This is a genomic window from Wenzhouxiangella sediminis, assembly GCF_003410055.1.
Classification (GTDB): Bacteria; Pseudomonadota; Gammaproteobacteria; order Xanthomonadales; family Wenzhouxiangellaceae; genus Wenzhouxiangella; species Wenzhouxiangella sediminis.
On the sequence record NZ_QUZK01000035.1, the window covers coordinates 57323 to 103744 of the forward strand.

A 46422-nucleotide genomic window follows, 5' to 3' on the forward strand; every position below is an offset into this window, starting at 1 on the left:
GCCGCACGGCGGCGTCGGCCCCGCCGATCGACAGGCCGACGATGCAGCGATCGTAGGCCGGGTAGCGGCAGTTGGAGCCGGCCCAGACCCAGTTGCGCTCCTCACGCTCGGCCAGGGCGTCGACATCGAGAATCACGTCCCAACCCGGCGATTCGCCGCGATAGCTCTCCAGCGAGGTCTTGCGCCAGATGCCGCGCACGTGCTCGTCGTCGCGCCAGAAATTGTAGATTTCCCCACCCATCAGCGAGGGGTAGGCGATGCGTTCGTCGGAGGTCAGGATCTCGAGCGCGCGCTCGTGAATCGGCTCGAACAGCGGGTGGGACTGGATGACATCGAGCGAACGCTCGTTCTGGCCGCGTGCCCAGGCCAGGGCGTTCTCCCCCTCGACGTTCTCGAGCCACAGCCAGGGATCGTCATGCGCCATGGTTACCACCGGGGCGAGCAGCCCGGCCGTCAGCAGTACAGCGGAAAGCTTTTTCATTGTCCATTTCCAGAATTTGGGCCCAAACGGGCGCATCATGCCAGATCGACCATCAACGTGCCTGTGCCGAAAGTCGCGTTCGCGCCATGGCAAACTCGCTGCCGTGCGCAATCGGCCGGAGCTTCCTTTATCATTCGCCGAATGAAAAGAACGCTTGCCCTGCTTGTCGCGTTGGCCCTGCTGGCTGCCTGCGCCCCCTCCGGTCCCGGCACGCGCTCCGGTGTCGCCGGTGACGAAGATATCGCCCGCATCGAAGGCATGCTGGCCGCCGGCGACCACGAGGACGCCGCCCTCGCCTTCGAACAGGAGGCCCTGACCCGGCCGCTGGCCGGCGACCGCCTGATGATCCGGGCCGCCGAGGCCTGGCTGGCCGCCGATCGCCTGGAAGAGGCCGAACTCGCCCTGGGCCGCATCGACACTGCCACGCTGGCCGACGATGATCTCGTCCGCCTCGACCTGGCGCAGGCCGAGCTGGCGATGCGCCGCGGCGACCTGGCGAACGCCGGCTGGCTGCTGGCGAGCACCGCCGGCCGCCTGCCGGGCGACCTGGAGCGCCGTCACGCCACGCTCGAAGCCCGGCTGCTCGAGCTCGAATCCCGACCGGTGCGCGGCGCCCTGACTGCGCTGCGGGAAGCTGTCGGGGAACCGGACTTCGGCGGCGACACCGCACTCTCGCTGATGCTGGAATTCCCGGTCTCCGATCTCGAACGGGTGCTCTACCAGGTCGGCGACCAGCCCCGGCTGCTGCCCTGGCTGGACCTGGTCATCAGCGCCCGCGAAAATCTGCTCGACGATCCCGAACTCGGCGAGGCCCTGGCGTCCTGGGAGCGGCGCTGGCCCGAACTCGACTACGGCGCCGAGGAGGCGCGACGCTGGATCGCCGCCTGGCGACAGACGCGGCCCATGCCCGACCGGATCACCGTTCTGCTCCCCGCCGCCGACACCGCCCTGCATCGTCCGGGCGAAGCCCTGCGCGAGGGGCTCATGGCCGGATGGCTGGGGTTGCCCCCGCAACAGCGTCCGGAACTGGATTTCCGTTACATCGGCCCCGAACCGGCCGACGTCCTGGCGGCCTGGTTCGATGCGCGCGAGAACGGCACCGACTTCCTGATCGGGCCGCTCGACCGCCGCAAGGCGCAGGCCCTGGCGGAACTGCCCGACGCCGGCGTGATCCCCACCCTGCTGCTCAACCTGCCCGACGAAATCGGCCGCCTGGCCGAAGCGGGCGGAGAGATGGCTGCCCTGGCGCTGCCCCCGGAAACGGAGGCCGAGCTGGCCGCCATCCATGCACTGGCCACCGGCCGGCGCCGCGCGCTGGTGCTCTCGCAGTACTCCGATTGGGGCGAACGCGTCGCCGACGCCTTCATCGAGACCTTCACCCTCGGTGGTGGCCAGGTCCTGGCCGACCGCATCTACGATCCGGAGCTGCCGGACCACTCCACGCTGCTGAAGGAAGTACTCGAGGTCGATCGCTCCGAGGCGCGCATCGATCGCGTCGCCGGGCTGCTCGGCGACGAGGTGGAGTCCGTCGCCCAGCGGCGCACCGACGCCGACGTGATCTTCCTGGGTGCACGCGCCACCGACGGGCGCCTGCTGCGCCCGCAGCTCGAGTTCTTCGACGCCGGCGACCTGACCCTGATGGCGACTTCCTACATCGTCGACGGCGCGCCGCGCCCCGAACGCGACCGCGACCTCGACGGCATCACCACGCCGATGCCCCCCTGGTTCCTGGACTTCACCGCTGCCGGCGCGGTTCGCGACCGCGCCGCATCGCTCTACGCGGGCCTCGACAACGCGACGCTGTCGCGCCTGCATGCCCTCGGCCGCGATGCCATCGCGCTGCTGCCCTGGCTGTCGATGATGCGCACCGACCCGACCCTGACCCTGCCCGGCATGATGGGGCGGCTGAGCCTGCCCGACGGGCACGTCATACAGCGCGACCTGCCGATCGTCCGGATCGAGGGCGGGCGCGCACGACCGATCGAATTCGAGCATGCACCGACGACACCGCGGTGAGCAGGGCGAGCAGCGGGCCGAGGACTTCCTGATCGATCGGGGCCTGAGACTCGTCGAGCGCAACTACCAGTGCCGCTCGGGCGAGATCGACCTGGTCATGCTCGACCCTAACCCGAGCGACACCGAGGTCCTGGCCTTCGTCGAGGTGCGCCTGCGCGGACCGGGCGCCCGCGTCGACAGCATCGACAGCGTCGACGAGCGCAAACAACGAAAGCTGGCAACCGCCGCCCGCCATTTCCTGATGGCTCACCCGCAGTGGCAGGAACACGCCTGCCGTTTCGACGTGGTCGGAATCGACGGCGAGGAGGGCCGTCTGCGCTGGATTCCGGGCGCCTTCGAGCTGCCCGGCTGAATTCCTGCGACGGCCGTCAGCCGCCGAGGAAAGCCTGTGCGGCGAGCAGGCAGGCCAGGGAGACGCCGGCCGCCAGCAGGTCGTCGAGCATCACCCCCAGTCCGCCATGAATGCGCTTGTCGAACCAGCCGATGGGCCAGGGTTTGGCTGCGTCGAAAATCCGGAAGACGACGAAGGCCGCGAGCCACCACGCCCAGTGAGCGGGGATGCAAACCAGGATCAGCCACAGGCCGACGAACTCGTCGAAGACGATACCGCTGTGATCGTGCACGCCCAGGCGACGCCCCACCCGGCCGCAGATCCAGACGCCGAAGGCAAAGGCCGTCGCGATGACGAGCAGCGCCGCGGGCATCGGAAGCAGCAGCAACGGCAGGGCCAGCGGCACCGCCGCCAGGCTTCCGGCGGTGCCCGGCGCAATGGGGGAAAGACCGCTGCCGAAGCCGAAGGCCAGCAGGCCGTCGGCCGACTTCAGGGCGATTTCGCGGGTGCGGGCCCGATCAGTCATCGTCGAAATGATCCCAACCGCGTCCGAGTCCGGCGGGCACCGCGCGCGTCGCGGACCGGCAGGCCACACCCTGCCCTTCGACGACCCGCCCGATGGCGGTCAGCGCCACGCCGCCGGCTTTCGACAGCGCGTCGAGATCCGCGTCCGGCGGCAGGACGACCAGCAGTTCGTAGTCGCTGCCGCCACCGGTCTGCAGCCGCCAGCGCTCGACCGGATCGGCCACGGCTTCGAGCAGGGCCGCCGAGGCCGGCAGCGCATCGAGATCCAGCTCGGCACCCTGCCCGGGCGCGAGCAGGTGGGCCAGGTCGGCCAGCAAACCGTCGGAAAGATCGATCATGGCGCGCGCGCTGCTTCTCAGGGTCTCGCCGGCCTGCAGCCGGGCCCGCGGGCGACGAAGCCGATCGAGCAGCTCCGGGGATGCTGCTTCTCCCAGGCTCAGCGCCGCGGCCGCATCGCCGACGGTGCCGGTGACCGCGATGCGGTCCCCGGGACGCGCGCCGCAACGCGTCACCGCCTGGCCCGCGGGAACCTCGCCCACCAGGTGGACACCGATGTTGAGGGGACCGCGTGCCAGGTTACCGCCCACCAGGGTCATGCCGGCCGAGCCGGCGGCCGCCAGGAAGCCGTCGAGAAAAGCGTCGATCCAGGCTTCGTCGATGGCAGGCAGGGTCAGGGCAAGCAGCGCCCAGCGCGGGCTCGCGCCCATGGCGGCCAGATCGCTCAGGTTGGCCTGCGCGGCCAGCTGCCCGACATTGCTGCCCGGCCAGTCGGCCGTGAAATGACGATCGAGCACGATCGAATCGGTGGTGACGACCAGTTCACAGCCGGGCGTGGGGGCGAGTACGGCGGCGTCGTCGCCGATTCCGACCACCACGCCGCTGCCGGGCGCGGCGCGCGAGCGGATGCGTTCGATCAGCTCGAACTCACCCATCACCGGGGTCGAGGTCGCGCTCGGCCTGGCGCGTCTCGCGAGCCAGGCGGTCGAGCACGCCGTTGACGAAGGTGTGCGCCTGCTCGGCGCCGAAGCGGTGAGCGAGCTCCACGGCCTCGTCGATGATCACCCGATAGGGCGTTTCGGGATGGTGGATCAGCTCACAGGCGCCCAGGCGAAGGATCACGCGCTCCATCTGGTCGAGACTGGCGTCGACCCGCGTTACGTGCGGCCGGAGCGCTTCGTCGAGCGCTTCACGATTGGCCACCACCTCGCGCACGAGAGTCTGGAAATAGCTTTCGTCGACGCCCTCGAAGTTCTGCTCCTCGCGGAACTGGTCGATGATGGCGGCGGCCGAGTCGTCGTTGATCTGCCACTGGTAGAGCGCCTGGAGCGCGCGTCGGCGCGCCCGGCGACGGGGCTCGAAGGGGCTGACGGTCCGACGTCGGCTCATGCCGTCACCCGACGCTTGAAATCGATCATGTCCAGCACGGCCATGGCCGCCTCGCGGCCCTTGTTCTTGCGCTCGGGATCGGCTCGCTCCATCGCCTGCTCGCCGTTCTCGGGCGTGAGCACGCCGAAGCCAACGGGCACGCCCGTCTCGAGCATGGTCTGCTGCAGACCGCGGGCGCATTCGGCCGAAATGAAGTCGAAGTGGGCGGTCTCCCCGCGGACCACCGCGCCCAGCGCGATGATGCCGTCGTAGCGGCCGGTGTCGGCCAGCTCCCGGGCCGCCAGGGTCAACTCCCAGGCACCGGGAACCGGATGCACATCGATATCGGCCTCACGCATGCCGGCGTCGAGCAGGGCCTGGCGGCAGCCCGCCAGCATGAGGTTGGTGACTTCGGGATTGAAACGGGCAACGAGCACGGCGATGCGGCTGCCCGGGCAGGCGGGATGCTGTTCGGTCATGGTGTCGCTCAACCCTCTCCTTCCGGAACGACGTAGTCGGTCACCTCGAGGCCGAAGCCGTCGAGGGCGTGCAGGCGCTTGGGCGCGCCGAATACCTGCATGCGGCGAATGCCCAGCTCGGCGATGATCTGTGCGGCAATGCCGTAGCTGCGAAGCTCGTTGGCCGCCTGGCTGCGTTCGCCGCCCTCGGGGCCGGTACCGCCGTTCTTCAGGCCGGCGAGCCGGTCGGCGTCGTCCTCATCATAGCCCAGCACGAGCGCCATGCCCTTGCCGCGGCGTGCGATGTCGGACAGGGCCGCATCCAGCGGCATGCCGAAACTCGGCTCGGTAATGCCCATGACGTCGCCGAGCAACTCCGGCACGTGGACGCGCACCGGGAAGGGTTCTTCCGGATCGATCTCCCCGCGGATCAGCGCCCAGTGGAGACGATGCGTGATGCGATCACGGAAGACCCGCAGCCGGAACTCGCCGTGCGCCGTGCCCACCGTCTGGGTGTGCACGCTCTCGACGTTCTGCTCGGTGCTCATGCGGTAGCGAATCAGGTCGGCGACGGTGCCCATCTTCAGCCCGTGGGTCCGGGCGAACTCCTCGAGCTCGGGCCGCCGGGCCATGGTGCCGTCCTCGTTGAGGATCTCGACGAGCACGCCGGCCGGCTCGAAACCCGCCAGCAGCGAAAGGTCCATGCTCGCCTCGGTGTGCCCGGCGCGCGCCAGGACGCCGCCCGGCTGGGCCATCAGGGGAAACACGTGGCCGGGCTGGGTCAGGCTGTCGGGACCGGCGTCGGGCGCCACTGCCGTACGGATGGTATGCGCACGGTCGTAGGCCGAAATGCCGGTGGTCACACCCGTGGCCGCCTCGATCGAGACGGTGAAGTTGGTCTGGTGGTGGCGATCGGTGTCGCGCACCATCAATTGCAGGCCCAGCTGCCGGCAGCGCTCGCGCGTGAGCGACAGGCAGATCAGGCCCCGACCGTAGCGCGCCATGAAATTGATGTCCTCGGGCCGCACCAGCGGGGCGGCCATGATCAGGTCGCCTTCGTTCTCACGGTCCTCGTCGTCGAGCATGACCACCATGCGGCCCTGACCGATGTCCTCGAGGATGGATTCGATCGAATCAAAACTCATGTTTGAACTCCTGTAAGCCGTTCCAGGTAGCGCGCCAGGAGATCGACCTCCAGGTTGACGCGGTCTCCGGCTTCGAGTTGCCCCAGCGTGGTGACGGCCAGGGTGTGTGGAATCAGGTTGACCTCGAACTCGCGCGCTTCAACGGCATTGACGGTCAGGCTCACCCCGTCGAGCGTGACCGAACCCTTCTCGGCGACAAAGCGCGCCAGCTCGGGCGGGACACGAAAGCGGAATATCCGGCTCTCGCCGGCCGGCCGCACCGACATCACTTCGGCAAGGCCGTCGACGTGTCCGCTGACAAGATGCCCACCGAGGCGGTCGCCCACCGCCAGGGCCGGCTCGAGGTTGACCGGGTTGCCGGTCGCGAGAGCCCCGAGGCTCGTTCGATCGAGCGTCTCGGCCGAAAGATCGGCGGAAAATCCCCGCTCGTCGATGTCCAATGCGGTCAGGCAACAGCCGGCCACGGCCACGCTGTCGCCGGTGCGCCATTCCGCGGGCCCGAGCTCGGGGCAATCGATGCGCATCCGGCAGCCCGATTGCGCGGGCGTGATCCGGCTGACCGTTCCTACGGCCTGGACGATTCCGGTGAACATGACTGAAATCTCAAGCGAGTCGATAGAGAAAGCGCCAGTCCGAACCCAGGCGGCGCTGATCGATCAGGTTTAGATGGAGGCGGTCTTCGAATTTTTCCATCCCCGGCAACTCGAGCAGCGCTCGGCCCCGGCCGATCAGGCAGGGCGCCTGGTAGACCAGCAGCTCGTCGACCAGACCGGAGGCGACCAGAGCCCCGGACAAGGTGGGGCCGGCCTCGACGTGCACCGTATTGACGTCACGTTCGGCCAGGCGCGCCATCAGGGCAGGCAGGCTGACCCGGCCGGCCAGGTCGGCCGGCAACTGCCACCAGCTCACCCCCTCGATGTCGCGCGGCGCAACGCAGGACGCCACGATGACCGGTCCGGGCAAGGTGGTCAGGCGAAGGCCTTCCGGCAGCCGGCCGTCGGAGTCCACCACCACGCGGGTCAACTGGCGCTCGAAACCGCCCAGGCGAACGTTCAGCCGGGGGTCGTCGGCCAGCACGGTTCCAATGCCGGTGAGGATGCAGGAGGCGCGGGCCCGCCAGGACTGCACGTCGGCGCGGGCGGACTCGCCCGTGATCCACTGCGAACGGCCATCGGCACCGGCGGTGAAGCCGTCGAGACTGACGGCCAGCTTGACGCGAACCCAGGGCCGGCCGCGCTCGTGACGGCTGACGAACCCGCGGTTGAGCGCCCGGGCCGCCTCTTCCATCAGGCCGGTGCGCACGGTGATCCCGGCGCGGGCGAGGATATCGTGTCCCCTGCCCGACACCCGGGCATCGGGATCGGGCATGGCCGAAACCACCGACGTCACGCCGGCTTCGACCAGGGCGTTCGCGCAGGGCGGCGTGCGGCCGTGATGAGAGCAGGGTTCGAGACTCACGTAGGCCACCGCTCCCCGCGCCCGGATACCGGCTTCCTGGAGGGCGAGCGTCTCGGCGTGCGGTTCGCCCGCGGCGCGGTGCCAGCCGCGGCCCACGACTTCCCCGTCATTGACGATGACGCAACCGACGGCCGGATTCGGATCGGCCGTCAACTCTCCCTTTTCGGCCAGGCGAAGGGCTTCGGCCATGAAACGATGATCGTCAGCGGTGAAACTCATGGGTCAGGTTTCAGGTTTCAGGTTTCACTTGTCTTCTTCATCCAGCAGCGAAATCTGGCGGCGATCGATGACGCCCGGGTTGTCGCGCTCGAGCTTTTCGATCTCCTCGCGGAAGGCCTGCACGTCCTCGAAGCGGCGATAAACCGAGGCGAATCGGACGTAAGCGACCTGGTCGAGATGGGACAACTCGGCGGCGACCCAGTCACCCAGCTGCTGGCTGGAAATCTCCGGATCCTCGAGCGTGCGAATCTCGCGGACCAGCTTGCGGATGGCCCGCTCGACCAGCTGGGTCTCGACCGGACGCTTCTCGAGCGCCTTGACCATCCCGCGCCGGAGCTTGTCCTCGTCGAAGGCCTCGCGCGAGCCGTCGGCCTTGATCACGTTGGGCGCCTTCAGCGCCGGCGTCTCGAGGGTATTGAAGCGCGCCCCGCACCCGGCGCACTCGCGCCGCCGACGAATCTGGAAACCGTCGGAAGCCAGCCGCGAGTCGACCACGCGGGTGTCGGTGTGATTGCAGAAGGGGCACCACATAAAAGGCTGGAGGTTTCAGGTTTCAGGTTTCAGGGCGGCGGCTTCCGGGCGCTGCGGGGCGGTCGAGCCGCGACACTCCCGTGCTGCCCGGAACGTCAGCCAGCTTTCAGGTTGGCCAAGGCATCCCGCGGCGAAGCCGCCCCGCAGCGCCAACGGCTGCCGCCTGAAACCTGAACCCTGAAACCTGAATCCTTTACTACCCATAAACCGGATACTTGCGACACAGTGCGAGGGCCGACTCCTTGACCCGCTGTTCGACGGACGAATCGCCCATGTTGTCGAGCACATCGCAGATCAGACCGGCCAGTTCGCGGCAGTCGTCTTCGGTGAACCCGCGGGTCGTACACGCCGGGGTGCCGATGCGCAGGCCCGAGGTCACGAAGGGGGAGCGCGGCTCGCCGGGTACCGTGTTCTTGTTGACGGTGATGTTGGCCCGGCCCAGCGCGGCCTCGGCGTCCTTGCCGGTGATGTCCTTGTCGATCAGGTCGATCAGGAACAGGTGGTTGTCCGAGCCGCCGGAGACGACCTTGTAGCCACGCTCCATGAGGACTTCGGCCATGGCGCGGGCGTTGTCAACCACGCGCTGCTGGTAATCGCGGAACGCCGGCTCCAGGGCCTCCTTGAAGGCCACCGCCTTGGCCGCGATCACGTGCATCAGCGGCCCGCCTTGGCAACCCGGAAAGACCAGGGACTGGAATTTCTTGACCAGGGACTCGTCCTCACCCGATGCGAGGATGATGCCGCCGCGCGGGCCGCGCAGGGTCTTGTGCGTGGTCGAGGTCACCACATGGGCGTGCGGTACCGGATTGGGATAGACGCCGGCGGCGACCAGCCCCGCGATGTGCGCCATGTCGACCATGAACCAGGCGCCCACTTCATCGGCAATCTCGCGCATGCGCTTCCAGTCGACCACACGGGAATACGCCGAGAAGCCGCCGATGAGCATCTTCGGCTTGTGCTCCCGGGCCAGCTCGGCCATCCGCTCGTAGTCGATCTCGCCCGAGTCGCGATCAAGGCCGTAATGAACGGCGTTGAACAACTTGCCCGAAAAATTGACCTTGGCGCCGTGGGTCAGGTGACCGCCCTCGGACAGGTCCATGCCCAGGATCGTGTCGCCCGGCTGTAGCAGCGCCATGTACACGGCCTGGTTGGCCTGCGATCCCGAGTGCGGCTGCACGTTGGCATAGCCGGCGCCGAACAGCTTCTTGACGCGCTCAATGGCGAGGTTTTCGGCGATGTCGACGAACTCGCAACCGCCGTAGTAGCGCTTGCCCGGGTAACCCTCGGCGTACTTGTTGGTCAGCACCGAACCCTGCGCTTCCATCACGCGCGGACTGGCGTAGTTCTCCGAGGCGATCAGCTCGATGTGATCCTCCTGTCGCTGCTCCTCGGAGCGCATGGCGGAGGCCAGTTCCTCGTCGAATCCGGCGATGGTGAATGACTTGTCGAACATGGTTCGTCGATTCCGCGTTGAATAACCCCGTAATGGTAGCACCAAGCGCTTGGATCTCGGCCTTTGGGACGGTTCGGGATTCGGGGAAGACGGCGGCCCGGCCTACCGCGGCGCAGCCGCCCCGCCATGGGCAGACGCGCCGCCCGAACCCGGAACCCGTCTTTCCCTGAAACCTGAAACCTGAAACCTGAAACCAAGCGCCATCCACTCAAGAACAGCACAACACCCCGATCGAACCCCCGATAGAAACTGCGCCCGCAAGCGCCAATGCAGAACTTGATTCCGGTCAACTCTACCGCCCCTGCCAGGCCCTAGACTGCGCTCCAACAACACACCCCTAACCGCCCCGATGGAGGCACGCAAATGAACCACAAGAAGATTCTGCTCACGGCCACACTGGCCCTGTTCTCCTTCAACGCGCTGGCGCAGTCCCAGGGCGACTGGCTGGTCCGGCTGGGCGTCGGTTACGTCTCGCCCGACGTCGACAGTTCCAACCTCGTGTTCGAAGGCATCGAACTGGCCGACTACCGGATCGACGTCGACGACAACACGCGCCCGATCATCAATTTCACCTACATGGCCACCGACAACCTGGGCGTTGAACTTCTCGCCGCCTGGCCGTTCGACCACAGCGTGGAAGGCGACGGCGCCCTGTCGGCGCTGGGCAAGCTGGGCAGCACCAAGCACCTGCCGCCGACGCTGAGCCTGCAGTACCACTTCCGCCCTGACCAGACCTTCCGCCCCTACGCCGGCGTGGGCCTGAACTACACCAAGTTCTTCGACGAGCGCACCACCGAATCCCTGCACCAGGGCATCATCGGTACGTCCAACGCAGCGCTCGGCACCGACTATTCCGGCGGCAGCACCGACATGTCGATCGACGACTCCTTCGGCATCGCGCTGCAGCTGGGCGCGGACGTCGCACTCAACGATGCCTGGTTCCTCAACTTCGACCTTCGCTGGATCGACATCGAGGCCGACGCCGAACTGAATACCACCACCGTCGACGGCGGCGGATTCGAGGTCGACCTCAACAGCCGCATCAGCGCCGACATCGACCCCTGGGTCTTCTCGACGGCGATCGGCCTGCGCTTCTGATCCGGAACTGCAAGCCCGGAGGGGGCCGGCCGGCGGGCCGGTCCCTTCTTTTCGTCTCCGGCAGGCCGTCGGCCCGCCCCGGCCCTTCAGCCCTGCGATGAGCGGAGCCGGCCGATGTCGGCAAGCAACTGCGTCAGGCGCTCGCCGCGATGGAAGTGGAAGCCCTGCGCATAGCTCACCCCCATGCGCCTCAACGCGGTGGTGACCGCCTCGTTCTCCACGTACTCCGCCACGATCCTCACGCCGCGCGCTCGCGCCGATGCGACCATGCCCTCGACGTCGACTGTCATCGCCCCACCGTCCAGCAGGCGACGGACATAACTGCCATCGATCTTGACGATGTCGATCGGCCAGTTCGTCAGGCTCTGGAAGTTGGAGTACCCGCTGCCGAAGTCGTCGAGCGCAATGCGGCAACCCAGATCGCGCAGCCCCAGGACATTGCGCAGCGCCGTTTCATGGTCGCTGAGCCGGGCGCTCTCGGTGATCTCGAAACAGAGCTTGCCGGGCGATACGGACCGGTCGGCCATCAGTCGATGAATACCCGCCAGAAGCTGCTGGCTCGAAAGCGAAAGTCCGGAGAGGTTGATCGAACAGATCGCGATCTCGTCGTGCACGTCGGAGTGGCGCTCGAGCGTATCCAGCACGAGGCCGATCACGTGCAGGTCCAGCTGCAGTGACAGACCGAGCTTCTCGGCCGCCGGGAAGACGCGAGAGGGCTCCTGGACGACGCCGCCGCGATCCGCGAGCCGGCACAGGACCTCGAAGCTGATGCCGCGGTCCCGCCCTGCATCGCTCGAGGGGTGCAGCGGCACCAGTCGCTGGGCATGGATCTCGATGCGATCGCACTGCATGGCCTGGCGGATGACCAGCCCCAGCTCGTAGACCTCCACGTCACGGGGATCGAGACACACGACCCGGTCATGCCCGTGCAGCTGGGCTTGCTGACAGGCGTGGGCGGCCCGCGACATGGCGTAGTCGAGGGTCATTCCGGGCCGCGGACTGGCAACACCGATGCTCAGGCTGGTCTGGAAGGGTTCGACCTCGGTCCCCAGGTTGATGGCTCGAAAGTCCCGTCGGAGCGCTTCGGCCAGTTCGAGCGCACCGGCCGGACCGCAGCCGGCGAGGTAAATCAGGAACTGCGTCTCGCCCGGGGCGCGCGCAAGGTGCGACACACCCGGCAGGGAGGCGACCTCGACTCGCCGCCCGAGCCAGCGCGCGGTCACCTTCAGGGCATGGTCGGCCACGGCCTTGCAGTTGAACGCGAGCGAGGAGAAATGATCGACCGCGATGTGCAGGAGAGAGAATGCACCGTCACTCCCCGAACGCCGCCGGTCCCGGTCGATGTCGACCGCCACCTCGTGCAAGCCGCGCCAGTTGAGCAGGCCGGTGGCCTCGTCGTACAGAGCCTGTCGGTGAATCCGGTCCTGCAGCACCTGCTGTTCGGTGCAGTCGACGATCAGGCCCACGAAGCCGGTCAGTTCGGCCGCCCGCGTTCGCACCTCGTTGACGGTCAGTGAGATGGGGACTTCGTGACCGTCGCGGTGCATCGCCGAGAACCGCAACTCACCGCTGCGATTACCGGCCCGCGAGCGCGGAAAATGCCGGGTTCGGCGCACGATTGGGGAACGGCGCACCTCCCCGGCGACGCGGCCGCGCACGTAGCCCGAGAAGAACTGCGCGTGATCCGATCGCGCGGCCTCGGGAAGCAGCATCTCCAGTTCACGTCCGATGATTTCCTCGGGGCGGTACCCGAGCACGCGCGCCACGCCCGCGTTGGCATGCTGGATCCGTCCCTCCAGGTCCACGTGCAGGAAGGCCACCGTGTCGATCTCGGTCAGCGCCCGCCATGATCGCATCGGGACCGACTGCACCAGATCCAGGTCGCTGAACCGCATGGCGCCCTCAAACGGCCGAGCCGTCGCGGCCGGTGTCGCCGGAAGGGTCGCGGCGGCTGCAGGCCAGGCAATAGACCGCCCCCAGGCGAAGATGGAATCGCACGCGCTCGCCACACTCGATGATGCGTCCGCAGCCGTCGCAGACTCCGCCGTCTTCGAGTCGCGCCTCCTCGGTGCCTTGCTGGACGACCTCGCGCCCGCCGACCTGGCGCGGCAACGGTTCGGCCTTGACGATGTCGGCACGGAAGAAGGCCTCGTAGACATGCCACCTGCCGATCCACTCGTCGGTCAGACCGTGGTCGCGCATGCAGCCCTCGAGCAGGCGGATGCGGTAGTCGAAGAGATCGTCGGAGATCACCATCCAGTGATGTGCATTCCGGGGACGCTGGCCCATGTAGTCGCGGCGCCCGAGCATCAGGCTGCGCAGGAACGAGTACTGCTTCTCTCTTAGCCGCTGCCGCGTCACGCCGGCGAAATAGGGGCCCAGGCGTTCATCCTCGAAAGCCAGGTCGTAGAAGTCCCGAAGCACCTCGCGCAGGATGCGTCCGTTGCCCAGCCGCGCCCAAAGTTCGGGATCCGGCGGCGGCGCGCGGCGTCCCTGCCCGCCCCGATCGCCTGCAACCGGCGGGAGCTCGCCGTGAGGGTGAAAGGGATCGGCCAGGACATCGAGCGAGGCCCCGTCGACCTGGCGCCGGCAGAATTCGACCACCGCCTCGACCATGCCGGGGCGGCCGGCCACGCGAACCGACGGGGTGCCGAGCGACGGCCAGTACTGCATCAGCCAGTCGGTCACCCGACCCGGGAAGCAACCCTTCGAGTGCCCTTGCCGCGAGCAGCAGGCCCGGTAATGGAACAGCGGGTGGGTGGCATCCAGCGTCCTCAGCCAGGCGTCGGCGTACAGCCCTTCCGGTCCCTGGGCGCCGTGCAGGAGCCAGACGGGACGAGTCTCCGGGCCGGCGAGCGCCTCCCGAAGGATCGGTATCATCGGCGCGAGCCCGGTGCCGGTTGCCACCAGCAGGAGCGCCCCGTCCATCGCGTCGCGATCGTGAACCATCGCACCACCCGGCGGCAGCACATCGAGCCGGTCGCCGGCGCGCAGGTCGTCGACCAGCCAGCCGCTGACTCGTCCTCCGGGAACCTTCCGAACGTGAAGTTCGAGGTGGCCGTCGCGGCGCGGCAGGCTGGCGACGGAATAACGACGCGGGTGACCGTCCGGACCGACGATGCCGATATGCTGCCCGGGCAGCGGGTCGACGGCCCGATCGGCCGGCAGGCGGATACAGCGAATGTCCTCGGCGAGCATGAACGTCTCGATCACGGGCAGCGAAGCGACCGGTGGGTCCGCTTCGAACTGGTCGATCCTGAGGGGCTCCTCCGGAATGCAGCGACAAGGCAGAAAGAAGCCCTGACGAACGAGATCGGCTTTCAGTCCCTTCTGCGCCTCGGCCGGCACGCGACCGTCGCTCGCGCGCATCAAGCAGGCGTGGCAGGATCCCGCGCGACAGGAATAGCGAACGGGCAAGCCCTGCCTGAGCAGACCAGCCAGGACGGTTTCCCCCTCCCGCAGCGCGACCCGGTGTTGCCGAAACTGTACTTCCATGGGTGTCCTTCCCGAGGCAATCGCCTCAGGTCGGCTCCAGGCAGGTCTTCATTTCGCCGGCGGCGCGCCGGGCTTCGAGAAAGACCTTGCCCATCAGCGCGCCGGGCTCGGTGGATACGGCCAGCACCGCGTCGTCGCCCGCCTGCACCAGCAACACCGCGCCCCTGGTGCCTTCGATCAGCAGCTGCCTGAGGTCGCCGCGCTGGATTTCGTCGATCTCGCGCTCGGCCAGGGCCAGCAACGAGGCCGACATCGCGGCGAAACGGTCCGGGTCGACACCGGGCTGCAGCACCGACGCGATCACCATGCCGTCGCTGGTGATGGCAGCGGCCGCGTTGACGCTGCCGCCGGTAGCGCCCATCAAGGCGCGCAGGACCGACCGGATGCGGGACGCATGCGGGTGCTCCCGCTGGGACTCCGGATTGAATGATTGCTGGTTCAAGTGGCTCCTCCCGAAGCGGGCCAGTCGAAGACGAACACGGGGCCGGCGACGCCGGCCCCGAGAATCCGCTTCACGCCGCCGCTTCGACGGCCGACATGGCCTGCCGGGCCTTGGTCACGACCATGCCCAGGTTGGCCGAACGCCGGCAGACGAAACAGGCAACCTGGTCTGCAGCACTCTTGGCCCGCATGAAGAAGTGGATCAGGTTGTCGCTGTTGACGATCATCTCCTGGAAATAGTGCGAGCCGTCGTCTTCCACGCCACGTGCTTTCTTGAAGATCCGCTCGATGGCGACGACATTGGGCCCCTGGAACATCTCGGCGGTCGCCGCCGCCAGCATGTCCATGACTTCGTCGGGGTGCGAATCGACGGTCTTGATGCCGATCAGCATCCCCGACTCGAGATCCACGTAGCCGGCTGCCAGGCACTCGGGAATTGTCTGTACGGCCTGCTGAAGGGCTGAATCGAAATCCGACATGGGTTTTCCTCCTTGGGTTGGGTTCTTGTTTAATGGTGAAGGCGTCAGGAAGACACCGGATCGCGCAGCTCCGGGCCGTGCGTCGGCCGGTGCCCGGAGGCCTGCATGAACTGCTCGAAACGCTCGAGAAACTCGATTTGCTCGCGCGACTGGATCCAGCGGCGCTCGATTGCCCGCAGGCTGTCGATGGCCTCGACGGCCGACAGCCCCTGCCAGATGCGATAAGCCGCGAGCGCCGTCCCGGTCCGGCCGTGGCCCGCGTGACAGTGCACCGCGACGACCTCTCCCTGGCGGAGCCAGCGCCAGATCTGGCGGCATAGCGTGATGGCCTGGGTCACGGTCGGAGCGGTCATGTCGTCGACCGGGATGTGCATGGCCTGGAGCCCCCGCTCGGCAAGGGCCTCTTCACAATCGAGGGGAGCCTCCAGCAGGGTCAGCAAACGCGTCACACCGACGCGGACCAGGGCGTCGAGATCCTGCTCGATGTCCTGGACCACGCCCGGCCGCGGCGTGCCCGCCAGGCGCCCGGGGTCGAGCCAGACGAATCCCCGTGGACCGGCCCATGCGCTCATTGCCTGGCGCGCCTGCTCGGGCAGCGGGGGCGGGAGCGGCGTATCCTCGTCGAGCACGGCGGGATCGATGTCCGGGCTGGGGCTCGGACAGGTCCCGAGCTCGACGAAGGAGCGGCCTTCCCTCGAGCGCGGACCGCGGAAGAACTCACGCGCGGTCGAACACTCGTGGATGCGGCCGCTGACCAGCAGGGCGACGACGTCGGCGTGTTCACGGGCCTGAGCCTGGTGGTGGGTGGCCATCAGGACCGGGCGCTGACGGGCACAGGCCGCAAGCAGGGTCAGGACACGACCGGCGCCTTCCTCGTCGAGACCGACGGTCGGTTCGTCCACGCAAAGCAGGCCCGGGCGGGCAAGCACGTGTCGCAGGATGGCGATCAGGCGCTGGTCGGCCAGCGACAGTTCGACGACCGGCCGTTCCAGGCAATCCATGAACCGGCTGCAGTCGAACTCCTCCAGCGCCCGCGTCAGGGCCTGGCGCTGTTGCGGCAAGGTGAGGCGCGACCGGTCCGGCAATCCGCCGGCCAGGTTCTCGAGAACCGTCGAGACGAGCAGGCGAGCGTCCTGCATCACCAGCCGCGGCCACCCGGCCTCGCCCGGCATCAGGCCCTGGTAACGCATTTCACCCCAGGTCTTGAAGCTGGCGTTCTGCTGCGCCAGCCCGCACACCGCCCGCAGCAGCGTGGACTTGCCCACGCCGGTCGGCCCCATCAGGGCGACCAGGCCGCGGGCGGGGAGCTCGAAATCGACTTCGGCGAGCACCACGCGATCACCGAAGCCGGCCCCGAAACCTTCGAGCCAGAGGACGGGGACCTTGCCTGACCCGGCACGCATTCCCGAAGTCATGCCGATTGACGCCGGCGAGTCTGGGGACTGAGCTCCGCAGCCAGGGCCAGCAGGGCGACCTTGACGTCGTCGCGTTCACGCGCGTCCACTTCGAAGACGGGCATGCGGTAGCCAATCTCGGCGAGCGCTTCACGATAGCGGTCGATGCCAGGCGCAGGGCTCAGGTCGCAACGGGTCACGCCGAGCACGGCGGCCGCCCCGGGCTTGTCGAGGAGGCCGCGAAACGCCTCGATGTAGTAGCGCAGATCCCCGAGCGGATCGGGTCGCGCGTGATCGATCAGCAGGATCAGGCCGATGGCGCCCTGCGAGAGGATCTCCCACATGAAACTGAATCGCACCTGCCCGGGCGTTCCGAGCAGCTGTACCGTCAACTTCGGATCCACTTTCAGGGTCCCGTAGTCCATGGCAACCGTAGTGCGCTGCTTTCTTTCCTGGACTTCGTCGCTGGCGCGCGTATCCGTCGCCACGACCGGGGTATCGCTTACCGAAGCGATGGCAGTTGTTTTGCCTGCCCCGACCGGCCCGGCGAACAGGATCTTGTGCATCTGGCCACCCATCCTCAGAGCCCCGAGATCCGATCGAACAGCCGCGACCAGAAACTGCCGGAGCGATCACCTGATGGGGACTCATCCACGCCGGAGGATGTCACCGGCTGCGAGCTGATCACGCGCAGGTACCCGGCCGCCATGGCCGCGCTGTAGAAGCGCAGCGCGTCGGCCTCGGGAACGCGCAACATGCGAAATGCGAAGGACAGGCTGGACGGCCGCCTCGAAAGCAGAGAAGACAGCGGCAACAGGTAGCGCGTATGGGGTAGCCGCGTGAAATTGGGCCAACAACGCAACTGCACGACATCGAAGGGCTGACACTCGTCGAGCAAGGCATCCTTCCGGGCGTGCCATGCCGCCAGGTAGAGGACCTCGTCAGCCGGTCGGGCGACCAGCCGCGCCGGCGGCGCAGTGTCCCCCGCACGTACCAGTTCGGCGGGCCCGGCGCAGTAGAATTCGGCCGGTGAATCCATCTCGCTGCGATACAGCCCGGCCTCGCCGTCAAGCCACAGATGTCCCTTTCCGGGCACTTTCAGGCAGCTCTTCCCGCCGGAATCCAGACACTCCCGAATCGGCCCCAGCAGGCATTGATGCGCGGCGAAGCGCGGCACATTGGCGATCGCCCTGCGGCCCGCCCCTGGATTCGTGGTCGTCCCGTCGGCGCTGCTTCCGATGTGCGGCATAGGTCTTCCCCCGATGGATGCAGTTGTCGGCTTCACGCGGGTCTGGCCCTGAACCGCCCGCCCGATTCACCGCGGCTCCCGAACAAGGGCAACCGTGGCCGCCTGGGCTCGGCCACGGGAGCCCCGCGCCGAGGGCGAGTAAACGAAAGAACGGAGATCTTCCGAAACATGCAGAACCAATCCCCTTTTGATAGCTGCCTCCTATCATCGGGGAGCCCTTAATTGACTGTCTATAGGGGAACCCCCGATTTTCCTTTCACAAGGGGGCGTGTAATGATATGCGGCCTTTCTAATCCCGGGTTCCAAGCAGCGCTGCATGAAAGAGCCGCCGATCGAGGTATCGATTCTCATCAACAGCCAGATCTTCGCGCGCGGCGTCGAGCAGGTCGTGGTCGAGCTGGCCCGTGACGATGTGCTTGTTCACCAACACTCCGTGGCTGAAGCGACAGCGGCCATGGCGGCCGGGAGAATCAACATCCTGGTCCTGGACACGGAGCTTGCGCCGCAGCTCGAGCGCGCGCTGTCCGAGCAGGAAAACCCGCCCAAGATCGTGCTGATTTCGGAGTGGCGTCACGCCGGCACCAATCTGCCGGTCGAAGAGGATCTACCCTGCGGCTTCTTTCCCGCCCGCGCCCCCGAGTCCCGGCTGAAGTACTACCTGAGCCTCATGATCGACTGTGAACGGCGCAACCTGTCGGAGGGAGGCTGCCGGGACTGCCCGCTGCCCCACAGTCTGAAACCGAGACATCTTCTCCTCACCCGGCGCGAGTCGGAAGTTTTCCGCCTGCTCGGCTCGTTGCAGACCAACCAGGAGATCAGCGATCTGCTCAACGTCAGCCCGAAGACCATCGAGGCGCATTGTGCCAACATCAAGCGGAAGCTGAACGTGAACAACAGTCGTGAATTGCTGCACGCGGCCATCAACTGGGTCGAGGGGCGCTAACCGGGCAGATCGACTCGACGATCGACTCAGCGATTTACCTTCGCAAGATCACCGGCGATATGCGGCAGGCCCAGAAGCCGACGGTTCATCACGCGAAACCACAGCGGCGGCAGGTAAGCCAGCACGAACATGCCGAAGTAGCCGGTCGGCAGCTGGGGCAGGTCTTCGAAATGCCGCAGGGACTGGTAGCGACGGTTGGGATTGGCGTGGTGGTCGGAGTGGCGCTCCAGGTGGAACAGCAGCAGGTTGGAGAACACGTGATTGCTGTTCCAGGAATGGTGCGGCCGGCAACGCTCGTAAGTGCCCGCTTCGTCCTTTCGCCGGAGCAGACCATAGTGTTCGACGTAATTGGCGCTGGTCAGCTGGAACCAGGCGAACAGGTTGTGGATGAACAGGAACGCCAGGGTCGTCCAGCCGAGCGCCATCACAAGCCCCACCTGGAGCAGCAAGGTCATCAGCCAGGACTGCAGGATGGTGTTTTGCGGGCTCCAGGCACTCCGGCCGCGGCGGGCGAGGCGCCGGCGCTCGATCCGCCAGGCCCGGAAGACACCGCCGGGCATTTCGCGAAGTGCAAACCGGTAGATCGATTCGTTCATCCGTGCACTGGCGCAATCCTCGGGCGTGGCCACGTGCCTGTGGTGTCCGAAATTGTGCTCAACGGTGAAATGCCCGTAGGCGGGCACGGCCAGGGCCAGGCGGCTCAGCCACTGCTCGATGCGCGTGTGCTTGTGGCCCATTTCGTGGGCGGTGTTGACTGCCAGACCGGAAGCCATGCCCGCCACCAGCGCGAGCGTGATCCATGCCGCGGGGCCCAGCCCCTGGGTCGCGGCCCAGAAAGCGGCGACGACCAGCGAGACGACGTGCAGCGGAACGGTCAGCCAGGTGAGGAGGCGATAGTAGCGGTCGTTTTCCAGTTCGGGAACGGTCTGCTCGGGCGGATTGCTGCGGTCCTCGCCGAACAGGGCGTCAAGCATCGGCACCACGACGTAGCCGAACACCAGGGGAAAGGCCAGCATCCAATCCCGGCCGGTGAGCGCATGGAGCGCGACGGCGAATACGGGCGAGAGCGGATAGACCACCGACAGAAGCCAGAGATGGCGTTTGCGGTCGGTGTAGCTGCCGGGCCGCCCGTCGCCGTCGACGTAGTGGAAAGTCCGGGTCAGCACGAGCCGGCCTCCGAAGCGACCAGTAGGCATTCCATTCTAGACAAAGCGCTCGACGCTTTCCAATTTGATGTCGCGTCGCGACGGCATGGGTTACGATTGCCCCCGTAGCTCATCCCGGCAGTAATGAACTATGCAGACTCTCGAGAACTCGCCGTTCAAGGCCTACGACATCCGCGGGCGCGTGCCCGACCAACTGGACGAGGAAAGAGCCTTCCTGATCGGCCAGGCCTTCGCCCGGGTGATCCAGCCCGACGGTCCGGTTGCGATCGGCTTCGACATGCGCCTGACCAGCCAGTCCCTGGCCGCCGCCCTGGCGCGCGGCCTCAACCGCGCCGGCGTCGACACGCGCGACATCGGTTTGTGCGGCACCGAGGTCGTCTACCACGCTGCTTCGATGGACGGCATGGGAGGCGGCATCATGATCACCGCCAGCCACAATCCGGCCGACTACAACGGCATGAAACTGGTTCGCGAACAGGCCATTCCCATCAGCGCCGACACGGGGCTGAAGGAAATGGAGGCACTGCTCGCCGAGGGCCTGGAACCGGTCACCGTCGAACAGCCCGGTGAACACCGCCGACTGTCGGTGTTCGACGAATACGTCGAACGCGTCCGAGCCTTCGTCGATACCGAACGCCTGGGCAGCGCGAGGGTCGTCGTCAACGCCGGCAACGGCTGCGCGGGGCCCGCCTTCGACGCGATCGCCGAAGGGCTGCCCCTGTCGGTCACGCGGCTCCACCACGAACCCGACGGGCGGTTTCCCAACGGCGTGCCCAATCCCCTGCTGCCGGAGAACCGCGAGGAAACCGCCCGCGCCGTTGTCGAAGCGGGCGCCGACCTGGGCATCGCCTGGGACGGCGACTTCGACCGCTGTTTCTTCTTCGATCACACGGGGCGCTTCGTCGAGGGCTACTACCTGGTCGGGCTGTTCGCTCGACAGCTGCTGGAGAAATCACCCGGCGAGAAGATCGTGCTGGATCCGAGGCTGACCTGGAACACGCTCGCCGAAGTGGCCGACGCGGGCGGCACCGCGCTGGTCAACAAGAGCGGTCACGCCTTCATCAAGGAGCGCATGCGCTCGGAGAATGCCCTGTACGGCGGGGAAATGTCGGCCCACCACTACTTTCGGGATTTCAGCTACTGCGACTCGGGAATGATCCCGTGGCTGCTGCTGCTCGAGCGAATCGCCACGACCGGAAAGTCGCTGGCCGAGCTGGTCGACGAACGCATCCGGGCCTTTCCGTGCAGCGGCGAAATCAACTTCACGGTCGACGACCCCCAGGCCGTCATGGACCGGGTCCTGCAGCACTTCGCGCCCGACGATCCGAAGATCGACCGCACCGACGGCATCAGCCTGGCGTTCGACGCCTGGCGATTCAACCTACGCGCTTCGAATACCGAGCCGGTGATCCGGCTCAACGTCGAAACACGTGCCGACGAAGACCTGCTGGCCGACAAGACCGAGCTCCTGCGCACCCTGATCGGCTGACGGGCTCAGGCCGCCCCGGGCGAGCTCGCACGGTCGGGCGCCAGTTCGACGCGATTGCGGCCGCCGTCCTTGGCGCGGTAGAGCGCCTGGTCGGCGCGGCGCTGCAGGCTTTCCCAGTTGTCGTGCACCGGGTCGTAGGCCACCACGCCCACGCTGGTCGACACCCGGATCTCGGTACTGCGGTAGCGGAAGGGGCCGTCGGCCAGGGAGCGGCGAAGGCGATCTGCAATGCGCGCCGCTTCCCGGCCGTCGGCGCCGGGCAGCAGGACGAGGAACTCCTCGCCGCCGACCCGGAAGGCGATGTCGCCCTCGCGAATCATCTCGCGGACGCGGTCGGCCGCTTCGACCAGGACCCGGTCGCCGGCTGCATGCCCGTGCTCGTCGTTGATGCGCTTGAAGTTGTCGAGGTCGAGCAACACCACCGAGAGCTGGTGATCGCTGCGATCGACGCGCGCCATCTCACGCGCAGCGTATTCCTCGAGCGAATAGCGGTTGAGCAGCCCCGTCAGCGCATCGTGCCGGGCCATGTGCCTCAGGTGCGCCTCCTTCCTGCGGAACAGCAGCAGGGCCAGCGCGACGTTCAGGGCCATGTAGAACACCATCGAGGACAGGAAGGCGGGCACCATCACGTTGACGCCGCCCGGCTCGGCCGACTCGCCGCGTCCGAGCGCGATGTAGACCGCGCGCAGGCTCAAAAGCACGGCGTTGCCCAGGATGACCAGCGCCACCGCCTTGCGATAGCCGGCCAGCATTCTGTCCTCGGCTCGCCAGAGCATGAAAGTGCAGGCGATGGCCAGGCCCATGTAGACCGTGGCCAGCAGTCCGACACGGCTACTGGTGTTGGCATACATTCCGGGCCAGAAAAGTCCGGCGGCGAGAATGGCCAGGGCCATCGCAAGAATCATGGCGCCGGAACGCCTGTGCCCGAGGTGCTCCTGAATGCCCACCAGGATCAGGCCATAGGCCAGGAAGATGGAGGTATTGCCCAGCGCGATGGTGGTGCGAAGATCGATGACGACGGTCCCGGCCATGGCCAGGTTGCCGAGCATGTGTCCCAGGCAAAACAGCACCCCTGCCAGAGCCCAGTCGGCAATGGCATGCTCGCGATTGCCGGCCAGGAAGATCCCGCCCATGGTGATGGCCATGAACAGGGCCGCCAGCGCCGACGTTACGGCAAGCGTATAGGCATCCAAGCTCGGCATGTCTCCCCTCCCCCGAGTCTCAGCTCGCTGTGTTCTTGTCGAGAATCCAGCCGCGCGAGCGCAACGGCCGGCCTCCTGGGCAGCCTCAATCGACTGCCGATGTCTGCTCCTCACCCGTCATCAGCGCACTGATCGTATCGACCGGCGACGAACCGTAGCTGAGGAACTGATTGTGGAATGCCTTGAGATCGAACTCGTCGCCCTGCTCGGCCCTGAGGCGCTCGCGCAGGTCCATGATCGCGGCATAGCCGGCGTAGTAGGAAGTCAGTTGCACCTGACTCAAGGTCAGCCGACGCCATTTCTGGGTTGCCTCCGAGGTTTCCTGGAAGGCTTCTTCCTGCATCATCCGCACGGCCTCGTCCCGCTCCATGCCCCGCACGTGAACAGCATGGTCGAGGATGGCGTTGTGCGTGACGCGCAGCAGCCACTTGCCGTGCATCAGCCACAGTTCCGGCTCGTGATCGCCCCAGCCTTCCTCGAGCATCATGCGCTCGGAATAGACGGCCCAGCCTTCGACCATCGCCCCATTGCCGAACAGGCTCTTGACCAGGCTCGGCGACTTGTTGGCGTGAAGCAGCTGCGTGTAGTGACCGGGAATACCCTCGTGGATATTGAGGATCTGCAGCATCCAGTCGTTGTACTCGCGCAGGTAGCTGGCCGCCTGCTCTTCACCGTAAGTCTCCAGCGGCGTGACGTTGTAGTAGGTCTCGGCTTCGGGGTTGAACGGCCCCGGCGCGCTGACCGAAGCGATGGCGCCGGTTCCGCGCATGTATTCCGGGGTCTCGCGCACGACCAGGGGCTTGTCCGGGTCCTGGTCGAGCAGATCGTTCTGGCGTACGAACTCGGCAAGCTGCGGCATCTGGCGGCGGATTTCCTCGACGAAATCCCCGACGGCGACATGCTCCTCCGATAGCCGGTCGATCATCCGTCCGATGCGCTCGAGCCGCGCTTCGGGCATGGGCTCTTCGGCGAAGTACTGCGGCCAGAGTTCCTTGGTGTAACCATCCATTTCCTCGAGGAGCCGGTCCTTCTCGGCCTGGGCGCGGCGATACAGTTCTTCGGCGGAGAAATCGGCCTGGATGTCGTAGGCGAATTTCTGCTCGTAGAGCGCCTCGCCCAGGCGGAAGGAGCGCGCGTTGCCCGAGGCCCGGAGCTCTTCCAGGCGCCCTTCCAGCCAGCGCACCCAGTCGTTGATGGCCGATTCGGCGCCGTCGGCGGCCTCCGCCAGCGAGCTCGAAAGCGCTTCATCGATGTCGGCCCCGGCCGCCTTTTCCCGGATGTCGGCCAGAACGCTCAGCCCGCCCCGGTTCTGGCTGATGGCCAGTTCGGTGTGCTCGAGCGTCGGCGTGCCCAGGCTGTTACGTGCGGCGTCGTAGTAGGCCGGCACCTGCTCGAGCCGATCCCGGATCAGTGCCAGTCGCTCCGGCAAGGGCGCGAACTCCGTATTCAGAAGAATGCTCAGTGGGCCGGCCACGTTGTAGTTCGATGGCTGCCATTCCCAGGGCCTGAGCGTCTGGATGTAGAAGCGCGACGACTCGAGCCGGTTCTCGAGCAGGTCATAGTCGGTCCGGCGGTCGACCGGCAGGGCCTCTCGATCGAATCCCTCGAGGCGCTCGAGGGCGTCGCCGATGAAGGCCAGTTCTTCGCGACGATGTTCGGCATCGGGGATGGACACCTCCCCGGCGTTCTCGTAGCGGCCTTCGTAGATGGCCCACTCGGGCGAGCGGCGCAGCAGGTCGTCGATCAGGGAATCGACGAAAGCATCGAAGGCGGCCACCCCGGCCTCATCGGAAGCGGAAGGACCGGTCGCCTCGGCCGGCTCCGCGGCGGCGGGCTGCGGGGGCGGTTCGCTCTCGTCGGCGGCCTCGGGCGCCGGCGATTCGGAGCAGGCGGCAAGCAGGGCGAGCATGAAGGCAATTGCCAGCAAGCGGTTCATCACGGTCATCGAGTCTGTTCCGGGTCTTGGTGCCAAACGTCCGATCGTACCCCAATCCCGGGGCGCGGCGCACCGGATCGGGCTTGCAGTAGCGCCTTGCAGGTCCTATATTCCGGCTTATGAGCCGCATCGAACACCACCGCGAAGAGTTGCTCAATGCGCTGACTCACGGCCTCGGGGCGATTCTCAGCGTCGGCGCCGGTGCCGTGCTGATTACCCTGGCGGCGGTCTACGCCGGCGCGCGCGAAGTCGTCAGCGTCTCGGTATTCGTGGCCTCGCTGACGCTGCTCTACACGGCCTCGACCCTCTACCATGCCGCGCGCCACCCGGTATGGAAGGCGCGGCTGAAAGTCCTCGACCACTGCGCCATCTTCCTTCTCATCGCCGGCACCTACACGCCTTTCACCATCGCCGCCCTCAAGGGCGGCTGGGGCTGGTCCCTGTTCGGTGTCGTCTGGGGACTGGCCGTTGTCGGCGTGATCTTCAAGGTGTTCTTCACGGGCCGCTTTCGCTTGCTTTCCACGGCCACCTACGTGGGCATGGGTTGGCTGGTGGTGATCGCGCTGGCGCCGCTCAGCCAGGTCCTGACGACAACCGCGATGTCCTGGCTGGTGCTCGGCGGCGTACTCTATACCGCCGGCACGATCTTCTACCACAACGAACGGGTTCGCTTCGCTCACGCCATCTGGCACCTGTTCGTGCTGGCCGGCAGCGTTTGTCATTTCGTCGCCGTCACCGCCCAGATGATTGCACATCCGGCCTGATCCGGCCGAGCGCCTCGACGATTCCCGGCACCTCGCCTGGGGGCAGCGCACGGCTGAAGAAATGTCCCTGGAAGCTGTCGCAGTCCATCTGGGTGAGAATGTCGAGCTGCTCGAGCTCCTCCACCCCTTCGGCCACCACCTTGAGCCTCAGGCAGCGCGCCATGCTGATGATGGCCGCCACGAGATCGCGGTCGGAATCCCGCCCGGCCAGGTCGAGAATGAACGAACGATCGATCTTGAGCGTATCGAGGTCGAACTTCTTGACGTATGAAAGCGACGAATACCCCGTTCCGAAATCGTCCAGCGAGATGTGCACGCCCATCGCGCGCAATCGGCGCAGCACGTCCTGTCCCGCCTGCACCTGCTCCATCAGCATCGACTCGGTGATCTCGAGGGTCAACAGACCGGCCGGCAGACCGGAACGCTCCAGAATCTTCTCGACGGTTTCGGCGATGCGGCCCGTCTGGAACTGGCGCGCCGAGAGATTGACCGAAACGGGTACGCCCTCGATTCCGCCACGGTGCCATTCGGCCGCCTGGCGGCAGGCCTGCTCGAGCACCCAGTCGCCGAGGGGCACGATCAGACCGCTTTCCTCCGTGGCCCGGATGAACTCCGTAGGCATCACCAGGCGACCGTCGGAAGACCGCCAGCGAACCAGGGCCTCGACCCCGCAGACGTGATATTGCGGGTTCGCTCCGACGATTGGCTGATAGTGCAACTCGAACTCCTCGGCGTCGAGCGCATGTCTCAACCGGGCATCGAGCTGCAGACGCTTGCTTGCCGACTGCACCATCGAGGTATTGAAGTGCTGCCAGGTATTGCGGCCGCGGCGCTTGGCCTGATACATCGCGGCGTTGGCGAACTGCAACAGCTCCGTGACCGAATGAGCATCGTCCGGAGATACACAGATTCCGATGCTGGCGCTGACATAGACCTCGCTGCGATTGGCCAGGACGAAGGGTTCCGCGATGGCTTCCAGGGTCCTGCGCGCGCAAGCGGCCGCCCCGTCCCGAGCATCCGGTCCGGACAGGTGAATCACGAACTCGTCACCCCCCATGTGCGCCAGCCCGGCACCGATCGGCAGGCCGCCGCGCAGCCGCCGGGCCACCATTACCAGAAGGTCGTCTCCGATCGGATGCCCGAAACTGTCATTGACGTTGCGGAAATTGTCGAGATCGATGAACAGTACCGCGATTCGCTCTTCCCCCTGCCGGCCGACGGCGAGCAGTCGGCGCAGCTGGTCCTGGAGATGCAGCCGGTTGGGCAAGCCCGTCAGCGGGTCGTAGTAGGCCAGATGCTCCAGGCGTTTCTGGGCCTGTTTCAGTTCGCTGATGTCGGTGAAGATCCAGGCATACTGCTCGTTGCCGCCGCGATCGACGCCGACGTCGGTCACCGTCGCCAGAAACGGGCGCTCGGCGCCGTCCGCGCTTCGGTTCCAGATTTCGCCGTTCCAGTAACCGCGATTGGCCACCGAGCGCTCCAAGTCCGCGAAGAAACGATCGTCGTGACGGGCCGAATGCAGTCCGGCCAGGTCGCGACCCACCAATCGGTCCTGGCTCAGGCCGGCCATGCGCTCGAATGCCGGGTTGGCGGATGCGATGCGCTTGCGCTGGTCGGTCAGGACGACACCCTCGTGGGTTCGCTCGAAAACGACGGCGGTCTGGCGGAGCTCGCGAATCAGGCCCTCCTGATCGCCGAGCGCCCGCCAGCTCAGCCAGAAGACCAGCACCGCGCTCGCCAGCACGAACAGCCAGCCCTTGTAGGTCTGAAAAGTGGTCAGCAGCGCGGTATCCCCGGCCAACTGCTCGACGGCCGAGTCGGAGAAGAAGATCCACAAGGCGCCCGCGGCCGCGTAGATCAGGGCCACCTTCAGCGCATAGCTGCCAGTGAGCTTCATGGACCACCCTCCCTTGCGGGCAGGAGGACGGCGCGGCATCGTACCGTAACCTGCCCGTGAACTAACTATACTACGAAAGCGTCGAAACCCAGAAATGCCGGCAATTGCCGGGCCCGGATCACCGAACGACCCATGGAGTAGTCAATGTCCGCCAACACCCGAAAGCCCGCGACTCTCATCGCCCTGTTCCTGCTGCTGGGACTGCTGGCCGGCTGTGCCTCGACCCCCTCCGACGACGTGCTCGTGAGCGAATCCCGGGCCACCCTGGCAAGTTTCGTCGACCACGACCCGGGCCTGCAGCGCTGGGTGGACCAGGCCTACGGCTATGCAATCTTTCCCAACATCGGCAAGGGCGGCTTCTGGGTCGGCGGCGGCTTCGGCCGCGGCATCGTCTTCGAGCAGGGCCGGCCGGTGGGCCGGACCTCGGTTTCGCAGGCGACCATCGGCCCGCAGATCGGCGCCCAGTCCTACAGCCAGGTGATCTTCTTCCGCGACGAAGCGGCGCTGCGCCGCTTCCAGCGCGAGAACTTCGAGTTCTCGGCCCAGGCGACCGCCGTGGCCGCAACCGAGGGCCGGGCAGCCACCACCAGCTACGAGAGCGGCGTGGCGGTCTTCAACTACGCCCGCGGCGGGCTGATGGCCGAGGCGTCCGTAGGCGGACAGAAATTCCGCTACTGGTCGCTCTGACGCTTCCGGCCGGGCCCCTCAGGCCTGCCCATCCTCGGCCAGGAACTGCAAGCGCGCCAGGCGGGCGTAGAGCGGGCTGTCGGCCACGAGCTGCTCGTGGCTCCCCTGGGCCACGACCCGTCCGTGGTCGACTACGACGATGCGATCGGCGCGGCGCACCGTCGCCAGTCTGTGGGCGATCACCAGCACCGTCCGGTCGACGCTGATGTCGTTGAGCGCCTCCTGAACAAGTCGTTCGCTCTCGGCATCGAGGCTGGCGGTCGCCTCGTCGAGCAATAGCAACGGCGGTTGCTTGATCAGGGCCCGCGCGATGGCGATGCGCTGGCGCTGACCGCCGGAGAGGCGCATGCCCCGCTCGCCAAGAAAAGTGTCGTAACCCTCCGGCCAGCGCTCGACGAACTCGTCGGCATGCGCCGATTGTGCCGCCCGGGCGATGAGCCCGCTGTCCGCTGCGGGATTGCCGTAGGCGATATTCTCGGCCGCGCTGCCGGAAAACATCACGACGTCCTGCGGCACGACGCCGAGAGCGCGGCGCAGGTCGGCAAGGTCGAGCTCCCGCACGTCGACACCGCCCAGTCGCACGACACCGGCAGCGGGATCGTAGAAGCGAAGAAGAAGCTGGAACAGGGTCGACTTGCCGGCTCCCGAAGGGCCGACGATGGCCACCGTCTCGCCGGCCGAAACCTGGAAGCTCAGCCCGCGAAGGACGGCCTCGTCGGGCCGCGCAGGGTAGGCGAATTCAACCGCGTCGAAAGCTACCGACAGCGGCCCCGGCGGCAGGCTGCGCGGTGACGGCGGGCTGACGATCGACGGACGCGCCTCAAGCAGTTCGGCCAGACGCTCCATGGCCCCCGCGGCGCGCTGCAGCTGGCTCCAGATCTCGCTGAGACTGGCGGTGGAGCCCGCGGCGATGGCGGCGTAGAGGACAAACTGGCCGAGCTGGCCGGGCGTCATCTCGCCGCTCAGTACCGAGCGCGCGCCCAGCCAGAGCACGAAAGTGATGGCGCCGAAGGTCATCAGGATGATCAGGACGATGAGCAGGGTGCTGGCGCGGATCCGGTCCCGCGCGGCGATGAAAGCCGACTCCACCGCGACCGCGAATCGCTCGTGCTCGCGCGCTTCCTGGGCGAAGGTCTGGACTGTCTGGACGGCGTTGATGGTCTCGTCGCCGTGGGCGCTGAAATCTGCAACGCGGTCCTGCGCGTTGCGCGACAAGCGACGAACCCAGCGGCCGAGCATCACCACCGGCGCAATGATCAGCACGATCAGCATGCCGATGACCCCTGCCAGGGAGGGCGCGGTCAGGACCAGCGCCACCGAACTGGCAACCAGCATCAGCATGTTGCGCACGCCAAAGGAGACGGTGGAACCGACCAGGGTCTCGACCAGGGTCGTGTCGGTGTTGAGCCGCGACAGAACCTCGCCGGTTCGGGTGGTGCCGAAAAAGTCCGGACTCATCGACAGTACACGCTCGTAGACTGCCTGGCGGATGTCGGCCACAACCCGTTGTCCCAGCCAGCTGACCCAGTAGAACCGCAGCCCTCCCCCGACGGCCATCATCGCCGCGGCGGCGAACAGCAACCAGAACCAACGGTTGATGTTGCCGATATTCTCGGCCATGAAACCGCGATCGATCACCTGGCCTACCGCGGCCGGAACGGCCAGGGCACCCGCCGCTGAAACAACCAGAAAGAGGGTTGCGAAACCGATCTGGAGACGATAGCGGTTGATGAACGGCCTGAGCGCGCGTAGCGAGCCGATATGACGGCTGGTTGGACGCTGCGTGCTTACTGGGTCGCTCATGTCGCACCCCGGGTCGGCAAGCGGGCGTGGCGGTAGTCGCGCCATCCTGCGATCGTGAACAGGGCCAGCGCGGTCCAGATACAGGCAAATGTCACGGCATGGTCCGGCGTGAAGGGTTCGCCGAAGAGGAACACCGCGAGGACGAAGGTCATGCTCGGGGCGAGATATTGCATGAGTCCTATGGTACTCAGGTTGAGTCGCCGCACGCCCATTGCGAACAGCACCAGAGGAACCAGCGTGACCAGTCCGGTTCCGGCCAGCAGGCTCGCCTCACCGGCAGATCCGAAATCGAACACCAGTTCATCCCCCCGATCAAGCCACAAGAGCCACAATACAGCGAGCGGCGTCATCAGCAGAGTTTCCCAGAATAGCCCGACCAAGGGCCCGACATCGGTCTTCTTGCGCACCACACCATAGAGGGCGAAGCTGAATGCCAGGGCCAGGGCGATCCACGGAAGCTGTCCAACCCGTATCGTCATCCAGGCAGTGCCGGCGAATGCGAGCACGACGGCAATCGTCTGAAGGCGCCCGAGCCGTTCGCGGAAGATGACCATGCCCAGCAGCACGTTGACCAGAGGATTGATGAAATAGCCGAGACTCGTCGAGAGGACGCGATTGGTATTGATCGCGTAGACGAAAACCAGCCAGTTGACGGCAATCAGGACCGCGCTCAGCAGCAGCGCGGCGAGAACCCGGGTGTCGACGCGGACCTTCGATACGAGGCGACCTCGCTCCCGTGCTACGAGAACGACTCCAAGAAAGATCATGGACCAGATAACGCGGTGGGCGATGATCTCGTCGGCCCGCACATGGCCCAGCAGCTTGAAGTAGAGCGGTGCCAGGCCCCAGATGCAGAAGGCACCCAGCGCGGCAGCCAGGCCGGCCAAACGTTCCCGATCGGAGTTCACCGGCCCGAGTCTTCGTCCTGTTCCACTGCTTCAGCGTCCCGCTCGCCCGAGGGTGGCGTCAAAGGTGCCAACCGCGGCTCGGACATCGAGCCGGACAATGTCCACCAGGCGCCCATTTCGCCGCTCCGGCGGAGCTCTCCGCCCAGCTCCCGGCTCGAAAGATCCACGGCAGCCCAACCTGTTCCGGCCAGCTCGCCCCCGACAAGCTCGTAAACGGGTAGCTCGAGGAAACCGGGCGTATGCCGCAGTTCTCCGCTGAAGCTGTGGAAAGGCACCACCCTGGCTGCCGAGTCCTCGCGAGCAATTCGCAACGAGCCGTCCCAGAGATCGAAACGACCATCCAGCGCGAAAGCGGGCCCGTTCTCACGGCCCCAACTCAGGGAAAGCTGCGCTTCTCCGCTCCCCTCCAGAATCGGGGGCAGATCAAGCCAACCGAGCAGCTGACCAAACTCGGCCAGGCTCACGTCCACAGCCAGAGAGTGTGACGCTCCGCCTGTCATGACCCCGCTTGCTTCAATCAGCCCACCCGGGAAAACCGCAGCGATATTGAGCCCGAGTCCAGCCGACTGTGTGCGAAGGTCGACCCGGGCTTGCGAAACCGCCGCCTCTCCGAAGCCCAGCCGATCGAACTGCAGCTGCGACCTCAGGTCAACGCGGGAGGAAATCATCGCCAGCACATCGACCGGCGCGACATTCAGTCTTTCACTCAGGAAGCCCGAGAACGCCAGCCAGTCGAGCTCGCCGCCCGACAAAAGCAGATCGGCGGCCGGCCTGTCGCCGCCGTGATAATTGAACGACGCGTCGAACTGCGATTCCCCGATCCGGATTCGACCGCCCGCCAGCGACAAGCGAAAGGGCGTCTCACCCGATGCGGCCAGGTCACCGGTCATCGCCACCGCGGTCTCCGAACCCGCCAGATTGGCGCCAAACTCCATTTCCCTTAGGCGTACGGGGCGCTCGTCGGAACTGGGTACGTAGAGCATCCCGTTGAGCCTGACCCCTTCAAGAACCGGCGGAGCGCCCACGTCACCGAGAAATCGGAACGCCACGGCCTGGTCAAGACTGAAGCGCTCCAGTTCGATGTGGTCTACGGAAAGGCGCCTCGGACTCTGGGGCTCACTGCCCGGCAGCAGGAAGGTGACATCCTGCAACGACAACGATCGGCCGCCCAGCGTGCGGGCGCTTGAACGAATCGCGGCCAGCGGATTCGACGACGCGTCTTTCGCACCGGAGCCGGACAGGTCGACCACCGCCCCTTCGAGCTGGATTCGGCCCGGCGCGAGGTCGCCCCGAAGCAACGCGATCAGCCTGAGGCTCATGCTGACGCGCGCCGCACGGAAGACGGCCCGGCCGTCTTCATTCCCGGACGCGCCGATGACCACTTCCCGCGCTTCCAAACGCGGCCGTGGAAAAAGGCTGAACTCGAGCGCCCCGACGATCTCGACGCGGCGGCCGACCTGTTCGCTCAGGCGATCGGAAATAATCCCCTTGAGTCGTGACTCATCGAAATAGATGACCGCCGTTCCCCAAAGGCCCAGAACGATGATGCCCAGTGCGGCGGCAAGGATGATGGTTCGTCGCATCCGAAATCCCGGCTGATCGGTCGCTCGCGGTCCAGACGCCCGCACGAGCGGGCATTGTAGCCTAGTGCGCCGCGCCAAAAAAAAGCCCGGCGACGAGGGCCGGGCTTCCTGAACCTCCGGTATGACCCCGGATCTTAATCGGCGCTTTCCGCTCCCGGGGCATCCGGTCGGTCGACCAGTTCCACGTACGCCATGGGCGCGTTGTCACCGGCCCGGAACCCGCACTTGAGAATGCGCAGGTAACCACCGGGGCGTTCGCGGTAACGCGGTCCCAGCTCGGAAAAGAGCTTGCCGACCGCATCCCGATCTCGCAGGCGGTTGAAGGCCAGGCGACGGGCGGAGACACTGTCTTCCTTCGCCAGGGTAATCAGCGGCTCAGCCACACGGCGCAACTCCTTGGCTTTCGGCAGCGTGGTCTTGATGAGCTCGTGCTCGATCAGGCTGGCGGTCATGTTGCGGAACATCGCCCGGCGATGCGGCGACGTCCGGTTGAGTTTGCGACCTGCTTTACGATGACGCATCGTTTTCTCCTCAGTGCTCGGTGCGCGCCAGCGAGGGCGGCGGCCAGTTTTCCAGGCGGGTACCCAGCGACAGATCGTGGGTCGCCAGCACCGTCTTGATTTCGGTCAGGGACTTCTTGCCCAGGTTCGGGGTCTTGAGCAGCTCGGTTTCGGTCCGCTGCACCAGGTCGCCCACATACTGGATGTGCTCGGCCTTCAGGCAGTTCGCCGAACGCACGGTAAGCTCGAGGTCGTCGATCGGGCGCAGCAGAATCGGATCGAAGCTCTCGGTCGTCGTCTCCGTTTCGTCCTTTTCACGAGCAACGAAATCGACGAAAACCGACATCTGGTCGACAAGGATGCCCGCGGCCAGCTTGACCGCATCTTCGCAGCTCATCGTGCCGTTGGTCTCGATATCAAGAACAAGCTTGTCCAGATCGGTCCGCTGGCCCACGCGTGCGCTCTCGACACTGTAGGCGACGCGATGAACCGGGCAGTAGGACGCATCAAGCTGAAGACGGCCAATCGTGCGCGTTTCTTCCTCGTTGAACTTCAGCGCCGCCGCCGGCTGGTAGCCCACGCCGCGGGTCACCTTCAGCTGCATACGCAGCTTGCTGTTCTTGGTCAGGTTGCAGATCACGTGCTCGGGGTTGAGCACCTCGATGTCGTGATCGAGCTGAATGTCCCCGGCCGTAACGGGACCGGCCTTGTCCTGGCTCAACCTCAGGGTGGCTTCGTCACGGCTGTGCATGCGAATGGCCACGTCCTTGAGGTTCAGCAGGACCTCGACGATATCTTCCTGCAGACCCTCGACCGCCGTGTACTCGTGGAGCACACCGTCGATCTCGGCCTCCGTAATGGCGCTGCCGGGAATCGACGACAGCAGGATGCGCCGCAGGGCGTTGCCCAGCGTGTGCCCGAAGCCGCGTTCCAGCGGCTCGAGCGTGATACGGGCGCGTCGCGGCGAGATCTCGTCGACGACCAGCCCCTTGGGCTTGAGCATCGTGCCGATAAGTTCGCTTATCTGGCCTGACATGATTGCCTCTCCAAATTCGGTTTTCGTGTGAAGCGCGGGCTCGCAGCCCGGCGCTTACTTCGAGTACAGCTCGACGATGAGGTTTTCGTTGATGTCGGGCGGCAGGTCGTCCCGCTCGGGAGCGGCCTTGAAGATGCCTTCCATCTTGTCGAAATCCACATCGATCCATGCCGGCACCAGATCCAGTTCACGCGCCACGTTGATGGCTTCCTGGATGCGCAGCTGCTTGCGAGCCTTTTCACGAATCGACACGCGGTCTTCCGGCTGCACCTGGTAGGAGGGGATGTTGACCACCTTCCCATTGACCTCGACCGACTTGTGACTCACCATCTGGCGGGCCTGAGCGCGCGTCACGGCGAATCCAAGCCTGTAGACAACGTTGTCCAGGCGGCTTTCCAGCAACTGCAACAGGTTCTCGCCGGTCGCGCCCTTGCGACGGGCCGCTTCCTTGTAGTAATTGCGGAACTGCTTCTCCAGCACGCCGTACATTCGGCGCACCTTCTGCTTCTCGCGCAGCTGCAGCGCGTAGTCCGACAGGCGCTGTCGACGGCTGTCGCCGTGCTGACCTGGCGGCTGGTTCAGTTTGCACTTCGACTCCAGGCCGCGGGCGGGGCTCTTGAGGTTGAGATCAACGCCCTCGCGGCGTGCGAGCTTGCAGGTGGGTCCGGTATATCTAGCCATATCTCTTCAGTCTGCCTGCCGGTGACTTACACGCGACGTTTCTTGGGTGGACGGCAGCCGTTGTGGGGAATCGGCGTGACGTCGATGATGTTGGTGATCTTGAATCCGGCCGCATTGAGCGAGCGCACCGAAGACTCGCGCCCCGGTCCGGGACCGTTCACGCGGACTTCGAGATTCTTCATGCCGAATTCCTGGGCGGTGCGGCCGGCATTGTCAGCCGCAACCTGCGCGGCGAACGGCGTCGACTTGCGCGAACCGCGGAAACCGGAACCACCCGAGGTGGCCCAGGAAACCGTGTTGCCCTGGCGGTCGGTGATCGTGATGATCGTGTTGTTGAATGAGGCATGCACATGGGCAATGCCATCGACAACGGTCTTCTTGACCTTTTTCCTGCTCTTGCTAGCGCTCTGCTGCTTGGCCATCTGTTCCTACCTCAACGAATCGGGCGACGCGGACCCTTGCGGGTACGGGCGTTGGTGCGCGTGCGCTGGCCGCGAACCGGCAGGCCGCGACGATGACGCAACCCCCGGAAGCAGCCCAGGTCCATCAGGCGCTTGATATTCATCGACACTTCGCGGCGCAGGTCGCCCTCGACGGTCATCTGACCAATCGTCTGACGAAGCTTTTCCTGTTCCGCCTCGGTCAGGTCGCGCACCTTCGTGTCCGGGGCCACACCGGTGGCCTCGCAGATTTCGTAGGCCCGGGTCCGACCGATGCCGTAAATGTGAGTCAATGCCACCCAGGTGTGTTTCTGGACGGGCAGATTGACGCCTGCTATACGTGCCATTTGCTTGCTCCGTAAACCGTTACGCCCGCTCGACGCAAACCAGCAATTTTACCGGTTTTCCCGGCTCTTGCCAACCCCGTCATGCGGTACTGTTTTATCCCTGCCGCTGCTTGTGCTTCGGATCGCTGCAGATCACGTAGACCACACCTTTCCGACGCACCACCTTGCAGTGGCGGCAAATCTTCTTGACTGATGCCTGAACCTTCATTACTGCTCTCCAATCATTCCGGCCGTGACACGGCCCTCGACTAGCGGCGCACCACGCCGCTTCGGCCATAACCCTTGAGGTTGGACTTCTTGAGCAGGCTGTCGTACTGATGCGACATCAGATGCGCCTGCAGCTGGGCCATGAAATCCATGGTCACCACGACAATAATCAGAAGTGACGTACCACCGAAGTAGAACGGCACGTTCTGCCACTGCAACAGGATGAACTCCGGCAGCAGGCACACTGCCGCCAGGTAGAACGCGCCGACCAGCGTCAGCCGTGTCAGGACATAGTCGATGTACTCGGCGGTCTGTCGCCCCGGACGAATCCCCGGGATGAAGGCGCCGGACTTCTTCAGATTGTCGGCCGTCTCCTTGGAATTGAAGACGATGGCCGTATAGAAGAAGCAGAAGAACATCACCATGCCACCGAAGATCATGATGTAGATCGGCTGACCCGGGCTGAGCTGCTGCGAGATCACCTGGAGCCAGCCAGCATCACCAGCCTGCCCGAACCAGGTCGTGATCGTGCCCGGGAAGAGCACCAGGCTTGAAGCGAAAATCGCCGGAATCACGCCGGCCATGTTCACCTTCAACGGAAGATGCGTCGACTGACTGCGATAGGCCTGACGTCCCTGACGCTGGGCGTAATTGACCGTGATTCGGCGCTGACCGCGCTCGACGAAGACGACAAAAGCGGTAACCGTGATGGCCAGGACCAGGAAGAAGGTGGCCGTCAGGATACCCAGCTGGCCGGTTCGCACCAGGTCGAGCGTGGCCGCGATAGCGCCGGGCAGCCCGGCCACGATGCCAGCGAAAATCAGGATCGAGATGCCGTTGCCGATACCGCGCTCGGTAATCTGTTCACCCAGCCACATCAGGAAAACAGTGCCCGCCGTCAGCGTGATAACCGCGGCCATGACGAATCCCGGCCCGGGCGCGATCACCACCGGCAACTCGGCGCCAGCACTCTGGCTCTGCAACGCCACCGCGACCCCGAATCCCTGGAAGGCCGCCAGGACCACGGTGAAATACCGCGTGTATTGGGTGATCTTGCGCCGACCCGACTCGCCTTCCTTGCGCAACTGCTGCAGTTGCGGAATGGCATGGCTCATCAACTGAATGATGATGGCCGCGGAAATATAGGGCATTACGCCCAGCGCAAAGATCGAGAAGCGGCCCAGGGCACCACCGGAGAACATGTTGAACACGCCGACGATCGTGCCGCCGGCCTGGTCCATCAGCTCAACCAGTGCGTTCGGGTTGACGCCCGGCACCGGAATGAAGGTCCCCAGGCGGAAGATCACGAGCGCGACCAGCACCACGAAAAGGCGCTGACGAAGCTCCTTGAGCCGCCCGATACCACCGAGCATCCCGGCCATTTCCGATGGGTTGCGTGCCATTACTCGACCTTGCCGCCCGCGGCCTCGATCGCCTTGGCCGCTCCGGCGGTGACATGAATGCCCCGCACGGTCACGGCGCGCTCGAGCGAGCCGGTGTTGACCAGGCGAACCTTGCGCGTGGCGCCGCCGACCAGGCCCGCCTTCTTCAGCGTCTCTAGGTCGATGACGTCGGCGTCCATCGCGTTGATCTGGTACAGGCGCAGCTCAGCGGTGTGCCGGTTGACCGCGGAGCGGAAACCGACCTTCGGCACGCGGCGCTGGAGCGGCATTTGCCCGCCCTCGAAACCGACCTTGTGATAGCCGCCGGAGCGAGACTTCTGGCCCTTGTGTCCGCGGCCACCGGTCTTGCCCAGACCGGAACCGATGCCCCGTCCAACGCGCTTGCGCTCACTACGGCTGCCTTCTGCGGGCTGAATCGAATTGAGTTTCATGTCACCGTCCAAAAAGTTGAATTCAGGCTTCTTCGACCTGCACCAGGTAGTCGACCTTGCGAATCATGCCGCGGATAGCCGGCGTATCTTCCAGCTCGACCGTGTGATGCATACGGCGCAGACCCAGTCCGCGCACCGTTTCGCGATGCTTGCCGATGGTGCTGTTGATGGAGCGAACCAGCGTCACACGAAGCTTTCCGGAGTTCTTCTTAGCCATGGTATTCCAGGACCTCCTCGATCGGCTTGCCACGCTTGATGGCGACCTTCTCCGGCGACGCCATGGCCTGCAGGCCCTTCATCGTTGCGCGCACCAGGTTGATTGGGTTGTTCGAACCCAGGCTTTTGGCCAGCACGTTGTGAACGCCGACCGCTTCGAAAACGGCACGCATCGGGCCGCCGGCAATCACGCCGGTACCTTCGGAGGCCGGCTGCATGTAGATCCTGGATCCACTGTGGCGCGCCTTGACCGGGTGCCAGAGCGTACCTTCGTTCAGCGAGATGCGAACCATGTCGCGACGAGCACGTTCCATGGCCTTCTGGATGGCCAGCGGGACTTCACGGGCCTTGCCGTAACCGAAGCCGACCTTTCCTTCGCCGTCGCCGACCACCGTGAGCGCAGTAAAGCTGAACTGGCGGCCACCCTTGACCACCTTGACCACACGGTTGACCGCGACCAGTTTTTCGATCAGATCGTCGGTGCTGTTATCTCTAGCCATGATGAATTCCGTTAGCGTTAAAACTTCAGACCGGCTTCACGCGCAGCATCCGCCAGCGCCTTGACCCGTCCGTGATACCTGAAACCCGAGCGGTCGAAAGCCACGCCCTCGACACCGGCCTCGAGGCTGCGCTCGGCGATCTTCTTGCCCACCGCCTCGGCAGCTTCCACGCTGCAGGTGCTCTTGAGGCCCTCGGCAACGTCTTTTTGCAGCGTCGACGCCGCGGCGACAGTGTGCTGCCCGCCCGAGGCGATGACCTGCGCGTAGATGTGGCGCCCGGAGCGATGCACGGTCAGCCGTGCCTGTCCCGAACGCGTGATGCGAGCGCGGTTCTTGCGCGCGCGACGCAGTCTGGATTGATTCTTGTCCTTCATGATCGATTCCTCAGGCCTTCTTGGCTTCCTTCATCACCACGCGCTCATCGGCGTAGCGAACACCCTTGCCCTTGTAGGGCTCCGGCGGACGATAACCGCGGATCTCGGCGGCCACCTGGCCAACCAGCTGCTTACTGCTGCCCTTGACCACGATTTCCGTCTGGCTCGGCGTTTCGATATCGACGCCCTGCGGGACTTCGAATTCGACCGGGTGGCTGAAGCCCAGCTGCAGGTTGAGCTTCTTGCCCTGGACCTGGGCGCGGTAACCGACGCCGACCAGCTCGAGCTTTTTCTCGAAACCCTCGGTCACGCCGTGCACCATGTTTGCGATCAGTGCACGCATCGTACCCGCCATGGCCATGGTGCCGGACTCGTTCGGAGCGACACGCACCACGCCGTCCTCGACGTCGAGCGTCACGGTCGGGTGCATTTCCATTTCCAGCTGGCCCTTGGTGCCCTTGACCTTGACCACACCGTCGGCGTGGTTGAATTCGACGCCCTTGGGCAGCTCGATTGGGGCGTTGGCAATTCTAGACATTGTCAGTCTCTCCAAAAACTCAATCAGGCGACCAGGCAGAGAACTTCGCCGCCGTGCCCTTCCGAGCGGGCCTGGCGGTCCGTCATCACGCCGTGCGAGGTACTCACGATCGCGACACCCAGCCCGTTCTGCACGCGCGGGAGATCGCCGGTAGCGAAGTAGCGGCGGCGGCTCGGCAGGCTGTAACGATCGAGTCGGTCGATCACACCACGTCCTTCCACATACTTCAGCTCGATGCTCAGTTCACGCTTGGGGCCATTTTCCTCGACGCGGAAGTCGCGGATATAGCCTTCGTCCTTGAGGACGCCGGAAATGGCGATCTTGACCTTCGAGGCCGGCATGCTCACGGTTCGCTTGTTGACCGCCTGCGCGTTCTTGATACGTGCCAGCATGTCGGCAATGGGATCACTCATGCTCATTGCTCTATTCTCTCCTTACCAGCTCGCCTTGCGCAGGCCCGGAATGTCGCCGCGCATCGCCGCTTCACGCAGCTTGTTGCGGGCCAGACCGAACTTGCGGTAGTAACCACGCGGCCGACCGGACTGGCGGCAGCGGTTGCGCCCGCGTACCGGCGAGGAATCGCGCGGCAGCTTGTTGAGCTTGTGCATCGCGGCCTGCTTCTCCTCGAAGTCCACTTCGGGATCGGCAATGATGCGCTTGAGCTCGGCACGCTTCTCGGCGTGCTTCTTCGCGAGCTTGGCGCGCTTCACGTCGCGTTCAACCATCGAAACTTTAGCCATACCTTCTTTACTCCTTACTTGGCCCGGAACGGGAAGCCGAACGCTTCCAGGAGGGCCAGACCTTCTTCGTCGGACTCCGCCGAAGTCGTGATGGCGATATCCATACCGCGCAGTGCATCGACCTGGTCGTAATTGATCTCGGGAAAGATGATCTGTTCCTTCACGCCCAGGTTGTAGTTACCGCGGCCGTCAAAAGACTTCCGCGGAATGCCACGAAAATCACGCACGCGCGGCAGCGCGATGTTGATCAACCGATCCAGGAACTCGTACATGCGTTCCCGGCGCAGGGTAACCATGCAGCCGATGGGGTAATCGTCGCGGATCTTGAAGCTGGCAACCGACTTGCGGGCCTTTGTGATCACCGGCTGCTGGCCGGCGATCTTGGCCATGTCGGACACGGCATGCTCGATGACCTTCTTGTCACCGACCGCCTCGCCAACACCCATGTTGACCGTGATCTTGGTGATCCGCGGCACCTGCATCGGGTTGGAATAGCCGAACTTTTCGGTCAGCTTTCCGACGACTTCGTCCCTGTAAAATTCTCTTAGCCTTGCCATTGTCTATTCCAGAAAGTTTTCGGTTTCCAGCTTTCAGCTGACTGTCTGCGCCGACCTCAGATATCGACCACTTCGCCGGTCGAACGGTAGAAGCGAACCTTCCGGCCGTCTTCCAGGAACTTGAAGCCGACCCGGTCACCCTTGCCGGTGGCCGGATTGAACAGCATCACGTTCGAGGCCTGAATGGGCGCCTCGCGCTCGATGATGCCGCCGGGCTTCTGGTTCTGCGGGTCGGGCTTCTGATGCCGCTTGACCATGTTGACGTTCTCGACCAGGAACCGCTGATCCTTGAGAACCTTGAGCACGTGACCGCGCTGACCCTTGCTTCGGCCGGCAATCACGATCACTTCGTCGCCCTTGCGAATACGTTCCATCTTGAACTCCTTACAGCACTTCCGGTGCGAGCGACACGATCTTCATGAACTGACCGGTACGCAGTTCGCGGGTCACCGGCCCGAAGATGCGGGTACCGATCGGCTCGAGCTTGTTGTTGAGCAGGACCGCCGCGTTGCCGTCAAAACGGATCAGCGAACCGTCGCGCCGCCGCACGCCCTTGGCCGTGCGAACGACCACCGCGTTATAGACCTCGCCCTTCTTGACCTTGCCGCGCGGAATCGCGTCCTTCACGGTCACCTTGATCACGTCACCAATATTGGCGTAGCGGCGCTTGGAGCCACCGAGCACCTTGATGCACATGAGCTCGCGCGCTCCGCTGTTGTCGGCTGCCGACAGCCTGGACTGCATCTGAATCATGTCACTCGCTCCGCTTACTGGGCCCGTTCGACCACTTCAATCACTTGCCAGGCCTTCGACTTCGAGATCGGCCGGGTCTGCTCGATACGCACGGTATCGCCTTCGTTGCAGCTGTTGTCGGCATCGTGGGCATGAACCTTGCTCGAACGGCGAACGTACTTGCCGTACAGCGGATGCTTGACCAGCCGCTCCAGACGAACCGTCACGGTCTTGTCCATCTTGTTGCTCACGACGCGCCCGACGACGCTACGCTGCTTGCGGTCTTCGCTACTCATGCCTTCTTCTCATCCTGCTTCTGGTTGAGCACGGTCTTGACCCGTGCAATCTCCTTGCGGACACGGCGCATCTCATGGGGCGTGCCCAACTGGCCGGTGCCGTGCTGCATGCGCAGGGAAAACTGTTCCTTGCGCAGGTCCAGGAGCATGCCGTTGAGCTCGCTGGAACTCTTGTCTCGCAGTTCACTCGCTTTCATCACAGCGTCCTCGCTACAAAGGTGGTGCGAACGCTCAGCTTGGCGGAGGCGCGACGAAACGCCTCGCGCGCAACGTCCTCGCTGACGCCCTGGATCTCGTAAATCACCCGCCCGGGCTGGATCGGGGCAACCCAGTACTCCACGTTACCCTTGCCCTTACCCATACGGACCTCGACGGGCTTGCTCGTAACCGGCTTGTCCGGGAACACGCGGATCCAGAGCTTGCCGCCACGCTTGACGTGACGCGTGATGGCACGACGGGCCGACTCGATCTGACGCGCCGTGATGAAACCACGCGTCGTCGCCTGCAGGCCGTATTCGCCGAAGCTGACGCGGTTACCGACTTGCGCCAGGCCGCGATTGCGTCCCTTCTGCTGCTTTCTGAACTTGGTGCGTTTCGGCTGCAGCATGGTTTAGCTCTCCTTGCGCGCACCGCCCTTGGCCGGTGCATTTTCCGAACTCTTCTCGGCATACAGGTCGAAGACCTCGCCCTTGTACACCCAGACCTTGATGCCGATAACGCCGTAAGTCGTGGCGGCCTCGGCCGTGCCGTAGTCGATGTCGGCACGCAGCGTGTGCAGCGGCACGCGACCTTCGCGGTACCACTCGGTGCGGGCGATATCGGCGCCATTGAGACGACCACCCACCTGCACCTTGATGCCCTGGGCCCCGAGGCGCATGGCATTGCCCACCGAACGCTTCATGGCACGGCGGAACATCACGCGGCGCTCGAGCTGCTGGGCGATGCTTTCGGCCACCAGGCGAGCGTCGAGCTCGGGCTTGCGAATTTCGTTGACGCGGATATGGGTCGGCACACCCATGATCTTGCTCACGTCACGACGCAGCTTCTCGATATCCTCGCCCTTCTTGCCGATGACGATACCCGGACGCGCCGTGTGCACGGTGATCTCGGCCGACTTGGCGGGGCGTTCAATCTCGATGCGGCTGACCGCCGCATGAGAAAGCGCCTTCTCCAGGAAGGCCCGAGCCTTCAAGTCGGTATTGAGCTGGTCGGCGAAGTCGTTGGACTCCGCGTACCACTTCGCGCCCCAGTCCTTGGCGATTCCGAGACGAATTCCGGTTGGATGTACCTTGTGACCCATGATTAGTCCTCTGCCACGACAATGGTGATGTGACTGGTGCGCTTGAGGATGCGCGTAAAGCGCCCCTTCGCGCGCGGCATGCCGCGCTTGAACGTCGGACCTTCGTCGACGAAGATCGTGCGCACCTTCAGCTCGTCGATATCGGCGCCGCTGTTGTGCTCGGCGTTGGCGATCGCGGACATCAGTACCTTGCGGACGATGTGCGCGGCCTTCTTGTTGCTGAACGTCAGCATCTCGTCTGCCCTTTCCACCGGCAGACCGCGAATCTGGTCAGCGACCAGGCGGGCCTTCTGCGGCGAGATGCGCGCGCCCTTGAGCTTTGCTGTAGCTTCCATCACCGTCTCGAACCCTTGTTACTTGGACCTGCGGTCACCGCTGTGACCCTTGAAAGTTCTCGTCGGCGCGAACTCGCCGAGCTTGTGACCGACCATGTTTTCGTTGATCAGGATCGGCATGTGCTGCCGACCGTTGTGCACGGCAATGGTCAGACCGACCATTTCGGGCATGATCATCGAGCGGCGCGACCATGTCTTGATCGGGCGCCGGTTATTGGCTTCGACGGCCGCCTCCACCTTCGCCTGAAGGTGGTGGTCGATAAACGGCCCTTTCTTGATAGAACGTGGCATAGCGTTTTCCTGTTACTTGCGCTTGCGCGAACGCGAAATGTACTTGTCGGTGCGCTTGTTCTTGCGGGTGCGCTTGCCCTTCGTGGACACACCCCAGGGCGTCACCGGGTGACGACCACCCGAGGTTCGGCCTTCACCACCACCGTGCGGGTGGTCGACCGGGTTCATCGCAACACCGCGAACCGTCGGCCGCACACCGCGCCAGCGCTTGGCGCCAGCCTTGCCCAGCTTCTCCAGGTTGTGCTCGACGTTGGCTACCTGGCCAATCGTCGCGCGACAGTTGGCGTGAACCTTGCGCATTTCGCCGGAACGCAGCAGAACGGTCGCATACTGACCTTCCCGCGCCACCAGCTGGACGGCGGCACCTGCGCTGCGCGCCAGCTGGGCGCCTTTACCCGGCTTCAGCTCAACGGCATGCAGCTGGGTGCCGACGGGGATCGAACGCAACTGCATCGCGTTACCCGGCTTGATGGGTGCTTCGGAACCGCTGAGGATCTCGTCCCCGGCACGCACATGACGCGGCGCCAGGATGTACCGACGCTCACCGTCGAGGTACTTGATCAGCGCAATATGCGCACTGCGGTTCGGATCGTATTCGATCCGCTCGACGATGCCCCGAATCCCGTCCTTGTCACGACGGAAATCGATACGACGATAGTGGTGCTTGTGACCGCCGCCACGATGACGCGTGGTGATGCGGCCGGCATTGTTGCGACCACCGGTCTTGCCCTGGGCTTCGAGCAGCGGCGCATGCGGCTCGCCCTTCCAGAGATGGGCGTGCCGGATCTGCACGCGGCCACGACGGCCCGGAGATGTCGGTTTTGCTTTGACGATTGCCATGATTCTATTCCCGGCTCGCTATTGTTCAGTCTGCCTGCACTTCTTCGATGCTCTGGCCGCTCTTGATTCGCACATAGGCTTTCTTCCAGCCCTTCTGGCGACCCGGCACGAGACGGAAGCTCTTTTGCTTGCCCTTCACATTGAGGACCTGCACCTGCTCCACGTCGACCTCGAACAGGCCTTCCACGGCGCGCTTGATGTCGGACTTGCTTGCATCACTGCGCACTTCGAATACGTATTGATTGCTGTCGGCCTGCAGGAGCGCCGTCTTCTCGGACACGTGCGGCCTGCGGACGATCTGGTACATGCGTTCGGTGTTCATGCCAGCCACTCCTCGATCTTGTTGACGGCCGCCTTGGTCATGACCACCTTGTCGGCACCGACCAGGCTGACCGGATTGAGCGCCTCGACCGTCAGCGCCTGAACGCCATTGACGTTGCGGCTGCTCAGGAAGAGGTTGCTGTCGAGTTCGACATCCACCAGCACGCCGCGCTCGACTCCGAGTTCGGCAAGCTTGGCCAGCAGCGTCTTCGTCTTGGGCTCACTGATGTCGAACTGCTCGACAACAACGAGACGATCCTGACGCACCAGCTCGGAGAGGATCGACTTGATCGCCGCCCGATACTGCTTCCGGTTGACCTTCTGCGTGAAGTCGCGCGGCTGCGCGGCGAACGTTACGCCACCCGTGCGCCACAGCGGGCTGCGGATCGTCCCGGCCCGGGCGTTACCCGTGCCCTTCTGGCGCCACGGCTTGCGGCCGCCGCCGGAAACCGCCGCGCGGTTCTTCTGAGCCTTGGTGCCGGCCCGTCCGCCCGCCAGGTAGGCGGTCACGACCTGGTGCACCAGGCTTTCCGAGAAATCGCGGCCGAAGACCTCGTCGGAGACCTTGATCTTGCTGCCGCCGGTTACTGCGAGTTCCATCACTCTCTCCTTCAGGCCTTGATCGACGGACGAATCATGACGTGACCACCGGTCGCACCCGGCACGGCGCCCCGGATCAGCAGCAGGTTTCGCTCGCTGTCCACGCGCACGACCTGCAGGTTCAGGGTGGTCTGGCGCTCGTCACCCATGTGACCGGCCATCTTCTTGCCCTTGAACACGCGACCCGGCGTCTGGCACTGCCCGATCGAGCCCGGCGCGCGGTGGGCCAGGGAGTTGCCGTGCGTGGCATCCTGGGTACGGAAGTTGTGACGCTTGACCACACCGGCAAAGCCCTTGCCCTTGGTGGTACCGATCACGTCGACTTTCTGGCCTGCCTCGAATCGCTCGACGGTCAACTCGGCGCCGATCTCGAGACCCTCGCCTTCTTCGCCGTCCAGGCGGAATTCCCACAGACCTTCTCCGGCCTCGACACCCGCTTTCGCGTAGTGCCCGGCCAGGGGGCGGGAGACCAAAGACGTACGCTTGCTGCCGCAAGTTACCTGGATGGCGGCATAGCCGTCCGATTCCTGTTCGCGGATCTGCGTGATCCGGTTCGGGCTGACCTCGATGACCGTCACCGGAACGGAGTTACCTTCCTCGGTGAAGATCCGGGTCATGCCGCGTTTGCGTCCTACCAATCCGATAGCCATTGTTCTACTCGCCTCAATACAGCTTGATCTGCACATCAACGCCCGCAGCCAGATCCAGCTTCATCAGGGCATCGACCGTCTTGTCGTTGGGATCGACGATATCCAGCAGCCGCTTGTGGGTGCGGATTTCATACTGGTCACGCGCATCCTTGTTGACGTGCGGGGAAATCAGCACGGTGTAGCGCTCCTTGCGCGTGGGCAGCGGAATGGGACCACGAACCTGCGCACCGGTGCGCTTGGCGGTATCCACGATTTCCTGGGTCGACCGATCGATCAAACGATGATCGAAACCCTTCAAACGAATACGGATTTTCTGTTCGGCCATTGCCGTACGCCTTCAGTCTGTTAAAGATCAAATTCTCTTCACCTGCCTTTCGGCAGGCACGTCGCGACCCCGAGGGATCGTCGGCCCCGGTGGGGCTTTGCCGAAGCCTTCAGGTTTCAGGGTTCAGGTTTCAGGCAAATCAGGCCGAAGCCCACCCTGAAACCTGAAGCCTTCAACCTGAATCCTTCTTCATCATTCGATAATCTTCGACACCACGCCGGCACCCACGGTGCGGCCGCCTTCGCG

The 46422-nt window shown here is 65.1% G+C and carries 59 protein-coding genes (1 of these 59 running past the window's edge); 7 read left to right on the forward strand and 52 right to left on the reverse strand.

All coding sequences use genetic code 11. The features are described from left to right. Window positions 1-481: the 5' end (the start) of a prolyl oligopeptidase family serine peptidase gene (locus DZC52_RS08110; protein WP_116650632.1), read on the reverse strand. The gene continues 1622 nt to the left of window position 1, outside the view; 481 of the gene's 2103 nt are visible here — the first part of the coding sequence; its start codon is at window positions 479-481; its stop codon lies off the left edge, out of view. A gap of 141 nt (window positions 482-622) precedes the next feature. Between DZC52_RS08110 and DZC52_RS08115 the strand changes: the two genes are divergently transcribed. Beyond that, window positions 623-2497 carry a penicillin-binding protein activator gene (locus tag DZC52_RS08115; RefSeq protein ID WP_181918847.1) on the forward strand — a complete coding sequence of 625 codons (1875 nt, stop codon included), beginning with the start codon at window positions 623-625 and terminating at the stop codon, window positions 2495-2497. Next, on the forward strand, window positions 2475-2849 hold the full coding sequence (locus tag DZC52_RS08120; RefSeq protein WP_116650634.1) for a YraN family protein: 375 nt from the start codon (window positions 2475-2477) through the stop codon (window positions 2847-2849). Before DZC52_RS08115 ends, DZC52_RS08120 begins: the two co-directional genes overlap by 23 nt. A gap of 16 nt (window positions 2850-2865) precedes the next feature. On the opposite strand, the gene DZC52_RS08125 is transcribed toward DZC52_RS08120, so the two are convergent. From DZC52_RS08125 to glyA, 9 genes are all read right to left on the reverse strand, one after another. Further along, a complete protein-coding gene (locus DZC52_RS08125) occupies window positions 2866-3354 on the reverse strand; it encodes a phosphatidylglycerophosphatase A family protein (protein WP_116650635.1) in 489 nt (162 codons plus the stop codon). Further along, a complete protein-coding gene (thiL, locus tag DZC52_RS08130; RefSeq protein WP_116650636.1) occupies window positions 3347-4285 on the reverse strand; it encodes a thiamine-phosphate kinase in 939 nt (312 codons plus the stop codon). Before thiL ends, DZC52_RS08125 begins: the two co-directional genes overlap by 8 nt. Further along, complete coding sequence (gene nusB, locus DZC52_RS08135; RefSeq protein ID WP_116650637.1) at window positions 4278-4739, reverse strand: transcription antitermination factor NusB; 462 nt, start codon at window positions 4737-4739, stop codon at window positions 4278-4280. Before nusB ends, thiL begins: the two co-directional genes overlap by 8 nt. Continuing rightward, complete coding sequence (ribH, locus tag DZC52_RS08140) at window positions 4736-5209, reverse strand: 6,7-dimethyl-8-ribityllumazine synthase (protein WP_220338305.1); 474 nt, start codon at window positions 5207-5209, stop codon at window positions 4736-4738. The genes nusB and ribH overlap by 4 nt, the downstream gene beginning before the upstream one ends. Next, window positions 5206-6321 carry a 3,4-dihydroxy-2-butanone-4-phosphate synthase gene (gene ribB, locus DZC52_RS08145; RefSeq protein ID WP_116650639.1) on the reverse strand — a complete coding sequence of 372 codons (1116 nt, stop codon included), beginning with the start codon at window positions 6319-6321 and terminating at the stop codon, window positions 5206-5208. The genes ribH and ribB overlap by 4 nt, the downstream gene beginning before the upstream one ends. Next, window positions 6318-6914 carry a riboflavin synthase gene (locus DZC52_RS08150; protein ID WP_116650640.1) on the reverse strand — a complete coding sequence of 199 codons (597 nt, stop codon included), beginning with the start codon at window positions 6912-6914 and terminating at the stop codon, window positions 6318-6320. The genes ribB and DZC52_RS08150 overlap by 4 nt, the downstream gene beginning before the upstream one ends. 10 nt (window positions 6915-6924) lie before the next feature. Beyond that, on the reverse strand, window positions 6925-7998 hold the full coding sequence (ribD, locus tag DZC52_RS08155; RefSeq protein WP_116650641.1) for a bifunctional diaminohydroxyphosphoribosylaminopyrimidine deaminase/5-amino-6-(5-phosphoribosylamino)uracil reductase RibD: 1074 nt from the start codon (window positions 7996-7998) through the stop codon (window positions 6925-6927). A gap of 24 nt (window positions 7999-8022) precedes the next feature. Continuing rightward, the gene (gene nrdR / locus DZC52_RS08160; RefSeq protein WP_116650642.1) at window positions 8023-8529 is read right to left on the reverse strand and encodes a transcriptional regulator NrdR; all 507 of its coding nucleotides are present in this window, start codon (window positions 8527-8529) and stop codon (window positions 8023-8025) included. Between the two features lie 196 nt (window positions 8530-8725). Beyond that, a complete protein-coding gene (gene glyA / locus DZC52_RS08165; protein ID WP_116650643.1) occupies window positions 8726-9982 on the reverse strand; it encodes a serine hydroxymethyltransferase in 1257 nt (418 codons plus the stop codon). Window positions 9983-10345: 363 nt separating this feature from the next. Here glyA and DZC52_RS08170 point away from each other — a divergent pair, with 363 nt between their 5' ends. Then, on the forward strand, window positions 10346-11080 hold the full coding sequence (locus DZC52_RS08170; RefSeq protein ID WP_116650644.1) for an OmpW/AlkL family protein: 735 nt from the start codon (window positions 10346-10348) through the stop codon (window positions 11078-11080). A gap of 86 nt (window positions 11081-11166) precedes the next feature. On the opposite strand, the gene DZC52_RS08175 is transcribed toward DZC52_RS08170, so the two are convergent. The 7 genes from DZC52_RS08175 to DZC52_RS08205 all read right to left on the reverse strand — a co-directional run bounded on the left by DZC52_RS08175 (window position 11167) and on the right by DZC52_RS08205 (window position 18138). Continuing rightward, window positions 11167-12975, reverse strand: coding sequence for an EAL domain-containing protein (locus DZC52_RS08175; RefSeq protein WP_181918848.1), 1809 nt, complete (start codon window positions 12973-12975; stop codon window positions 11167-11169). Between the two features lie 7 nt (window positions 12976-12982). Continuing rightward, window positions 12983-14575, reverse strand: coding sequence for a 2Fe-2S iron-sulfur cluster-binding protein (locus DZC52_RS08180; protein ID WP_116650646.1), 1593 nt, complete (start codon window positions 14573-14575; stop codon window positions 12983-12985). 25 nt (window positions 14576-14600) lie between these two features. Then, window positions 14601-15017, reverse strand: coding sequence for a roadblock/LC7 domain-containing protein (locus DZC52_RS08185; protein ID WP_220338306.1), 417 nt, complete (start codon window positions 15015-15017; stop codon window positions 14601-14603). A 70-nt stretch (window positions 15018-15087) separates the two neighbouring features. Next, window positions 15088-15495, reverse strand: a complete 408-nt coding sequence (locus tag DZC52_RS08190) for a hypothetical protein (RefSeq protein WP_116650648.1) — start codon at window positions 15493-15495, stop codon at window positions 15088-15090. A gap of 44 nt (window positions 15496-15539) precedes the next feature. Then, window positions 15540-16910, reverse strand: coding sequence for a phosphatase domain-containing putative toxin (locus DZC52_RS08195; RefSeq protein WP_116650649.1), 1371 nt, complete (start codon window positions 16908-16910; stop codon window positions 15540-15542). After that, window positions 16907-17455 (reverse strand): GTP-binding protein, encoded by a 549-nt coding sequence (locus DZC52_RS08200; protein WP_116650690.1) that lies wholly within the window; start codon window positions 17453-17455, stop codon window positions 16907-16909. Before DZC52_RS08200 ends, DZC52_RS08195 begins: the two co-directional genes overlap by 4 nt. Before the next feature lie 14 nt (window positions 17456-17469). Continuing rightward, a complete protein-coding gene (locus tag DZC52_RS08205) occupies window positions 17470-18138 on the reverse strand; it encodes a hypothetical protein (protein ID WP_116650650.1) in 669 nt (222 codons plus the stop codon). Between the two features lie 316 nt (window positions 18139-18454). On the opposite strand from DZC52_RS08205, the gene DZC52_RS08210 reads away from it, so the two are divergent. After that, window positions 18455-19081 (forward strand): response regulator transcription factor, encoded by a 627-nt coding sequence (locus tag DZC52_RS08210; RefSeq protein WP_116650651.1) that lies wholly within the window; start codon window positions 18455-18457, stop codon window positions 19079-19081. A gap of 26 nt (window positions 19082-19107) precedes the next feature. On the opposite strand, the gene DZC52_RS08215 is transcribed toward DZC52_RS08210, so the two are convergent. Continuing rightward, on the reverse strand, window positions 19108-20247 hold the full coding sequence (locus DZC52_RS08215; RefSeq protein WP_220338307.1) for an alkane 1-monooxygenase: 1140 nt from the start codon (window positions 20245-20247) through the stop codon (window positions 19108-19110). Window positions 20248-20377: 130 nt separating this feature from the next. Here DZC52_RS08215 and DZC52_RS08220 point away from each other — a divergent pair, with 130 nt between their 5' ends. Next, complete coding sequence (locus DZC52_RS08220; protein ID WP_116650653.1) at window positions 20378-21736, forward strand: phosphohexomutase domain-containing protein; 1359 nt, start codon at window positions 20378-20380, stop codon at window positions 21734-21736. 5 nt (window positions 21737-21741) lie between these two features. Here DZC52_RS08220 and DZC52_RS08225 read toward each other — a convergent pair whose 3' ends face one another. Next, window positions 21742-22938, reverse strand: coding sequence for a GGDEF domain-containing protein (locus tag DZC52_RS08225; protein ID WP_116650654.1), 1197 nt, complete (start codon window positions 22936-22938; stop codon window positions 21742-21744). 85 nt (window positions 22939-23023) lie between these two features. Continuing rightward, the gene (locus DZC52_RS08230; RefSeq protein WP_220338308.1) at window positions 23024-24883 is read right to left on the reverse strand and encodes a DUF885 domain-containing protein; all 1860 of its coding nucleotides are present in this window, start codon (window positions 24881-24883) and stop codon (window positions 23024-23026) included. A 110-nt stretch (window positions 24884-24993) separates the two neighbouring features. Here DZC52_RS08230 and trhA point away from each other — a divergent pair, with 110 nt between their 5' ends. Then, window positions 24994-25638, forward strand: coding sequence for a PAQR family membrane homeostasis protein TrhA (trhA, locus tag DZC52_RS08235; protein ID WP_116650655.1), 645 nt, complete (start codon window positions 24994-24996; stop codon window positions 25636-25638). Here trhA and DZC52_RS08240 read toward each other — a convergent pair. Continuing rightward, the gene (locus DZC52_RS08240) at window positions 25607-27535 is read right to left on the reverse strand and encodes a putative bifunctional diguanylate cyclase/phosphodiesterase (RefSeq protein ID WP_181918849.1); all 1929 of its coding nucleotides are present in this window, start codon (window positions 27533-27535) and stop codon (window positions 25607-25609) included. The genes trhA and DZC52_RS08240 overlap by 32 nt on opposite strands. 144 nt (window positions 27536-27679) lie before the next feature. Between DZC52_RS08240 and DZC52_RS08245 the strand changes: the two genes are divergently transcribed. Further along, window positions 27680-28222, forward strand: a complete 543-nt coding sequence (locus DZC52_RS08245) for a lipid-binding SYLF domain-containing protein (RefSeq protein WP_116650657.1) — start codon at window positions 27680-27682, stop codon at window positions 28220-28222. Window positions 28223-28240: 18 nt separating this feature from the next. On the opposite strand, the gene DZC52_RS08250 is transcribed toward DZC52_RS08245, so the two are convergent. The 31 genes from DZC52_RS08250 to rpsJ all read right to left on the reverse strand — a co-directional run bounded on the left by DZC52_RS08250 (window position 28241) and on the right by rpsJ (window position 46176). After that, window positions 28241-30025 carry an ABC transporter transmembrane domain-containing protein gene (locus DZC52_RS08250; RefSeq protein WP_220338309.1) on the reverse strand — a complete coding sequence of 595 codons (1785 nt, stop codon included), beginning with the start codon at window positions 30023-30025 and terminating at the stop codon, window positions 28241-28243. Then, on the reverse strand, window positions 30022-30933 hold the full coding sequence (gene rarD, locus DZC52_RS08255; protein WP_116650659.1) for an EamA family transporter RarD: 912 nt from the start codon (window positions 30931-30933) through the stop codon (window positions 30022-30024). The genes DZC52_RS08250 and rarD overlap by 4 nt, the downstream gene beginning before the upstream one ends. After that, window positions 30930-32594: an AsmA family protein gene (locus DZC52_RS08260; RefSeq protein ID WP_147307640.1), complete on the reverse strand. Its 1665-nt coding sequence runs from the start codon at window positions 32592-32594 to the stop codon at window positions 30930-30932. Before DZC52_RS08260 ends, rarD begins: the two co-directional genes overlap by 4 nt. A 56-nt stretch (window positions 32595-32650) precedes the next feature. Beyond that, window positions 32651-33037 carry a 50S ribosomal protein L17 gene (gene rplQ / locus DZC52_RS08265; RefSeq protein WP_116650661.1) on the reverse strand — a complete coding sequence of 129 codons (387 nt, stop codon included), beginning with the start codon at window positions 33035-33037 and terminating at the stop codon, window positions 32651-32653. Window positions 33038-33047: 10 nt separating this feature from the next. Further along, window positions 33048-34052 carry a DNA-directed RNA polymerase subunit alpha gene (locus DZC52_RS08270; protein WP_181918850.1) on the reverse strand — a complete coding sequence of 335 codons (1005 nt, stop codon included), beginning with the start codon at window positions 34050-34052 and terminating at the stop codon, window positions 33048-33050. A 54-nt stretch (window positions 34053-34106) separates the two neighbouring features. Beyond that, on the reverse strand, window positions 34107-34733 hold the full coding sequence (gene rpsD / locus DZC52_RS08275; protein WP_116650663.1) for a 30S ribosomal protein S4: 627 nt from the start codon (window positions 34731-34733) through the stop codon (window positions 34107-34109). Window positions 34734-34759: 26 nt separating this feature from the next. Further along, the gene (rpsK, locus tag DZC52_RS08280) at window positions 34760-35155 is read right to left on the reverse strand and encodes a 30S ribosomal protein S11 (RefSeq protein WP_116650664.1); all 396 of its coding nucleotides are present in this window, start codon (window positions 35153-35155) and stop codon (window positions 34760-34762) included. Between the two features lie 11 nt (window positions 35156-35166). Next, window positions 35167-35520 (reverse strand): 30S ribosomal protein S13, encoded by a 354-nt coding sequence (rpsM, locus tag DZC52_RS08285; protein ID WP_116650665.1) that lies wholly within the window; start codon window positions 35518-35520, stop codon window positions 35167-35169. 94 nt (window positions 35521-35614) lie between these two features. Beyond that, entirely contained in the window at window positions 35615-35728 is a 114-nt protein-coding gene (gene rpmJ, locus DZC52_RS08290; protein ID WP_116650666.1) for a 50S ribosomal protein L36, read from the reverse strand. A gap of 40 nt (window positions 35729-35768) precedes the next feature. Next, window positions 35769-37130 (reverse strand): preprotein translocase subunit SecY, encoded by a 1362-nt coding sequence (secY, locus tag DZC52_RS08295; protein WP_116650667.1) that lies wholly within the window; start codon window positions 37128-37130, stop codon window positions 35769-35771. Next, entirely contained in the window at window positions 37130-37561 is a 432-nt protein-coding gene (gene rplO / locus DZC52_RS08300; protein ID WP_116650668.1) for a 50S ribosomal protein L15, read from the reverse strand. The genes secY and rplO overlap by 1 nt, the downstream gene beginning before the upstream one ends. A gap of 22 nt (window positions 37562-37583) precedes the next feature. Then, window positions 37584-37778 carry a 50S ribosomal protein L30 gene (gene rpmD / locus DZC52_RS08305; RefSeq protein WP_116650669.1) on the reverse strand — a complete coding sequence of 65 codons (195 nt, stop codon included), beginning with the start codon at window positions 37776-37778 and terminating at the stop codon, window positions 37584-37586. Further along, window positions 37771-38277, reverse strand: a complete 507-nt coding sequence (gene rpsE, locus DZC52_RS08310; protein WP_116650670.1) for a 30S ribosomal protein S5 — start codon at window positions 38275-38277, stop codon at window positions 37771-37773. The genes rpmD and rpsE overlap by 8 nt, the downstream gene beginning before the upstream one ends. Window positions 38278-38294: 17 nt before the next feature. Continuing rightward, window positions 38295-38651, reverse strand: coding sequence for a 50S ribosomal protein L18 (rplR, locus tag DZC52_RS08315; protein ID WP_116650671.1), 357 nt, complete (start codon window positions 38649-38651; stop codon window positions 38295-38297). A 10-nt stretch (window positions 38652-38661) separates the two neighbouring features. Next, window positions 38662-39189, reverse strand: a complete 528-nt coding sequence (gene rplF / locus DZC52_RS08320) for a 50S ribosomal protein L6 (RefSeq protein WP_116650672.1) — start codon at window positions 39187-39189, stop codon at window positions 38662-38664. A gap of 23 nt (window positions 39190-39212) precedes the next feature. After that, window positions 39213-39608, reverse strand: coding sequence for a 30S ribosomal protein S8 (gene rpsH / locus DZC52_RS08325; RefSeq protein ID WP_116650673.1), 396 nt, complete (start codon window positions 39606-39608; stop codon window positions 39213-39215). 15 nt (window positions 39609-39623) lie between these two features. Then, window positions 39624-39929, reverse strand: coding sequence for a 30S ribosomal protein S14 (gene rpsN / locus DZC52_RS08330; protein WP_116650674.1), 306 nt, complete (start codon window positions 39927-39929; stop codon window positions 39624-39626). Between the two features lie 14 nt (window positions 39930-39943). Continuing rightward, a complete protein-coding gene (gene rplE / locus DZC52_RS08335) occupies window positions 39944-40486 on the reverse strand; it encodes a 50S ribosomal protein L5 (RefSeq protein WP_116650675.1) in 543 nt (180 codons plus the stop codon). A 56-nt stretch (window positions 40487-40542) separates the two neighbouring features. Next, window positions 40543-40860 carry a 50S ribosomal protein L24 gene (gene rplX / locus DZC52_RS08340; protein ID WP_116650676.1) on the reverse strand — a complete coding sequence of 106 codons (318 nt, stop codon included), beginning with the start codon at window positions 40858-40860 and terminating at the stop codon, window positions 40543-40545. Between the two features lie 10 nt (window positions 40861-40870). After that, a complete protein-coding gene (gene rplN / locus DZC52_RS08345; protein WP_116650677.1) occupies window positions 40871-41239 on the reverse strand; it encodes a 50S ribosomal protein L14 in 369 nt (122 codons plus the stop codon). Window positions 41240-41253: 14 nt separating this feature from the next. Next, window positions 41254-41514, reverse strand: coding sequence for a 30S ribosomal protein S17 (gene rpsQ / locus DZC52_RS08350; protein ID WP_116650678.1), 261 nt, complete (start codon window positions 41512-41514; stop codon window positions 41254-41256). Then, the gene (gene rpmC / locus DZC52_RS08355; protein ID WP_116650679.1) at window positions 41511-41711 is read right to left on the reverse strand and encodes a 50S ribosomal protein L29; all 201 of its coding nucleotides are present in this window, start codon (window positions 41709-41711) and stop codon (window positions 41511-41513) included. The genes rpsQ and rpmC overlap by 4 nt, the downstream gene beginning before the upstream one ends. Then, window positions 41711-42121, reverse strand: coding sequence for a 50S ribosomal protein L16 (rplP, locus tag DZC52_RS08360; protein WP_116650680.1), 411 nt, complete (start codon window positions 42119-42121; stop codon window positions 41711-41713). Before rplP ends, rpmC begins: the two co-directional genes overlap by 1 nt. Before the next feature lie 3 nt (window positions 42122-42124). Next, window positions 42125-42814 (reverse strand): 30S ribosomal protein S3, encoded by a 690-nt coding sequence (gene rpsC, locus DZC52_RS08365; RefSeq protein ID WP_116650681.1) that lies wholly within the window; start codon window positions 42812-42814, stop codon window positions 42125-42127. Between the two features lie 2 nt (window positions 42815-42816). Further along, entirely contained in the window at window positions 42817-43149 is a 333-nt protein-coding gene (rplV, locus tag DZC52_RS08370) for a 50S ribosomal protein L22 (RefSeq protein ID WP_116650682.1), read from the reverse strand. An 18-nt stretch (window positions 43150-43167) separates the two neighbouring features. Next, window positions 43168-43440, reverse strand: coding sequence for a 30S ribosomal protein S19 (rpsS, locus tag DZC52_RS08375; protein WP_116650683.1), 273 nt, complete (start codon window positions 43438-43440; stop codon window positions 43168-43170). Window positions 43441-43452: 12 nt separating this feature from the next. After that, window positions 43453-44280 carry a 50S ribosomal protein L2 gene (rplB, locus tag DZC52_RS08380; RefSeq protein WP_116650684.1) on the reverse strand — a complete coding sequence of 276 codons (828 nt, stop codon included), beginning with the start codon at window positions 44278-44280 and terminating at the stop codon, window positions 43453-43455. A gap of 25 nt (window positions 44281-44305) precedes the next feature. Then, a complete protein-coding gene (gene rplW, locus DZC52_RS08385) occupies window positions 44306-44602 on the reverse strand; it encodes a 50S ribosomal protein L23 (RefSeq protein ID WP_116650685.1) in 297 nt (98 codons plus the stop codon). Next, window positions 44599-45201: a 50S ribosomal protein L4 gene (gene rplD, locus DZC52_RS08390; protein WP_116650686.1), complete on the reverse strand. Its 603-nt coding sequence runs from the start codon at window positions 45199-45201 to the stop codon at window positions 44599-44601. The genes rplW and rplD overlap by 4 nt, the downstream gene beginning before the upstream one ends. Window positions 45202-45212: 11 nt before the next feature. Beyond that, window positions 45213-45851 carry a 50S ribosomal protein L3 gene (rplC, locus tag DZC52_RS08395; protein WP_116650687.1) on the reverse strand — a complete coding sequence of 213 codons (639 nt, stop codon included), beginning with the start codon at window positions 45849-45851 and terminating at the stop codon, window positions 45213-45215. Between the two features lie 13 nt (window positions 45852-45864). Further along, on the reverse strand, window positions 45865-46176 hold the full coding sequence (rpsJ, locus tag DZC52_RS08400) for a 30S ribosomal protein S10 (protein ID WP_116650688.1): 312 nt from the start codon (window positions 46174-46176) through the stop codon (window positions 45865-45867). Window positions 46177-46422 lie beyond the last annotated feature (246 nt).

Bases quoted from the DNA above. Each gene is read 5' to 3' on its own strand.
- DZC52_RS08115 (WP_181918847.1), top strand. From the start codon at position 623: ATGAAAAGAACGCTTGCCCTGCTTGTCGCGTTGGCCCTGCTGGCTGCC.
- DZC52_RS08120 (WP_116650634.1), top strand. From the start codon at position 2,475: ATGCACCGACGACACCGCGGTGAGCAGGGCGAGCAGCGGGCCGAGGAC.
- DZC52_RS08125 (WP_116650635.1), bottom strand. From the start codon at position 3,354: ATGACTGATCGGGCCCGCACCCGCGAAATCGCCCTGAAGTCGGCCGAC.
- thiL (WP_116650636.1), bottom strand. From the start codon at position 4,285: ATGGGTGAGTTCGAGCTGATCGAACGCATCCGCTCGCGCGCCGCGCCC.
- nusB (WP_116650637.1), bottom strand. From the start codon at position 4,739: ATGAGCCGACGTCGGACCGTCAGCCCCTTCGAGCCCCGTCGCCGGGCG.
- ribB (WP_116650639.1), bottom strand. From the start codon at position 6,321: ATGAGTTTTGATTCGATCGAATCCATCCTCGAGGACATCGGTCAGGGC.
- DZC52_RS08150 (WP_116650640.1), bottom strand. From the start codon at position 6,914: ATGTTCACCGGAATCGTCCAGGCCGTAGGAACGGTCAGCCGGATCACG.
- ribD (WP_116650641.1), bottom strand. From the start codon at position 7,998: ATGAGTTTCACCGCTGACGATCATCGTTTCATGGCCGAAGCCCTTCGC.
- nrdR (WP_116650642.1), bottom strand. From the start codon at position 8,529: ATGTGGTGCCCCTTCTGCAATCACACCGACACCCGCGTGGTCGACTCG.
- glyA (WP_116650643.1), bottom strand. From the start codon at position 9,982: ATGTTCGACAAGTCATTCACCATCGCCGGATTCGACGAGGAACTGGCC.
- DZC52_RS08170 (WP_116650644.1), top strand. From the start codon at position 10,346: ATGAACCACAAGAAGATTCTGCTCACGGCCACACTGGCCCTGTTCTCC.
- DZC52_RS08175 (WP_181918848.1), bottom strand. From the start codon at position 12,975: ATGCGGTTCAGCGACCTGGATCTGGTGCAGTCGGTCCCGATGCGATCA.
- DZC52_RS08180 (WP_116650646.1), bottom strand. From the start codon at position 14,575: ATGGAAGTACAGTTTCGGCAACACCGGGTCGCGCTGCGGGAGGGGGAA.
- DZC52_RS08190 (WP_116650648.1), bottom strand. From the start codon at position 15,495: ATGTCGGATTTCGATTCAGCCCTTCAGCAGGCCGTACAGACAATTCCC.
- DZC52_RS08195 (WP_116650649.1), bottom strand. From the start codon at position 16,910: ATGACTTCGGGAATGCGTGCCGGGTCAGGCAAGGTCCCCGTCCTCTGG.
- DZC52_RS08200 (WP_116650690.1), bottom strand. From the start codon at position 17,455: ATGCACAAGATCCTGTTCGCCGGGCCGGTCGGGGCAGGCAAAACAACT.
- DZC52_RS08205 (WP_116650650.1), bottom strand. From the start codon at position 18,138: ATGCCGCACATCGGAAGCAGCGCCGACGGGACGACCACGAATCCAGGG.
- DZC52_RS08210 (WP_116650651.1), top strand. From the start codon at position 18,455: ATGAAAGAGCCGCCGATCGAGGTATCGATTCTCATCAACAGCCAGATC.
- DZC52_RS08220 (WP_116650653.1), top strand. From the start codon at position 20,378: ATGCAGACTCTCGAGAACTCGCCGTTCAAGGCCTACGACATCCGCGGG.
- DZC52_RS08225 (WP_116650654.1), bottom strand. From the start codon at position 22,938: ATGCCGAGCTTGGATGCCTATACGCTTGCCGTAACGTCGGCGCTGGCG.
- DZC52_RS08230 (WP_220338308.1), bottom strand. From the start codon at position 24,883: ATGACCGTGATGAACCGCTTGCTGGCAATTGCCTTCATGCTCGCCCTG.
- trhA (WP_116650655.1), top strand. From the start codon at position 24,994: ATGAGCCGCATCGAACACCACCGCGAAGAGTTGCTCAATGCGCTGACT.
- DZC52_RS08240 (WP_181918849.1), bottom strand. From the start codon at position 27,535: ATGAAGCTCACTGGCAGCTATGCGCTGAAGGTGGCCCTGATCTACGCG.
- DZC52_RS08245 (WP_116650657.1), top strand. From the start codon at position 27,680: ATGTCCGCCAACACCCGAAAGCCCGCGACTCTCATCGCCCTGTTCCTG.
- DZC52_RS08250 (WP_220338309.1), bottom strand. From the start codon at position 30,025: ATGAGCGACCCAGTAAGCACGCAGCGTCCAACCAGCCGTCATATCGGC.
- rplQ (WP_116650661.1), bottom strand. From the start codon at position 33,037: ATGCGTCATCGTAAAGCAGGTCGCAAACTCAACCGGACGTCGCCGCAT.
- DZC52_RS08270 (WP_181918850.1), bottom strand. From the start codon at position 34,052: ATGTCAGGCCAGATAAGCGAACTTATCGGCACGATGCTCAAGCCCAAG.
- rpsD (WP_116650663.1), bottom strand. From the start codon at position 34,733: ATGGCTAGATATACCGGACCCACCTGCAAGCTCGCACGCCGCGAGGGC.
- rpsK (WP_116650664.1), bottom strand. From the start codon at position 35,155: ATGGCCAAGCAGCAGAGCGCTAGCAAGAGCAGGAAAAAGGTCAAGAAG.
- rpsM (WP_116650665.1), bottom strand. From the start codon at position 35,520: ATGGCACGTATAGCAGGCGTCAATCTGCCCGTCCAGAAACACACCTGG.
- rpmJ (WP_116650666.1), bottom strand. From the start codon at position 35,728: ATGAAGGTTCAGGCATCAGTCAAGAAGATTTGCCGCCACTGCAAGGTG.
- secY (WP_116650667.1), bottom strand. From the start codon at position 37,130: ATGGCACGCAACCCATCGGAAATGGCCGGGATGCTCGGTGGTATCGGG.
- rplO (WP_116650668.1), bottom strand. From the start codon at position 37,561: ATGAAACTCAATTCGATTCAGCCCGCAGAAGGCAGCCGTAGTGAGCGC.
- rpmD (WP_116650669.1), bottom strand. From the start codon at position 37,778: ATGGCTAAGAAGAACTCCGGAAAGCTTCGTGTGACGCTGGTTCGCTCC.
- rpsE (WP_116650670.1), bottom strand. From the start codon at position 38,277: ATGGCTAGAGATAACAGCACCGACGATCTGATCGAAAAACTGGTCGCG.
- rplR (WP_116650671.1), bottom strand. From the start codon at position 38,651: ATGAAGGACAAGAATCAATCCAGACTGCGTCGCGCGCGCAAGAACCGC.
- rplF (WP_116650672.1), bottom strand. From the start codon at position 39,189: ATGTCTAGAATTGCCAACGCCCCAATCGAGCTGCCCAAGGGCGTCGAA.
- rpsH (WP_116650673.1), bottom strand. From the start codon at position 39,608: ATGAGCATGAGTGATCCCATTGCCGACATGCTGGCACGTATCAAGAAC.
- rpsN (WP_116650674.1), bottom strand. From the start codon at position 39,929: ATGGCTAAAGTTTCGATGGTTGAACGCGACGTGAAGCGCGCCAAGCTC.
- rplE (WP_116650675.1), bottom strand. From the start codon at position 40,486: ATGGCAAGGCTAAGAGAATTTTACAGGGACGAAGTCGTCGGAAAGCTG.
- rplX (WP_116650676.1), bottom strand. From the start codon at position 40,860: ATGGAACGTATTCGCAAGGGCGACGAAGTGATCGTGATTGCCGGCCGA.
- rplN (WP_116650677.1), bottom strand. From the start codon at position 41,239: ATGATTCAGATGCAGTCCAGGCTGTCGGCAGCCGACAACAGCGGAGCG.
- rpsQ (WP_116650678.1), bottom strand. From the start codon at position 41,514: ATGAGTAGCGAAGACCGCAAGCAGCGTAGCGTCGTCGGGCGCGTCGTG.
- rpmC (WP_116650679.1), bottom strand. From the start codon at position 41,711: ATGAAAGCGAGTGAACTGCGAGACAAGAGTTCCAGCGAGCTCAACGGC.
- rplP (WP_116650680.1), bottom strand. From the start codon at position 42,121: ATGCTGCAGCCGAAACGCACCAAGTTCAGAAAGCAGCAGAAGGGACGC.
- rpsC (WP_116650681.1), bottom strand. From the start codon at position 42,814: ATGGGTCACAAGGTACATCCAACCGGAATTCGTCTCGGAATCGCCAAG.
- rplV (WP_116650682.1), bottom strand. From the start codon at position 43,149: ATGGAAGCTACAGCAAAGCTCAAGGGCGCGCGCATCTCGCCGCAGAAG.
- rpsS (WP_116650683.1), bottom strand. From the start codon at position 43,440: ATGCCACGTTCTATCAAGAAAGGGCCGTTTATCGACCACCACCTTCAG.
- rplB (WP_116650684.1), bottom strand. From the start codon at position 44,280: ATGGCAATCGTCAAAGCAAAACCGACATCTCCGGGCCGTCGTGGCCGC.
- rplW (WP_116650685.1), bottom strand. From the start codon at position 44,602: ATGAACACCGAACGCATGTACCAGATCGTCCGCAGGCCGCACGTGTCC.
- rplD (WP_116650686.1), bottom strand. From the start codon at position 45,201: ATGGAACTCGCAGTAACCGGCGGCAGCAAGATCAAGGTCTCCGACGAG.
- rplC (WP_116650687.1), bottom strand. From the start codon at position 45,851: ATGGCTATCGGATTGGTAGGACGCAAACGCGGCATGACCCGGATCTTC.
- rpsJ (WP_116650688.1), bottom strand. From the start codon at position 46,176: ATGGCCGAACAGAAAATCCGTATTCGTTTGAAGGGTTTCGATCATCGT.